The 57,204-nt window shown below is 51.5% G+C and carries 56 protein-coding genes, 2 tRNA genes, 1 other RNA gene and 1 pseudogene (2 of these 60 running past the window's edge); 19 read left to right on the top strand and 41 right to left on the bottom strand.

The window, feature by feature from the left end; translation table 11 throughout:
- The 8 genes from tdcC to garP all read right to left on the bottom strand — a co-directional run.
- A protein-coding gene (tdcC, locus tag M4I31_RS03085; RefSeq protein WP_006687934.1) for a threonine/serine transporter TdcC crosses the window boundary here: on the bottom strand, window positions 1–1,071 show its 5' portion. Its footprint begins 261 nt before the window's first position; only the first 1,071 of its 1,332 coding nucleotides appear in the window; the start codon lies at window positions 1,069–1,071; the stop codon falls past the left edge of the window.
- Between the two features lie 22 nt (window positions 1,072–1,093).
- A complete protein-coding gene (tdcB, locus tag M4I31_RS03080; protein WP_042311192.1) occupies window positions 1,094–2,083 on the bottom strand; it encodes a bifunctional threonine ammonia-lyase/L-serine ammonia-lyase TdcB in 990 nt (329 codons plus the stop codon).
- A gap of 98 nt (window positions 2,084–2,181) precedes the next feature.
- Window positions 2,182–3,120, bottom strand: a complete 939-nt coding sequence (gene tdcA, locus M4I31_RS03075; protein WP_085048672.1) for a transcriptional regulator TdcA — start codon at window positions 3,118–3,120, stop codon at window positions 2,182–2,184.
- 873 nt (window positions 3,121–3,993) lie between these two features.
- Window positions 3,994–4,370, bottom strand: an RNA gene (gene rnpB, locus M4I31_RS03070) — RNase P RNA component class A.
- Between the two features lie 32 nt (window positions 4,371–4,402).
- On the bottom strand, window positions 4,403–5,548 hold the full coding sequence (garK, locus tag M4I31_RS03065; protein ID WP_085048671.1) for a glycerate 2-kinase: 1,146 nt from the start codon (window positions 5,546–5,548) through the stop codon (window positions 4,403–4,405).
- Between the two features lie 65 nt (window positions 5,549–5,613).
- Window positions 5,614–6,504, bottom strand: coding sequence for a 2-hydroxy-3-oxopropionate reductase (gene garR, locus M4I31_RS03060; protein WP_038634119.1), 891 nt, complete (start codon window positions 6,502–6,504; stop codon window positions 5,614–5,616).
- A gap of 30 nt (window positions 6,505–6,534) precedes the next feature.
- On the bottom strand, window positions 6,535–7,305 hold the full coding sequence (gene garL / locus M4I31_RS03055; RefSeq protein ID WP_085048670.1) for a 2-dehydro-3-deoxyglucarate aldolase: 771 nt from the start codon (window positions 7,303–7,305) through the stop codon (window positions 6,535–6,537).
- Window positions 7,306–7,320: 15 nt separating this feature from the next.
- Complete coding sequence (gene garP, locus M4I31_RS03050; protein ID WP_038634125.1) at window positions 7,321–8,655, bottom strand: galactarate/glucarate/glycerate transporter GarP; 1,335 nt, start codon at window positions 8,653–8,655, stop codon at window positions 7,321–7,323.
- Between the two features lie 406 nt (window positions 8,656–9,061).
- Between garP and garD the strand changes: the two genes are divergently transcribed.
- Window positions 9,062–10,633 (top strand): galactarate dehydratase, encoded by a 1,572-nt coding sequence (gene garD / locus M4I31_RS03045; protein ID WP_085048669.1) that lies wholly within the window; start codon window positions 9,062–9,064, stop codon window positions 10,631–10,633.
- Between the two features lie 59 nt (window positions 10,634–10,692).
- On the opposite strand, the gene M4I31_RS03040 is transcribed toward garD, so the two are convergent.
- Entirely contained in the window at window positions 10,693–11,502 is an 810-nt protein-coding gene (locus tag M4I31_RS03040) for a DeoR family transcriptional regulator (RefSeq protein WP_038634132.1), read from the bottom strand.
- Window positions 11,503–11,721: 219 nt separating this feature from the next.
- On the opposite strand from M4I31_RS03040, the gene kbaZ reads away from it, so the two are divergent.
- The 8 genes from kbaZ (at window position 11,722) to kbaY (ending at window position 19,121) form a co-directional block, all read left to right on the top strand.
- Complete coding sequence (gene kbaZ / locus M4I31_RS03035; RefSeq protein WP_071888042.1) at window positions 11,722–13,047, top strand: tagatose-bisphosphate aldolase subunit KbaZ; 1,326 nt, start codon at window positions 11,722–11,724, stop codon at window positions 13,045–13,047.
- 19 nt (window positions 13,048–13,066) lie between these two features.
- Window positions 13,067–13,540, top strand: coding sequence for a PTS N-acetylgalactosamine transporter subunit IIB (agaV, locus tag M4I31_RS03030; RefSeq protein WP_038634137.1), 474 nt, complete (start codon window positions 13,067–13,069; stop codon window positions 13,538–13,540).
- A 10-nt stretch (window positions 13,541–13,550) separates the two neighbouring features.
- The gene (agaW, locus tag M4I31_RS03025) at window positions 13,551–14,330 is read left to right on the top strand and encodes a PTS N-acetylgalactosamine transporter subunit IIC (RefSeq protein ID WP_038634140.1); all 780 of its coding nucleotides are present in this window, start codon (window positions 13,551–13,553) and stop codon (window positions 14,328–14,330) included.
- Window positions 14,320–15,198: a PTS N-acetylgalactosamine transporter subunit IID gene (gene agaE / locus M4I31_RS03020; protein ID WP_085048667.1), complete on the top strand. Its 879-nt coding sequence runs from the start codon at window positions 14,320–14,322 to the stop codon at window positions 15,196–15,198. The genes agaW and agaE overlap by 11 nt, the downstream gene beginning before the upstream one ends.
- 16 nt (window positions 15,199–15,214) lie before the next feature.
- Entirely contained in the window at window positions 15,215–15,649 is a 435-nt protein-coding gene (agaF, locus tag M4I31_RS03015) for a PTS galactosamine/N-acetylgalactosamine transporter subunit IIA (RefSeq protein WP_038634146.1), read from the top strand.
- Window positions 15,646–16,779 (top strand): N-acetylglucosamine-6-phosphate deacetylase, encoded by a 1,134-nt coding sequence (gene nagA, locus M4I31_RS03010; protein WP_085048666.1) that lies wholly within the window; start codon window positions 15,646–15,648, stop codon window positions 16,777–16,779. The genes agaF and nagA overlap by 4 nt, the downstream gene beginning before the upstream one ends.
- A 299-nt stretch (window positions 16,780–17,078) precedes the next feature.
- On the top strand, window positions 17,079–18,233 hold the full coding sequence (locus M4I31_RS03005) for an AgaS family sugar isomerase (RefSeq protein ID WP_085048665.1): 1,155 nt from the start codon (window positions 17,079–17,081) through the stop codon (window positions 18,231–18,233).
- A gap of 12 nt (window positions 18,234–18,245) precedes the next feature.
- Complete coding sequence (gene kbaY / locus M4I31_RS03000) at window positions 18,246–19,121, top strand: tagatose-bisphosphate aldolase subunit KbaY (protein ID WP_069324381.1); 876 nt, start codon at window positions 18,246–18,248, stop codon at window positions 19,119–19,121.
- A gap of 179 nt (window positions 19,122–19,300) precedes the next feature.
- Here kbaY and M4I31_RS24050 read toward each other — a convergent pair whose 3' ends face one another.
- From M4I31_RS24050 to rsmI, 3 genes and pseudogenes are all read right to left on the bottom strand, one after another.
- Window positions 19,301–19,444, bottom strand: a complete 144-nt coding sequence (locus M4I31_RS24050) for an HTH domain-containing protein (RefSeq protein ID WP_233593225.1) — start codon at window positions 19,442–19,444, stop codon at window positions 19,301–19,303.
- A pseudogene (locus M4I31_RS24045) lies at window positions 19,424–19,645 on the bottom strand (Fic family protein); the annotation flags it as partial. The gene M4I31_RS24050 and the pseudogene M4I31_RS24045, both read right to left, overlap by 21 nt.
- 2 nt (window positions 19,646–19,647) lie before the next feature.
- A complete protein-coding gene (rsmI, locus tag M4I31_RS02985) occupies window positions 19,648–20,511 on the bottom strand; it encodes a 16S rRNA (cytidine(1402)-2'-O)-methyltransferase (protein ID WP_038634156.1) in 864 nt (287 codons plus the stop codon).
- A gap of 63 nt (window positions 20,512–20,574) precedes the next feature.
- Between rsmI and M4I31_RS02980 the strand changes: the two genes are divergently transcribed.
- From M4I31_RS02980 to dolP, 4 genes are read left to right on the top strand one after another with little or no spacing between them, the layout of a single operon-like run.
- A complete protein-coding gene (locus tag M4I31_RS02980; RefSeq protein WP_085048664.1) occupies window positions 20,575–22,626 on the top strand; it encodes a penicillin-binding protein activator in 2,052 nt (683 codons plus the stop codon).
- Entirely contained in the window at window positions 22,584–22,979 is a 396-nt protein-coding gene (locus M4I31_RS02975; protein WP_038634160.1) for a YraN family protein, read from the top strand. The genes M4I31_RS02980 and M4I31_RS02975 overlap by 43 nt, the downstream gene beginning before the upstream one ends.
- 34 nt (window positions 22,980–23,013) lie before the next feature.
- Window positions 23,014–23,604, top strand: coding sequence for a DnaA initiator-associating protein DiaA (diaA, locus tag M4I31_RS02970; protein ID WP_003024948.1), 591 nt, complete (start codon window positions 23,014–23,016; stop codon window positions 23,602–23,604).
- A gap of 9 nt (window positions 23,605–23,613) precedes the next feature.
- Window positions 23,614–24,189, top strand: a complete 576-nt coding sequence (dolP, locus tag M4I31_RS02965) for a division/outer membrane stress-associated lipid-binding lipoprotein (RefSeq protein ID WP_003024954.1) — start codon at window positions 23,614–23,616, stop codon at window positions 24,187–24,189.
- Window positions 24,190–24,282: 93 nt separating this feature from the next.
- Here the strand turns inward: dolP and M4I31_RS02960 are convergent, their stop codons facing one another.
- Complete coding sequence (locus M4I31_RS02960; protein ID WP_085048663.1) at window positions 24,283–24,918, bottom strand: NAD(P)H-binding protein; 636 nt, start codon at window positions 24,916–24,918, stop codon at window positions 24,283–24,285.
- Between the two features lie 128 nt (window positions 24,919–25,046).
- Here M4I31_RS02960 and M4I31_RS02955 point away from each other — a divergent pair, with 128 nt between their 5' ends.
- On the top strand, window positions 25,047–25,565 hold the full coding sequence (locus M4I31_RS02955) for a type 1 glutamine amidotransferase domain-containing protein (RefSeq protein ID WP_038634164.1): 519 nt from the start codon (window positions 25,047–25,049) through the stop codon (window positions 25,563–25,565).
- Here the strand turns inward: M4I31_RS02955 and M4I31_RS02950 are convergent.
- Complete coding sequence (locus tag M4I31_RS02950; RefSeq protein WP_085048662.1) at window positions 25,545–25,988, bottom strand: YhbP family protein; 444 nt, start codon at window positions 25,986–25,988, stop codon at window positions 25,545–25,547. The two genes, M4I31_RS02955 and M4I31_RS02950, sit on opposite strands and share 21 nt — an antisense overlap.
- Before the next feature lie 52 nt (window positions 25,989–26,040).
- Here M4I31_RS02950 and M4I31_RS02945 point away from each other — a divergent pair, with 52 nt between their 5' ends.
- Window positions 26,041–26,340: a GIY-YIG nuclease family protein gene (locus M4I31_RS02945; protein ID WP_038634168.1), complete on the top strand. Its 300-nt coding sequence runs from the start codon at window positions 26,041–26,043 to the stop codon at window positions 26,338–26,340.
- Here the strand turns inward: M4I31_RS02945 and M4I31_RS02940 are convergent.
- Together M4I31_RS02940 and M4I31_RS02935 are read right to left on the bottom strand one after the other, a co-directional pair.
- Window positions 26,327–26,830, bottom strand: a complete 504-nt coding sequence (locus M4I31_RS02940; protein ID WP_003024966.1) for a GNAT family N-acetyltransferase — start codon at window positions 26,828–26,830, stop codon at window positions 26,327–26,329. The genes M4I31_RS02945 and M4I31_RS02940 overlap by 14 nt on opposite strands.
- A complete protein-coding gene (locus tag M4I31_RS02935) occupies window positions 26,824–27,348 on the bottom strand; it encodes an SCP2 domain-containing protein (protein ID WP_038634172.1) in 525 nt (174 codons plus the stop codon). The genes M4I31_RS02940 and M4I31_RS02935 overlap by 7 nt, the downstream gene beginning before the upstream one ends.
- 220 nt (window positions 27,349–27,568) lie before the next feature.
- Here M4I31_RS02935 and M4I31_RS02930 point away from each other — a divergent pair, with 220 nt between their 5' ends.
- The 3 genes from M4I31_RS02930 to M4I31_RS02920 all read left to right on the top strand — a co-directional run bounded on the left by M4I31_RS02930 (window position 27,569) and on the right by M4I31_RS02920 (window position 30,646).
- Entirely contained in the window at window positions 27,569–28,564 is a 996-nt protein-coding gene (locus M4I31_RS02930; protein WP_006687898.1) for a peptidase U32 family protein, read from the top strand.
- Entirely contained in the window at window positions 28,555–29,451 is an 897-nt protein-coding gene (locus M4I31_RS02925) for a U32 family peptidase (protein ID WP_085048661.1), read from the top strand. Before M4I31_RS02930 ends, M4I31_RS02925 begins: the two co-directional genes overlap by 10 nt.
- 187 nt (window positions 29,452–29,638) lie before the next feature.
- Window positions 29,639–30,646, top strand: coding sequence for a luciferase-like monooxygenase (locus M4I31_RS02920; RefSeq protein ID WP_085048660.1), 1,008 nt, complete (start codon window positions 29,639–29,641; stop codon window positions 30,644–30,646).
- Window positions 30,647–30,734: 88 nt separating this feature from the next.
- Here the strand turns inward: M4I31_RS02920 and mtr are convergent, their stop codons facing one another.
- The 12 genes from mtr to M4I31_RS02860 all read right to left on the bottom strand — a co-directional run bounded on the left by mtr (window position 30,735) and on the right by M4I31_RS02860 (window position 44,633).
- A complete protein-coding gene (gene mtr, locus M4I31_RS02915) occupies window positions 30,735–31,979 on the bottom strand; it encodes a tryptophan permease (protein ID WP_085048659.1) in 1,245 nt (414 codons plus the stop codon).
- A 146-nt stretch (window positions 31,980–32,125) separates the two neighbouring features.
- The gene (gene deaD / locus M4I31_RS02910) at window positions 32,126–34,051 is read right to left on the bottom strand and encodes an ATP-dependent RNA helicase DeaD (RefSeq protein ID WP_038634182.1); all 1,926 of its coding nucleotides are present in this window, start codon (window positions 34,049–34,051) and stop codon (window positions 32,126–32,128) included.
- Window positions 34,044–34,124: a protein YrbN gene (gene yrbN / locus M4I31_RS02905; RefSeq protein ID WP_010723222.1), complete on the bottom strand. Its 81-nt coding sequence runs from the start codon at window positions 34,122–34,124 to the stop codon at window positions 34,044–34,046. The genes deaD and yrbN overlap by 8 nt, the downstream gene beginning before the upstream one ends.
- Window positions 34,125–34,230: 106 nt before the next feature.
- Entirely contained in the window at window positions 34,231–35,115 is an 885-nt protein-coding gene (nlpI, locus tag M4I31_RS02900) for a lipoprotein NlpI (protein ID WP_038634184.1), read from the bottom strand.
- Window positions 35,116–35,224: 109 nt separating this feature from the next.
- Window positions 35,225–37,360, bottom strand: coding sequence for a polyribonucleotide nucleotidyltransferase (pnp, locus tag M4I31_RS02895; protein WP_038634187.1), 2,136 nt, complete (start codon window positions 37,358–37,360; stop codon window positions 35,225–35,227).
- A 246-nt stretch (window positions 37,361–37,606) separates the two neighbouring features.
- The gene (gene rpsO, locus M4I31_RS02890) at window positions 37,607–37,876 is read right to left on the bottom strand and encodes a 30S ribosomal protein S15 (protein ID WP_000059465.1); all 270 of its coding nucleotides are present in this window, start codon (window positions 37,874–37,876) and stop codon (window positions 37,607–37,609) included.
- A 273-nt stretch (window positions 37,877–38,149) separates the two neighbouring features.
- Window positions 38,150–39,094 carry a tRNA pseudouridine(55) synthase TruB gene (truB, locus tag M4I31_RS02885; protein WP_085048658.1) on the bottom strand — a complete coding sequence of 315 codons (945 nt, stop codon included), beginning with the start codon at window positions 39,092–39,094 and terminating at the stop codon, window positions 38,150–38,152.
- Window positions 39,094–39,498, bottom strand: coding sequence for a 30S ribosome-binding factor RbfA (gene rbfA / locus M4I31_RS02880; protein ID WP_003024988.1), 405 nt, complete (start codon window positions 39,496–39,498; stop codon window positions 39,094–39,096). The genes truB and rbfA overlap by 1 nt, the downstream gene beginning before the upstream one ends.
- 167 nt (window positions 39,499–39,665) lie before the next feature.
- The gene (gene infB, locus M4I31_RS02875; RefSeq protein ID WP_038634196.1) at window positions 39,666–42,356 is read right to left on the bottom strand and encodes a translation initiation factor IF-2; all 2,691 of its coding nucleotides are present in this window, start codon (window positions 42,354–42,356) and stop codon (window positions 39,666–39,668) included.
- 24 nt (window positions 42,357–42,380) lie between these two features.
- The gene (gene nusA / locus M4I31_RS02870) at window positions 42,381–43,868 is read right to left on the bottom strand and encodes a transcription termination factor NusA (RefSeq protein ID WP_038634199.1); all 1,488 of its coding nucleotides are present in this window, start codon (window positions 43,866–43,868) and stop codon (window positions 42,381–42,383) included.
- 28 nt (window positions 43,869–43,896) lie between these two features.
- Window positions 43,897–44,349, bottom strand: a complete 453-nt coding sequence (gene rimP / locus M4I31_RS02865; RefSeq protein WP_003024996.1) for a ribosome maturation factor RimP — start codon at window positions 44,347–44,349, stop codon at window positions 43,897–43,899.
- A gap of 207 nt (window positions 44,350–44,556) precedes the next feature.
- Window positions 44,557–44,633, bottom strand: a tRNA-Met gene (locus M4I31_RS02860).
- Window positions 44,634–44,967: 334 nt separating this feature from the next.
- On the opposite strand from M4I31_RS02860, the gene argG reads away from it, so the two are divergent.
- Entirely contained in the window at window positions 44,968–46,311 is a 1,344-nt protein-coding gene (gene argG, locus M4I31_RS02855; protein ID WP_006687887.1) for an argininosuccinate synthase, read from the top strand.
- Between the two features lie 196 nt (window positions 46,312–46,507).
- Here argG and M4I31_RS02850 read toward each other — a convergent pair.
- The 13 genes from M4I31_RS02850 to M4I31_RS02790 form a co-directional block, all read right to left on the bottom strand.
- Window positions 46,508–46,594, bottom strand: a tRNA-Leu gene (locus M4I31_RS02850).
- Window positions 46,595–46,603: 9 nt separating this feature from the next.
- A complete protein-coding gene (gene secG, locus M4I31_RS02845; protein WP_006687886.1) occupies window positions 46,604–46,936 on the bottom strand; it encodes a preprotein translocase subunit SecG in 333 nt (110 codons plus the stop codon).
- A gap of 214 nt (window positions 46,937–47,150) precedes the next feature.
- Entirely contained in the window at window positions 47,151–48,464 is a 1,314-nt protein-coding gene (locus M4I31_RS02840; protein ID WP_085048656.1) for a M23 family metallopeptidase, read from the bottom strand.
- Window positions 48,461–49,315, bottom strand: a complete 855-nt coding sequence (locus M4I31_RS02835) for an A24 family peptidase (protein WP_085048655.1) — start codon at window positions 49,313–49,315, stop codon at window positions 48,461–48,463. Before M4I31_RS02835 ends, M4I31_RS02840 begins: the two co-directional genes overlap by 4 nt.
- Window positions 49,315–50,151, bottom strand: a complete 837-nt coding sequence (locus M4I31_RS02830) for a hypothetical protein (RefSeq protein WP_137350633.1) — start codon at window positions 50,149–50,151, stop codon at window positions 49,315–49,317. Before M4I31_RS02830 ends, M4I31_RS02835 begins: the two co-directional genes overlap by 1 nt.
- Window positions 50,152–50,154: 3 nt before the next feature.
- Window positions 50,155–51,183 carry a type II secretion system F family protein gene (locus M4I31_RS02825; RefSeq protein ID WP_085048653.1) on the bottom strand — a complete coding sequence of 343 codons (1,029 nt, stop codon included), beginning with the start codon at window positions 51,181–51,183 and terminating at the stop codon, window positions 50,155–50,157.
- Window positions 51,167–52,525, bottom strand: coding sequence for an ATPase, T2SS/T4P/T4SS family (locus M4I31_RS02820; protein WP_170973651.1), 1,359 nt, complete (start codon window positions 52,523–52,525; stop codon window positions 51,167–51,169). Before M4I31_RS02820 ends, M4I31_RS02825 begins: the two co-directional genes overlap by 17 nt.
- 176 nt (window positions 52,526–52,701) lie before the next feature.
- The gene (locus tag M4I31_RS02815; protein ID WP_051594486.1) at window positions 52,702–53,310 is read right to left on the bottom strand and encodes a hypothetical protein; all 609 of its coding nucleotides are present in this window, start codon (window positions 53,308–53,310) and stop codon (window positions 52,702–52,704) included.
- Window positions 53,298–54,194, bottom strand: coding sequence for a hypothetical protein (locus tag M4I31_RS02810; protein WP_085048651.1), 897 nt, complete (start codon window positions 54,192–54,194; stop codon window positions 53,298–53,300). Before M4I31_RS02810 ends, M4I31_RS02815 begins: the two co-directional genes overlap by 13 nt.
- A gap of 3 nt (window positions 54,195–54,197) precedes the next feature.
- A complete protein-coding gene (locus M4I31_RS02805) occupies window positions 54,198–54,740 on the bottom strand; it encodes a pilus assembly protein (protein ID WP_085048650.1) in 543 nt (180 codons plus the stop codon).
- A 12-nt stretch (window positions 54,741–54,752) separates the two neighbouring features.
- A complete protein-coding gene (locus M4I31_RS02800) occupies window positions 54,753–56,210 on the bottom strand; it encodes a type II and III secretion system protein (protein ID WP_085048921.1) in 1,458 nt (485 codons plus the stop codon).
- A gap of 13 nt (window positions 56,211–56,223) precedes the next feature.
- Window positions 56,224–56,655, bottom strand: coding sequence for a TcpQ domain-containing protein (locus tag M4I31_RS02795; RefSeq protein WP_085048649.1), 432 nt, complete (start codon window positions 56,653–56,655; stop codon window positions 56,224–56,226).
- 30 nt (window positions 56,656–56,685) lie between these two features.
- Window positions 56,686–57,204 carry the end of a prepilin-type N-terminal cleavage/methylation domain-containing protein gene (locus M4I31_RS02790; RefSeq protein WP_085048648.1) on the bottom strand. 1,365 nt of this gene lie beyond the right edge of the window, so 519 of the gene's 1,884 nt are visible here — the last part of the coding sequence; its start codon lies beyond the right edge, outside the window; its stop codon occupies window positions 56,686–56,688.

The raw sequence follows: 57,204 nt of genomic DNA, 5'->3' as shown, positions 1-57,204 counted from the left end.
TTTGGTTTTATCGCCTTTGTAACCAAACTTCAGCACCAGACCGTTCAGACCTTCCAGCGTCCCCAGATAGTGGCCGAAGAAAGATTTGAAGATAGCAACCAGGGCGATGATTGAAGCACCGTATTCCAGAATGGTGGCGAAGGTAGACTTCGTACCGGACAGTGAAGCGAAGTGGTTCGCCAGGTAAGACAGCACTGGAATGTTTTGCGCTTTCGCATCCGCCATATTTGCCGGAGAGAGCGTGAACAGGCAGCTAAAGGCGAAGAACATTACCACCGCAACCATCAGCATACTGGCGCGGGAGATGATTTTAGAACATTTCTGCTCGGTGAATTCGCGACCGTAATCTTTCTCATATTCTTCGCGTTTAGAGACGACGAAGGAAGAAACGATTGGCGAGAAGTTGAAAGAGAACACCATGATGGAAATACCCAGCCATACGGTAACCAGGATGCCGTCATGGCCAGTCAGGGCGATATTGCTGATATCAACCTGATCGATAACCGCAGAGTTCCAGTAAGGAATCAGTGACAGAGAGATAAGCACCAGGCTGGCAATGAACGGCCATACCAGGTAGCTCATCACTTTAACCATCAGATCTTTACCAAACCAGATGACGAATGCCATCAGCAGCAACAGGAACAGCGCCACGAAGCCACGGTTCAGCGCGGGCATCTGCAGCTGGTTTTCCCAGAAGGTCATAAAGGTGTTGGTAATGGTGACGCCATAAATCCACAGCAGCGGACAAATCGCAAAGAAGTAGAGGAACGTGATTACCACGCCACCCGTTTTACCAAAGTGCTCTTCAACCGTTTCTGTGATGTTACCGGAAGGGTTAGAACCGGAAAGACACAGGCGTGCCAGCGCACGGTGGCAATAGAAAGCGATGGGGTATGCTAACACCAGCATGATCAGAATGGGGATCAGTCCGCCAAAACCTGCGCGGATAGGGAAGAACAGCACCCCTGCGCCGATGGCTGTACCAAATAAACCCAGTGTCCAGGTGGTGTCCGATTTGCGCCAGGACGACTGCTTTGTCTGGCTGGATACAATGCTATCAGTAGTACTCATATCCTATCCTCAACGAAGTATATTAAGCGTCAACTAAACCAGTAATTTGAGATACACGAGAAAGATCGATATTACCGCCAGAAATAATGCTGACTGTTTTTCTGTTCTGGATATAGCTATCTAATTTCCCGCTTAATAATGCTGCGCATGCCAGCGCACCGGCACCTTCAGTCACAACTTTATTTCGCTGAATTAATGCCACCATGCTGTTGCGAATTTCATCTTCGCTGACCAGGACAATGTCATCTACCAACTCACGAACGATTTCATACGTTAAAGTACCCGGGCGGGAGACGTCACAACCATCCGCCAGGGTGCCGGTCGTTCGGTGCGTGGTTATTTCTCCAGCGCGGAAAGAAGCCGCCATGCCATGAACGTTTTCAGACTGTACGCCAATAATTTTAATGGTCGGGTTAATCGATTTAATTGCCACTGCAATACCTGCAATTAGTCCGCCGCCGCCAATTGGCACAATCACGTTATCGACATCGTACAGATCTTCGAGAATTTCCAGACCAATAGTGCCCTGACCGGCAATGACTTTCGGGTCATCATATGGCGGAATAAAGATACGGCCTTCCGTTTCCACAATCTCGCTAACCTTCGCGATGGTGTCGTTGAAGTTGTCGCCGTGCAGCACAACTTCTGCGGAATAATCGCAGGTTGCCGCCACTTTAGACTTCGGCGCGCCTTTCGGCATCACCACTTTGCCGTCAATTCCGAGCATGGCGCAGGAGAGAGAAACCCCTTGCGCATGGTTCCCTGCAGAGCAAGCCACCACGCCTTTACATCTTTCAGCTTCGGTTAATGAACTGAGCTTGTTAAAAGCGCCACGGATTTTAAATGAACCGGTACGCTGCATGTTTTCAAACTTGAGGAAAATTTCCCCTTTGCAACGTTCACTAAAATAGTTAGAGCGAGGCATTCCCGTTTTATATATTTTCCCCGCCAGTCTTTTTTTCGCTTCGAGGATATCTTCAATTGCAACTGGGAGATCGTATGTAATGTGCATTAGAACCTCTTACCTGGGTATTAAAGTAAATAGATAGCCGTAACCATTGTCAGATATAGACAGATGGCGTTGAGTCCGTGTTAAAACAAATTCACTCTTTAATCAACTTCAACTAATTGCCTTCGTCTTCGACAATTATATGATGAATATTCCTTGGCTAATTCCACCAAAATAGATGCTGCTTTTTTAATTCGATAATTTTTCGACCACACGGCGGCATAACGCGCGACGGGTAACGTCTCTTTTACCGGGATAGTAATAAACTGGTTTGAGCCAAACGGTGTGGTCATGTCACAGGGAATTACTGTTAAGAAATCAGCATTGAGAACAAGATTATAAATGGTGACGACGGAGTCAGTATTAACGATGTTTTCACTGCTGATGCCATTATTTTGTAACGTAGTTAGAAGTTCGCGGTAGTATCCCATATTCGTTTGTGGCAACACCCACTGTTCGTTTTTCAACGCGCTCAGCGAGGTGATGCCGGTGCATGTTCGGGACTTGCTGGCGACCAGTATAAAGTCTGACTCAAAGAGCGGCTCAACATGGAGATCCTGTAGTTTCATCTCATCACTCAGCGTACCGATAGCGAAGTCGAGGCGCCCGTCACGAAGCGCGGGTAAGAACGAGGAGAGTTGCGCTTCGTACATGGAAACCTGCGCCTTCGGAAACACCTCTTTAAATTTTTTAATCATGCCGGACATGATGGTGAAGGCGATCAGTGAAGGAAAGCCAAACGACACATCAACCACTGCGTTACTCGTCATGCTGTTCATCTCATCAACCATGTTTTTCATTTCACGAGTAATGGATTCAGACCATGAGAGCATCACCTGACCTGCCTGAGTCAAGGTAACGCCGGTATTTTTACGCACCACTAACTCAATACCAAAATAAGCCTCAACATCATTAATGATTTTGCTGACCGCCGGTTGAGTTAAACCTAATTCTTTTGCAGCAGAACCGATAGAACCACTTCTAATGACTTCCTGAAAGACCACTAAGTGCTGTGTTTTAGGGAGAGAAATAGTATTCATATCGTCCTGCTCTAATAACTTTGTTGACGGCAGGAAGTTTACCAAATTAAGCAAACGAGGATATGTGCGACCACTCACAAATCCCCTTCCCTTACATTTTGTAAGATTATTATTAAATTGATAATTCCTTATTAATCATATGGATAGAAAATATCGATCTCACTTAACTCTGACTTTAATCAAAAAAAGATGGGGGGATAACGATTTTTTATGGCTATAACGACATCATTTTTGTTGTTATTTCTTCGAACCACGAAAGGCTATATTTCAATCAATTACAGAGTAATTATCGGTAAAAATGGCGCTTAAATTTAATAAGTAATTTATCAAATATAATTATATTTTATCGTTTATGGTGTTTAAATAACGCCATGCATCACATTTTTTTGCCTTGTTTGTTTGTAAAGAAACATTGCATTTATCAATATTTAAACCAATTAAAACAAATGATCACCATTAGCAACATTGCATTAACACTGATTTTGCGCATTTTGTCAGCAACTAATTTTGTGATGGCGATCGATTGCGCGTGATTATTCTCGGTAAAAACGTATCGCGTAGCGTTTTGTGTCGCACATCACAAAACAAGAATTATCCCGAGAGACATTTCCTCTTATAAAAGAAGTCAGGAATATTAATAAGAACGAAATAAAGATTAGATGAATGGGAAATAAACGCCAGATTCGTGGTAAACCAGGCGCAACGCCATAAGGCATGACCATCTGTCCTGAAAGCAAAAACCCCGCCGAAGCGGAGTTTTGTAAAGAGTGAAGCTGACCGATAAGCCGCGTTCTTTTGAGCATAGCGTCGTGGACAGTCATTCATTTAGCCTGCTCATACAGCAAAAACCCCGCCGAAGCGGGGTTTTATAAAGAGTGAAGCTGACCGATAAGCCGGGTTCTGTCGTGGACAGTCATTCATCTAGGCCAGCAATCGCTCACTGGCTCAAGCAGCCTACCCGGGTTCAGTACGGGCCGTACCTTGTGAACCCCTATTTGGCCTTGCTCCGGGTGGAGTTTACCGTGCCACGGACTGTTACCAGCCGCGCGGTGCGCTCTTACCGCACCCTTTCACCCTTACCTGATCCCACTTACGTGGGCCATCGGCGGTTTGCTCTCTGTTGCACTGGTCGTGGGTTTCCCCCCCAGGCGTTACCTGGCACCCTGCCCTATGGAGCCCGGACTTTCCTCCCCTCCGCCCGTCTCCCCCGAAGAGGACGACGACGAAGCGGCGACTGTCTGGTCAGCTTCGGCGCGCAGTATAGAGGGTTTGCGGGGCAATGTCACCCCGCACTGCGCATTCCTATCGCCAGCGTGGCGGCAATATTCCTTGAAGCACGATAAATATTATCAAATGCCTCACGGAACGCCTCTTCCAGTGTGCTGATACTGGTCAATACGCTAAACACCGCGTCGATACCATATTGATGCACCACCGCCACATCATGCGTCAGGCTGCCGCCAATACCAATCACTGGCTTGTGGTACTTCTTCGCGACATTCGCCACACCTACCGGCACTTTGCCGTGAATACTCTGGCTGTCGATCCTCCCCTCGCCAGTCACTACCAGCGTGCAATCGTGAATATGTTCTTCCAGATTAAGCGCCTGAGTCACAATCTCTATCCCACTGCGCAGATCCGCGCCTAAAAAAGCCATTAACGCTGCGCCCATCCCTCCAGCCGCACCGGCGCCGGGAACGTCCTTCACGTCGACCCGCAGCGATTTTTTAATGATGTCAGCATAGTGAGACAGATTACGGTCCAGTTCGAGAATACGTTCTTCTGTTGCCCCTTTCTGCGGGCCAAAGATACGTGAAGCGCCAGTGTCGCCGGTGAGTGGATTGGTCACATCACAGGCCACGCGAATTGAACAGGTTTTTAAGCGAGGATCCAGGCCCGAGATATCGATGGCGTTCAGGCTCATCAGGCTACCACCGCCGTAGCCAATGTCAGTCCCGTTGGCATCACAGAGTTTCGCCCCCAGCGCCTGCGCCATACCTGCGCCGCCGTCGTTGGTCGCGCTACCGCCAATGCCGATAATAATGCTTTGTGCGCCGCTGTTCAGCGCCTGCAAAATCAACTCCCCGGTACCGCGCGACGTAGTGACTAACGGATTGCGCTTTTCAGGAGAAACCAGCGCCAGACCACTGGCTGCCGCCATTTCGATAAACGCGGTTTTACCGTCCCCGGACATGCCCCAGCAGGCATTCACTTTTTCGCCCAGCGGCCCCGTCACCCACGCGGAATGTTCACTCCCTTGCGTGGCGGCAATCATGGCTTCGACCGTTCCTTCGCCGCCGTCGGCAACCGGAACAGACACATATTGCGCATCGGGGAAAATTTCCCGAAATCCTTTTTCTATTGCCTGAGCCACCTCGGTGGCAGAAAGGCTTTCTTTATAAGAGTCTGGGGCAATTACGATTTTCATAGTTATGTAGCCTGAAAGTGCCGCGCAAGGCAAGAAATACAGGGCGCGCATCCGCGCCCTTCTTGTTAGCGAGTGACTTCCACTTTCGCCAGTTTTTCGTAGTAGCAGGCGAGCGCGCTATGATCGGCGGTGCCCAACCCATCTGCGCGTAGCGCCTGCATCATCTCCATGACAGCAGCCGTCAGCGGCAACTGAGCGCCAACGCCATGCGAGGTATCCAGCGCATTGGCCAGATCTTTAATATGCAAGTCAATGCGGAAACCCGGTTTGAAGTTGCGGTCCATCACCATCGGCGCTTTCGCATCCAGTACGGTGCTGCCCGCCAGTCCGCCACGAATGGCCTGATACACCAGATCCGGATTCACGCCCGCTTTAGTCGCCAGCGTCAGTGCTTCAGACATCGCCGCAATGTTCAGCGCCACAATCACCTGATTAGCCAGCTTGGTCACGTTGCCTGCGCCAATCTCGCCGGTATGCACCACGGAACCCGCCATCGCTTTCAGCAGATCGTAGTACTTGTCGAAAATCGCTTTATCGCCACCGACCATCACCGACAACGTACCGTCAATCGCTTTTGGCTCGCCGCCGCTGACCGGCGCATCCAGCATATCCACACCTTTCGCTTTCAGCGCCTCGCTGATTTCACGGCTGGCTAACGGTGCGATGGAACTCATATCGATCAGAACCGTCCCCGGTTTCGCCCCTTCAATGATGCCGCCTTCGCCCAGCGCCACCTCTTTCACGTGCGGAGAGTTCGGCAGCATGGTGATGATCACATCACACTGCTCGGCAATGTCTTTCGCCGTGGCGGCGGTTTCTGCGCCTGCGGCAATCACGTCCGCAATGGATTCCGGGTTACGGTCAGCAACCACCAGCGAGTAACCTGCCTTGAGGAGGTTTTTACTCATTGGTTTACCCATGATACCGAGGCCAATAAAACCAACTTTCATTGTCATGTCTTTATCTCTCTCTACTGTCGATGGTGGTTATTTCTTAAAAGAATCAGCCAGTTTCTGCGTGGCTGAACGGAACACGCCAAGGTCGCTGCCGACGGCAACAAACGTCGCCCCCCACTCCAGATAACGCCGCGCATCCGCCTCTACCGGGGCCAGAATGCCGCTTGGTTTACCGTGGGCTTTCGCGCGGGCGAAAATGTGCTGGATAGCTTTCTGCACATCGGGATGGGACGCATTGCCGAGGTGGCCTAACGCCGCAGCCAGATCGCTGGGGCCGACGAAGATACCGTCAACGCCTTCGGTCGCCGCGATTGCATCAACGTTATCAACGCCCTGCTGACTTTCGATCTGCACGATGATGGTGATGTTCTTATTCGACTGCGCAAAATAGTCCGGCACGGTGCCAAACATATTGGCGCGGTGGGATACGGACACGCCGCGAATACCTTCCGGTGGATAGCGGGTTGACGCCACCGCGTTCACCGCCTCTTCTTCGGTCTCAACAAACGGGATCAGGAAGTTGTAAAACCCGATATCCAGCAGACGCTTAATGATCACCGGCTCGTTGGTCGGCACACGTACCACCGGCGCGCTGGCGCTACCTTTAAGCGCCATCAATTGCGGGATAAACGTCGAGATATCGTTCGGCGCATGTTCGCCGTCCAGCACCAGCCAGTCGAAACCCGCCAGACCTAAAACTTCAGTGCTGATTGGACTGGCTAATGCAGACCAGCAGCCAATCTGAATCTGCTGCGCCGCGAGGGCCACTTTAAACTTATTCGGGAAAATCGTGTTATTCATCGCCTATACCTTTGTTTATTTCTGCAATTCCATACGTTTAATGTCACCGACAATAAACAGGTAGCAAACCATTGCCATCAGCGCTGAGCACCCTACAAACATCAGCGCGGCATTAAATGAGTGCAACTCGCTCACCAGATACCCAATCACCAACGGAGTAACAATGGAGGCCACGTTGCCAAATACGTTAAATACGCCACCACACAGGCCGACAATCTCTTTCGGCGCGGTATCGGAAATCACCGGCCAGCCCAACGCCCCGAAGCCTTTGCCGAAGAACGCCAGCGCCATCAGCGCGACTACCAGAGCGGTGTTATCGGTGTAGTTACACAGAATAATGGTCGATGCGAGCAGCATGCCGAGCACAATCGGCAGCTTACGCGCCAGGGTGATGCTGGAGCCACGTTTAATCAGATAATCAGAGAACACCCCACCCAGCACGCCGCCAATGAATCCACATAGCGCCGGAATAGACGCCACCAGACCAACTTTGAGGATCGACATACCTTTTTCCTGTACCAGGTAAATCGGGAACCAGGTAAGGAAAAACCAGGTAATTGTGTTAATAAAATACTGTCCGAAGAACACGCCAAGCATCATACGGTTGGTCAGCAACTGCTTGATATAATGCAGTTTAGGACCACCTGACTTCACATCGCCCGGCTTCTTATGGTCCATATCTACGACCGCGCCGTTTTCAGAGATAAACTTCAGCTCTTCTTGCGACATACGCGGGTGATCGGTTGGGTTATGAATAAACTTTACCCATAACCCGGTGAGCACAAAACCAATCGCCCCCATCACGGTAAAGACGTGTTCCCAGCCCCAGGCGAAGGTCAGCCAGCCCAGCAGCGGCGAAAACAGCGCCAGGGAAAAATACTGTGCGGAGTTAAAAATCGCGGATGCCGTACCGCGCTCTTTGGTCGGGAACCAGGCCGCCACGATACGGGCGTTGGCCGGGAAGGAAGGTGCTTCTGAGAAGCCCAACATAAAGCGCATGATGAACATTGAAATACCTGCCCAGGCCAGCGGGAACATGTCCACAAAGCCCTGCAGGAAGGTAAACAGCGACCAGAAGAACAGGCTCCAGGTATAGACTTTCTTCGAGCCGAACTTATCGAGCAGCCAGCCGCCGGGGATTTGCATCAGCAGGTAAGCCCAACCGAAGGCGGAAAAAATATACCCCATTGAGATGGCGCTGAGGTGCAACTCTTTCGCCACTTCCGTGCCGGCAATTGACAGCGTCGCACGGTCCGCATAGTTAACGGCAGTTACAATAAAAATTATCAGTAATATTAAATAGCGGGTATGTGTACCTTTCTTTTTCTCGACAATTGTATCCAGAATCATTCTATTTACCTCGGGTACATAAAAATGTTTTTATTATTATTTGTTAGCTATCCCTGGTGATAAATTACCGATAATAAAAACACATAATAATTTATCAGACGTTATGAAACCGTGATTTAGTATAATCAGCAGAGCAACGTTAATCATTGTGCAGACGCTCACTAATTACGCGTTGTTAAAATAATATTTTGGGCATATGCACACACGCATGGGCGCTAATGCACACATTTACTGATTAATCCTCTTGGTGGTACGGTCCTGCTGAGTTTAAGTGATCATGATCACATTCTTAATTTTAAACTCCTGACATTCTTATTTCACGATACCGAATATTTATTACTGATAATTAGATTCAAAATATAAATATCCACACTATTATTACCACCTTGCTGGAGAATACTGGACAATGGCCGACATCGAAATCAGACAAGAATCGCCCTCGGCGTTTTATATTAAAGTTCACGCAACAGATAATGTGGCGATTATTGTCAATGACAATGGTCTGAAAGCCGGGACGCGTTTCCCGGATGGGCTGGAGCTGATTGAACATATTCCCCAGGGTCATAAAGTGGCGCTATGCGATATTCCTGTTCACGGCGAAATTGTGCGGTATGGCGAAGTGATAGGCTATGCCGTTCGCGATATCCCGCGCGGTAGCTGGATTGATGAATCCATGGTTGAGCTGCCCAAGGCCCCGCCGCTGGAGACGCTGCCGCTGGCGACCAAAGTACCGGAGCCGCTACCGCCTCTTGAGGGTTATACCTTCGAAGGCTATCGCAATGCAGACGGCAGCGTCGGCACCAAGAATCTGCTCGGCATCTCCACCAGCGTACACTGCGTAGCGGGCGTGGTGGATTATGTGGTGAAAATCATTGAGCGCGATCTGCTCCCCAAATACCCGAATGTCGATGGCGTGGTGGGGCTTAATCACCTGTACGGTTGCGGGGTGGCGATTAACGCTCCGGCCGCCATTGTGCCGATTCGTACCATCCATAATATTGCGCTGAACCCCAACTTTGGCGGTGAAGTGATGGTTATTGGCCTCGGCTGCGAAAAACTGCAACCAGAGCGACTGCTGGAAGGGACTCATGATGTAAAAAGTATCCCGGTCGACAGCGCCAGCATCGTCAGCCTGCAGGATGAAAAGCACGTCGGCTTTCAATCAATGGTTGCTGATATTTTGCACGTGGCAGAACGCCATCTGGCAAAGCTCAACCAACGCCAACGTGAAACCTGCCCGGCATCAGAACTGGTGGTCGGTATGCAGTGCGGCGGTAGCGATGCCTTTTCCGGCGTCACGGCCAACCCGGCGGTCGGTTATGCCTCCGACCTGTTAGTACGCTGCGGCGCGACCGTGATGTTCTCGGAAGTGACCGAAGTGCGCGATGCTATCCATCTTCTTACCCCGCGCGCGATTAACGAAGAAGTAGGTAAGCGCCTGCTCGAAGAGATGGCCTGGTACGATAACTACCTGGATATGGGCAAGACTGACCGCAGCGCCAACCCTTCACCGGGCAACAAGAAAGGCGGTCTGGCAAACGTGGTGGAAAAAGCGCTGGGCTCAATCGCCAAATCAGGCAAGAGCGCCATCGTCGAAGTATTGTCGCCGGGCCAGCGCCCAACCAAACGAGGACTGATTTACGCCGCGACCCCCGCCAGCGATTTCGTCTGCGGTACGCAGCAGGTTGCTTCCGGGATCACCGTGCAGGTATTCACCACCGGTCGCGGTACGCCGTACGGCCTGATGGCGGTGCCGGTGATAAAAATGGCGACGCGTACTGAGCTGGCCAATCGTTGGTTTGACCTGATGGACATCAACGCCGGTACCATCGCCACCGGAGAAGAAACCATTGAAGACGTGGGTCTGAAATTGTTCGAGTTTATTCTCGAGGTCGCCAGCGGGCGTAAGAAAACCTTCTCGGATCAGTGGGGACTGCATAATCAACTGGCGGTGTTTAACCCGGCGCCAGTGACCTGATTGCTGAAAGTGAAATTCGATTACAGGTCGGGGAGTTCGAAAACTTTCCGACCTTTTTGTCAAATACTCACCAGAACAACCTCAATCCCATGCTTACGTAATCCTTCCAGACTCTCCTCTGGAATATTTTCATCAACAATAATCATATCGATCCGCTGGGTATCAATGATCTTATGCAGACTGGAGCGATTAAACTTCGTCGAGTCGGTAACAACGATGATGCGCTCCGCGACTTCACTCATCCGGCGATTGAGACGCGCTTCATCCTCATTGTGTGTGCTAACACCACGCTCTAAGTCGATAGCATCAACGCCAAGAAACAGCATGTCGAAGTGATAATTTTGTAGCGATTGCTCAGCCTGATCGCCATAAAAGGATTGCGACTGACGACGCAAGTGACCGCCGGTCATCAGCAGCTCAACCCCTTCGGCTTCCAGTAACGCATTAGCGACATTCATACCATTGGTCATTGCAATCACATTGGTATGCTGGCGCATCAGGCGGGCAATTTCATACGTCGTGGTGCCGGAATCAAGGATCACGCGGTGCCCCGGTTTAATCAACTCTGCGGCGGCTCTGGCAATACTGCGTTTTACCGCTGTATTGAGCGAACTTTTGTCTTCAACAGAAGGCTCAACACCAGGCGTAGTGCTATCGCAAATCAGCGCCCCACCATAGGCGCGTACCGCAATCCCCTGTTTTTCCAGAAAAGCGAGGTCGTTACGAATCGTGACCGTGGAGACGCCATAAAATAAGGAAAGATCGTTAACCTGAACGCTTCCCTGCTGCCGTAACCGCTGGATGATCTGCTCGCGCCTTTCGCTGGTGCCGATAACGCGCTTGTCTGCAGAAGACTCGGTGTTACTCATAAGAAATCCTTTAGTTGTCTCTTTCGTTTTATTTCGTTTTGTCTATTAACGCCTTTCTTTTACGCGAATGCAAGCCCCACAAGCAGGGAAGAGTCGAACGGATTCACGCTGAAACCTTTCATTGCGTTTCTTTTGTGAAACAGATCGGAAAACTATTATCTTTCGTTTTATTTTTAAATCACCATGATGCAGTATTAAATGAAACAAAACGAAAGATTGATGTCGCAGTTATCTGACCTGGAGAGGAAAGTGAAACATCTAACTAAAATGGTCGAGCAACATAAACGGGGGAAGGCAAACGGGATTTATGCCGTTTGTTCCGCGCATCCAATCGTACTGGAAGCCGCAATACGCTACGCCCATGCCAATCATACACCGCTATTGATCGAAGCAACTTCTAATCAGGTTGACCAGTTTGGCGGCTATACGGGTATGACACCAGCCGATTTTCGCAGTTTTGTCTGCGGTTTAGCCGACTCGCTTAATTTTTCTCAGGATATGCTGATTCTCGGTGGAGACCACCTTGGACCAAACCGTTGGCAAAATCTGCCAGCAGAACAAGCAATGGCCAACGCTGACGATCTGATCAAGAGTTATGTCGCCGCTGGCTTTAAAAAGATCCACCTTGATTGCAGCATGTCTTGTGCTAACGACCCGGTTCCACTAACGGATGAAATCGTCGCTGAGCGCGCCGCGCGCCTGGCAAAAGTTGCCGAAGAAACCTGTATTGCGCATTTTGGTGAATCTGACCTGGTCTATGTAATTGGCACAGAAGTCCCGGTTCCTGGCGGCGCTCACGAAGCATTAACCGAACTGGCGGTAACAACGCCGGATGCGGCACGCGCAACGCTGCAGGCCCACTATCACGCCTTTGAAAAGCGCGGACTGGAAGGTATCTGGCCGCGTATCATCGCCCTGGTGGTGCAACCCGGCGTCGAATTCGACCACACCCACATCATTGATTACCAACCGCAGAAAGCCGTGTCACTCAGCAAAATGGTGGAAGACTACGACACGCTGATTTTTGAAGCGCATTCTACCGATTACCAAACGCCTCAGTCCTTGCGCCAGTTGGTTAAAGATCATTTCGCGATCCTGAAAGTCGGCCCGGCGCTGACCTTTGCCCTGCGCGAAGCGTTATTTTCATTAGCCGCTATTGAAGAGGAATTGCTGCCCGCAAAAGCCAGCTCAGGCCTGCGACATGTCCTGGAAAGCGTGATGCTTGATCGACCAGAGTACTGGCAGAGCCACTATCACGGCGATGGAAACGCGCGCCGTTTGGCCCGCGGATATAGCTACTCAGATCGGGTTCGTTACTACTGGCCGGACAGCCAGATTGATGAGGCATTCGAACGTCTGGTACGTAACCTGGCCGACGAACCGATCCCGTTACCGCTGATTAGCCAGTATCTACCCTTGCAGTACGTAAAAGTGCGCGAGGGAGATCTCAGCGCGACTCCGCGAGAACTCATCATTAACCATATTCAGGACATACTGCAGCAATATCACTGCGCCAGCCTGGGTGATTCATCCCATAACGCATAACAAGAAAGAGAAAAATACCATGCCAAACATTGTATTAAGTCGCATTGACGAACGTTTAATTCACGGTCAGGTCGGTGTGCAATGGGTCGGATTTGCGGGGGCAAATCTGGTGCTGGTCGCCAATGATGAGGTGGCTGAAGATCCGGTGCAGCAAAACCTGATGGAAATGGTTCTGGCGGAAGGGATTGCCGTGCGCTTCTGGTCACTACAAAAAGTAATCGACAATATTCACCGTGCCGCCGATCGCCAGAAAATTTTGCTGGTCTGCAAATCGCCTGCGGATTTCTACCGTCTGGTCGAAGGCGGTGTTCCTGTTAATCGTATCAACGTTGGCAACATGCACTATGCCAACGGCAAGCAGCAAATCGCCAAAACGGTTTCTGTAGACGCTGCCGATATAGCGGCGTTCAACGGGTTGAAAGCCGCTGGGGTGGAATGCTTCGTTCAGGGCGTTCCCACAGAACCCGCCCAGGACCTCTATAAACTTCTCTGAGGGATTCACAATGGAAATCAGTCTGTTGCAGGCTTTTGCGTTGGGTATTCTCGCCTTTATTGCAGGCCTGGATATGTTCAACGGGTTAACGCACATGCACCGCCCGGTTGTTCTCGGGCCGCTGGTCGGCCTGATTCTGGGCGATCTGCATACCGGTATTTTAACCGGGGGTACGCTGGAACTGGTGTGGATGGGTCTGGCTCCGCTGGCGGGAGCACAGCCGCCAAACGTCATCATCGGTACCATCGTGGGGACGACTTTCGCCATCACCACTGGCGTAAAACCGGAAGTCGCTGTCGGTGTCGCTGTACCGTTCGCGGTAGCGGTACAAATGGGTATTACCTTCCTCTTCTCCGTGATGTCCGGGGTGATGGCGCGCTGCGATCGCATGGCGGCGAATGCCGATACAGACGGAATTGAGCGGGTCAACTATCTGGCGTTATTGGCGCTGGGGACGTTCTACTTCTTATGCGCTTTCCTGCCGATTTACTTTGGCGCGGAACATGCCAAAACAGCTATAGATGTTCTGCCGACCCGCCTAATTGACGGCCTCGGCGTGGCAGGCGGCATCATGCCAGCTATCGGTTTCGCCGTACTGCTGAAAATCATGATGAAAAACGTCTACATCCCTTACTTCATCCTGGGTTTTGTCGCCGCCGCCTGGCTCAAACTCCCTGTGCTGGCTATCGCCGCCGCAGCACTGGCCATGGCGCTGATCGATTTTCTGCGTAAATCACCTGAACCTACAGCTCCCGCAGCACAAAAAGAGGAATTCGAAGATGGCATCTAATCAAACGACTCTGCCGAACGTTTCCGAAACCGAAGAAACGCTGCTGTCCGGCACGAATGAAAACGTCTACGAAGACCAGAATATCGGTGCCGAGCTGACGAAAAAAGATATCAACCGTGTTGCCTGGCGTTCCATGTTGTTACAGGCCTCTTTCAACTATGAACGTATGCAGGCATCAGGATGGTTGTACGGCCTGTTACCTGCACTGAAAAAGATCCATACCAACAAGCGAGATCTGGCGCGTTCAATGAAAGGCCATATGGGCTTCTTCAACACGCACCCGTTCCTGGTCACGTTTGTTATCGGGATTATCCTGGCAATGGAACGCTCCAAGCAGGATGTGAACAGTATTCAAAGTACCAAGATTGCCGTCGGTGCGCCGCTTGGCGGTATCGGTGATGCCATGTTCTGGTTAACGTTATTGCCTATTTGCGGCGGTATCGGGGCAAGCCTGGCGCTACAAGGCTCTATTCTTGGCGCTGTTGTCTTTATTGTGATGTTTAACGTGGTTCATCTTGGTCTGCGCTTTGGGCTGGCACACTATGCTTATCGAATGGGCGTTGCAGCTATCCCACTGATTAAAGCTAACACCAAAAAGGTTGGACATGCGGCATCTATCGTTGGGATGACGGTGATTGGCGCGCTGGTAGCGACCTATGTTCGCCTGAGCACCACGCTGGAAATTACTGCTGGCGATGCGGTTGTGAAACTACAAACAGACGTTATAGACAAGCTGATGCCTGCATTTTTGCCGCTGGTCTACACATTGACCATGTTCTGGCTGGTTCGTCGTGGCTGGAGTCCTCTGCGTCTTATCGCCATTACCGTGGTGCTCGGCATCGTGGGTAAGTTCTGTCACTTCCTGTAAATGTAAGGGGTTGTAGATGTTAGGTATTATTTTGACGGGTCATGGCGGGTTTGCCAGCGGAATGGAAAAAGCGATGAAACAGATTTTAGGTGAACAGACTCAGTTCATCGCCATCGACTTTCCGGAAACCTCAACCACAGCCTTACTCACCTCGCAACTTGAACAGGCAGTGAGTGAACTGGATGCTCAGCAAGACATCGTGTTTCTGACTGACTTGTTGGGCGGAACACCATTTCGCGTCGCTTCCACACTGGCCATGCAAAGGCAAGGTACTGAAGTGATCACCGGCACCAATCTGCAACTGCTGCTGGAAATGGTACTGGAACGCGACGGCCTGAGCAGCGAAGCGTTTCGTTTGCAGGCGCTGGAATGCGGACATCGGGGGTTGACCAGCCTGGTGGACGAGCTGGGACGCTGTCGCGAGGAAAAACCCGTCGAGGAAGGGATATGATACAGGTGCTACGCGCCAAGCGTCTGCTCACGGAACAAGGCTGGCTGGACGATCATCAGGTGCGTATTGAGGATGGCACCATTAGAGCCATTGAGCCTATCGTCTCAGGCGTGATGGTGCGCGATGCTGAGCTGTTGTGCCCTGCATATATCGATACCCATGTGCATGGAGGCGCAGGTGTCGATGTCATGGATGATGCGCCGGATACGCTCGACAAGCTGGCAATGCACAAAGCGCGCGAAGGGGTAGCCAGTTGGCTACCCACCACCGTCACCGCCCCATTACCAGATATTCACCGCGCATTGAAACGTATTGCCCACCGCTACTATTCCGGCGGGCCTGGCGCGCAGGTGCTGGGGAGTTATCTTGAAGGTCCGTACTTTACGCCACAGAACAAAGGGGCGCATCCGCCTGAGCTCTTCAGGGAACTGGAGCTCAGGGAACTGGATGAACTGATTGCGATTTCCCAACAAACATTGCGCGTCGTTGCGCTGGCGCCAGAAAAAACCGGCGCATTGCAGGCTATCAAACATCTGAAGCAGCGCAACGTACGGGTGATGCTGGGCCACAGCGCAGCCACCTGGGAGCAAACCCGCGCCGCCTTTGATGTCGGGGCTGATGGGCTGGTTCACTGCTATAACGGTATGACCGGTTTACACCACCGGGAGCCCGGAATGGTTGGCGCAGGGTTAACCGACTCTCGCGCCTGGCTGGAGCTTATCGCTGACGGACACCATGTCCACCCGGCAGCCATGAAGCTATGCTGCTGTTGCGCAAAAGACAGACTGGTGCTGATCACCGATGCGATGCAGGCAGCTGGTATGCCGGACGGGCGCTATACGCTCTGCGGTGAGGAAGTGGAAATGCGCAGCGGTATAGTGCGTACCGCTTCCGGTGGCCTGGCGGGCAGCACGCTCTCGGTTGATGCAGCCGTACGTAATATGGTCGAGTTCACCGGGATTACCTCTGAAGAGGCGATCCACATGGCTTCGCTCCATCCTGCTCGCCTGTTGGGAATCGATCGCCAACGCGGATCGTTAGCGGTGGGTAAATATGCCGACATTATCGCCCTCAATAGCGGCCTGCATTTGCAGCAGATCTGGATTCAGGGTCAGGCTCTTCCCCTTTAGACCTTTCATTTTGTCTCGTATTGGCCTGCGGTCTTTGATCGCCGGCCTTTCTTTTCCTTTCGCTTATAAAATTTTGATCCGCACTATCTGCAAGCGATTCTTTAAAGATCAACAAGATAATTACAGCCTTCGTTCTCATGATCACAAATTTCGTTTTATTTCATTTTGCATCATTGAACTTTCACTTTCTTTCATATAGATTTTAATCAATCGATCATATGAACAAGTGAAACGAAACGAAAGATAGCGACATTTTGCCAGCGTCTTATGTGGAATTTACGAGACTAAGGACTTAAGTTATGCCAGAAACCTACACCCCTGCTCACGCGTCGACGGGCACCTGGACAGAAGAAGAGATCCGTCAGCAACCCGCTAGTTGGATCCGCTCTCTCGCTAATATCGATAATATTCGATCCGCCATTGATAGCTTTCTCGCGCCATTGTTGCGCAAAAACGATCTGCGGATCGTACTGACCGGGGCGGGTACTTCCGCATTTATCGGCGACATTATTGCTCCGTGGCTGGCAAGCCAAACCGGAAAAAACATCAGCGCCGTGCCGACCACCGATCTGGTCACCAATCCGATGGATTATCTGAATCCCGCACATCCGTTGCTGCTGGTTTCTTTCGCTCGCTCAGGTAACAGCCCCGAAAGCGTTGCGGCTGTGGAACTGGCTAATCAGTTTGTACCTGAGTGCTATCACCTGCCAATTACCTGTAACGAAGCAGGTAGCCTGTATCAAAACGCCCTCGCAAGCGACAATGCCTTTGCACTGTTAATGCCTGCTGAAACGCACGACCGTGGCTTCGCCATGACCAGCAGTATTACCACCATGATGGCCAGTTGCCTGGCGGTATTCGCCCCGCAAAAAATCAACAGCCAGACCTTCCGCGACGTAGCCGATCGTTGCCAGACGATCCTGACTTCACTGGGTGATTTCAGCGACGGCGTATTCGGCAACGCCCCATGGAAACGGATCGTCTACCTCGGTAGCGGTGGGCTACAGGGAGCCGCGCGTGAATCGGCACTGAAAGTCCTGGAACTGACAGCGGGTAAACTGGCGGCATTCTATGATTCGCCGACCGGTTTTCGTCATGGGCCAAAATCGCTGGTTGATAACGAAACGCTGGTAGTGGTCTTTGTTTCCAGCCACCCCTATACACGCCAATACGATCTTGATCTGTTAGCTGAGTTACGCCGCGATCGGCAGGCGCTGCGGGTAGTCGCGATTGCCGCACAAACCGATGACGTGATTGAAGCCGGCCCGCATATCCTGCTGCCGCCTGCCCGCACCTTCATTGATATGGAACTGGCGTTCTGCTTCCTGATGTATGCGCAGGTCTTCGCCCTGACACAGTCAATCAGTATCGGTAATACGCCAGATACGCCTTCTGCCAGCGGTACCGTGAACCGCGTCGTACAGGGCGTTGTTATTCATCCCTGGAACGCCTAAAAGGATCGTTTTATGAGCATTATTTCTACAAAATACCTCCTGCAGGATGCGCAAAAAAAAGGCTATGCCGTACCGGCCTTTAACATCCATAACGCCGAAACGATCCAGGCGATCCTGGAAGTGTGCTATGAAATGCAATCGCCGGTGATCCTTGCCGGAACGCCGGGTACGTTTAAACATATCGCGCTGGAAGAGATTTATGCGCTGTGCAGCGCTTATTCCACCAGCTACGGCATGCCGCTGGCGCTGCACCTCGACCACCATGAATCGCTGGACGATATCCGCCGTAAGGTGAATGCCGGGGTGCGCAGCGCCATGATTGATGGCAGCCACTTCCCGTTTGAAGAAAACGTCAAGCTGGTGAAATCCGTTGTGGACTTTTGCCATGCTAAAGATTGCAGCGTGGAAGCTGAGCTGGGCCGCCTCGGCGGCGTTGAAGATGATATGAGCGTGGATGCCGAAAGCGCCTTCCTGACCGACCCGCAGGAAGCGAAACGGTTTGTCGAACGTACCGGCGTCGACAGCCTGGCTGTTGCCATCGGCACGGCACACGGTTTGTACACTAAAACGCCCAAAATCGATTTCCAGCGTTTAGGGGAAATTCGTGAAGTGGTGGATATTCCGCTGGTGCTGCATGGCGCAAGCGATGTGCCTGACGACTACGTCCGCCGCACAATCGAACTGGGAATATGCAAAGTTAACGTGGCCACCGAACTGAAAATCGCCTTTGCCGACGCGGTCAAAGCATGGTTTGCAGAAAATCCGCAGGGCAACGATCCCCGCTATTACATGCGGGTCGGTATGGATGCGATGAAAGAAGTGGTGCGGAGTAAAATTAATGTCTGTGGTTCAGCAAACAAATTGATGGCTACCTGCGAATTATCGTGACCATCATTATATTCTGCGCGAGTGCTATCTGCGTGTTGTCAGGTAGCGCTCATTGTTCGAATAATTAGTGTACACGCCATCATGACATGTTAAAAACGGCTGCTCATCGTGTGATTCGCGGCATACGCCAGGGTAGAAGGACATCCTGAATGCTTAAGAGATCTTGCTACTGATAGCAGCTAAAGCGAAGCACAATGCTTTAGCTGCAACGCTTTCAGATACCGCTCTACGGTGCGAGCTGAGATTTCACACTCTTCAGCGATACTTTTGGCAGATCTGCCCGGCTGGTTCGACAAGATTTGTAGAATACGTTTTCCTTCCATCAGCGCGGTGACTTGCTCCGTAGTCAATGAATTATGCTCAATCGCTAAAGAGGCCTGAATGGTGCGAATACGATTCTCTTTGCGCAAAAGAGGAGATGCCCTACCAGCCATCGCGGCCCAATGCCCCATCAACTCACCAATTTCAATGACTTGATTAAGGATCAATGGAGTGACGACGAAAGGTGGTTGGTAGGTGCTCACTCTTACTCCCCCTGCTGGTCCAGCGCGTACTTATACAGCGCATTCTTTTTCACGCCGTGAATTTCCGCTGCCAGCGCCGCCGCTTTCTTCAGCGGCAGCTCTTTTTGTAACAACGCCAGCGTACGCAGCGCATCAGCCGGGAGGTCATCTTCCTGCGCTTTATGCCCTTCGACAATCAGCACCATTTCGCCCTTACGACGGTTTTCATCTTCCTTGACCCACGCCAGTAGTTCGCCGACCGGCGCGCCGTGTATGGTTTCCCAGGTTTTGGTCAGTTCGCGCGCCAGCACCACATAACGGGATTCTCCCCAGACGGCGACCATATCTTCCAGACTATCCAGTAAACGGTGAGTGGATTCATAAAAAATAAGCGTACGCGGTTCTGCCTCAATGGCTTTCATCGCATCGCGGCGACCTTTCGATTTGGCAGGCAGAAAACCCTCATAGCAAAAGCGGTCAGACGGCAGACCGGCAGCGCTCAGGGCAGCAATCGCCGCGCAAGGGCCTGGCAGCGGCACCACGCGGATACCTGCTTCGCGACAGGTGCGCACCAGATGGTAGCCCGGATCGTTAATCAGTGGCGTTCCGGCATCAGAAACCAGCGCGATGTTTTGCCCTTCTTTGAGCTTTGCCACCAGCGTCTCGGCTTTTTGTTGCTCATTGTGATCGTGTAAGGCAAACAAACGGGCGTTAATCGCGAAGTGTTGTAACAATAATCCTGTATGACGGGTGTCTTCAGCGGCAATTAAATCAACGGCTTGTAAAACTTCGAGCGCTCGTTGGGTAATATCAGCCAAATTTCCGATAGGAGTAGGTACAATAAAGAGTTGGCCTTGAGAATTATCCGCCGATTCGTGTTGTTTCATTGTGTCGTCCGTATTGCCGATTTAATATTGAGCATTGCGTAAAAAAATATCACTGGATACAGTATGGTACCCTCAACATTTTCTCGTTTGAAAGCCGCGCGCGCGCTACCAGTCATTCTGGCAGCATTGATTTTCGCAGGCTGTGGCACCCAGGCGCCAGACCAGAGTGCAGCCCATATGCAGGGCACTGCGCAGGCTGATTCCGGCTTTTATCTGCAACAGATGCAGCAAAGCTCAGATGATAGCAAGACCAACTGGCAATTACTCGCCATTCGTGCACTGCTGAAAGAAGGTAAGAGCCAGCAGGCTATCGAATTGTTCAACCAGTTACCGCAGAAGCTAAACGATGCCCAGCGTCGTGAGCAGTCACTGCTGGCCGTCGAGATCAAGCTCGCGCAGAAAGATGTCGCGGGAGCCCAGGCCCTGCTGGATAAACTTACGCCCGCCGATTTCGACCAAAACCAGCAGGCGCGTTACTGGCAGGCGCAAATCGACGCCAATCAGGGTCGCCCGTCGCTGTCGCTGCTGCGCGCCCTGATCGCCCAGGAACCACTGCTTGCCGCGAACGCTAAACAGAAAAACATCGATGCAACCTGGCAGGCGCTGTCGTCCATGACCCAGGAGCAAGCGCAGACGCTGGTCATCAATGCGGATGAAAACGTACTGCAAGGCTGGCTGGACCTCCAGCGCGTCTGGTTCGATAACCGTAACGACCCGGACATGATGAAAGCCGGTATTGCCGACTGGCAAAAACGTTACCCGCAAAACCCGGGAGCAAAACTGCTGCCAACGCAGTTGGTTAACGTGCAGAGCTTTAAGCCAGCTTCCACCAGCAAGATTGCCCTGCTGCTGCCGCTGAACGGTCAGGCCGCTGTATTTGGTCGTACTATTCAGCAAGGCTTTGAAGCCGCGAAAAACATGGGCACTCAGCCGGTAGCCGCTCCTGTTACCGCCGCGCCTGCTGCGGATGCCTCTGCTGTGACGACCACGGATCAGCCGCAAACGACTGACGGTGTTGCCAGCCCTTCTCAGGCGTCAGTAAGCGATCTGACCAACGAGACGCCTGCGCAGCCAGAAGCTACAGCCCCACAGCCAACGGCGCCAGCACAACCAACTATCGCCAGCGCGCCGGCAAATCCGTCCGCTGAGTTGAAAATCTACGACACCTCATCGCAGCCGCTGAACCAGATCCTGGCCCAGGTTCAGCAGGATGGCGCCAGCATCGTGGTAGGCCCGCTGTTGAAGAATAATGTTGAAGAGCTGATGAAAAGCAATACGCCATTAAACGTCCTGGCGCTTAACCAGCCTGAGTCCGTACAGAATCTGGCGAATGTTTGTTACTTTGCCCTGTCGCCAGAAGATGAAGCGCGCGATGCCGCACGCCACATCCGCGATCAAGGCAAACAGACGCCGCTGCTGTTGATCCCACGCAGTTCGTTAGGCGATCGCGTGGCTAATGCTTTTGCGCAGGAATGGCAAAAACTGGGCGGCGGCGTAGTGCTGCAGCAGAAGTTCGGCTCCACGGCTGAGCTGAAAATGGGTGTCAACGGCGGCGCTGGTATTTCCCTGACGGGCAGCCCGGTAGCCTCTTCTGTACCTGCGCAGCCTGGCGTGACGATTGGCGGTCTGACGATTCCGGCAGCGCCCACCGATGCGCAAATCACCGGGGGCAGTGGCCGTGTTGACGCCGTGTATATTCTGGCGACGCCGGAAGAAATCGCCTTTATTAAACCGATGATCGCCATGCGTAACGGCAGCCAGAGCGGAGCAACGCTGTATGCCAGCTCCCGTAGCGCGCAGGGAACCGCTGGCCCGGACTTCCGTCTGGAAATGGAAGGCTTGCAGTACAGCGAAATCCCAATGCTGGCAGGCGCTAACATGCCTCTCATGCAGCAGGCGCTTGGCGCGGTGCGTAACGACTACTCGCTGGCGCGTATGTACGCGATGGGTGTCGATGCCTGGTCGCTTGCCAACCACTTCTCGCAAATGCGTCAGGTGCAGGGCTTCGAAATTAACGGCAACACTGGCGCATTAACCGCAAATCAGGATTGTGTGATTAACAGGAAGTTATCATGGCTCAAATACCAGCAAGGACAGGTCGTCCCCGCCAGTTAACGAGTAAACAGACCGGTGACGCGTGGGAAGCTGTTGCGCGTGACTGGCTGCACAGCAAGGGACTGCATTTCATCGCCGCCAACGTGCGTGAACGTGGCGGCGAAATCGACCTGATAATGCGTGAAGGCAACACCACCGTATTTGTTGAAGTTCGCTACCGGCGTTCAGCCCAGTTTGGCGGCGCGGCGGCGAGTGTGACCCGGAGCAAACAACACAAATTATTACAGACCGCCCGCTTGTGGCTTGCGCGCCACAATGGGAGTTTTGATACTGTGGATTGCCGGTTCGATGTGTTAGCCTTCACCGGAAATGATGTTGAGTGGTTTAAAGACGCGTTCAACGACCGCTCATAGTTGAAGATTCAGAGCCTGGTTCTTAAGGATTAGCGTGTTAGATAGAATTAAAGTCTGCTTTACAGAAAGCATTCAAACTCAGATAGCTGCGGCTGAAGCGCTCCCGGATGCGATCTCCCGTGCAGCCATGACGCTGGTTCAGTCCCTGCTCAATGGCAACAAAATTCTCTGTTGTGGTAATGGGACGTCCGCTGCCAACGCACAGCATTTTGCTGCCAGCATGATCAATCGTTTTGAAACGGAACGGCCAAGTTTACCTGCTATTGCACTAAATACTGATAATGTGGTCTTAACTGCGATTGCCAACGATCGCCTGCACGACGAAGTTTATGCAAAACAAGTCCGTGCGCTGGGACATGCAGGTGATGTTCTGCTGGCAATCTCTACGCGTGGTAATAGCCGCGATATCGTGAAAGCCGTTGAAGCCGCCGTGACCCGCGACATGACAATCGTCGCGCTGACCGGGTATGACGGAGGGGAGCTGGCCGGGTTGCTGGGGCCGCAGGATGTTGAAATCCGCATTCCCTCACACCACAGCGCCCGCGTTCAGGAAATGCATATGCTGACGGTCAACTGCCTTTGCGATCTCATCGATAACACGCTTTTTCCTCACCAGGATGATTAAGGAGTACACATGAAGGCATTTTCGCCGCTTGCTGTGATTATCGCTGCACTGCTGCTGCAAGGCTGTGTAGCTGCCGCCGTGGTCGGAACCGCAGCCGTCGGGACTAAAGCCGCGACGGATCCGCGTAGTGTCGGCACTCAGGTAGACGACGGAACCCTGGAATTACGCGTCAATACGGCGTTGTCGAAAGATGCCCAGATCAAGAAAGAAGCGCGTATCAACGTTAGCGCGTATCAGGGCAAGGTTCTGCTGGTCGGTCAGTCACCAAATAGCGAGCTGTCTGCGCGGGCAAAACAGATTGCAATGGGCGTAGAAGGTACCACTGAGGTCTTTAATGAGATCCGTCAGGGCCAGCCAATCGGTCTGGGCGATGCGTCCAACGATACCTGGATCACCACCAAAGTACGTTCCCAGTTGCTGACCAGCGATCAGGTGAAATCCTCAAACGTGAAAGTCACCACCGAGAACGGGGAAGTGTTCCTGCTGGGCCTGGTCACTGAACGTGAAGCGAAGGCGGCGGCGGATATCGCCAGCCGGGTAAGCGGCGTGAAACGCGTCACGACGGCCTTTACGTTTATTAAGTAATACCGATGCCGGATAGCGACGCATAAGCGTCTTATCCGGCCTACAGGACGTCATCGTTTGTAGGTCGGATAAACGTCAGCGCCACCCGGCATTTTATTTTGCCCTTTCGCGTAGCTCGGAGGAGGTCAGGATCGTAACGCCCTCATCTCCTGGCGCCAGCGCTTCTGCCAGCATTGCCCGTGCAACATCACGCGCTTCAATCGACTTCCAGTTACCCGGCAGCAGCCTGAACAACGGCGCTAAAAACTTCTCATTCGTCCGCTGTTTATCCCGTTCCCCCAGTAGCATCGAAGGTCGGACAATCGTCAGGCGCGGCCATTTCTGCGCGATTAACGCCTGCTCCATTTTCCCTTTCACCCGGTTATAAAAAAACGGTGAATTCGCATTCGCGCCCATCGAACTCACCACCAGCATATGCTGGGCGCCTAACCGGCGTCCCGTCAGGGCGGTGTCCACCACCAGCGTATAGTCAGCGTGGATAAACGCCTCTTTCGAGCCGGCTTCACGCCGGGTGGTTCCCAGACAACAAAAAACGATATCGACCGGATCGGTGACTTGCGCCAGAGCATCGGTTAGCTGCGGATCATGGGGATTATAAACGCCAACCGTATCAGCCAGCGGTCGACGCGTCGGCGCCGTAATGGCGTTGACCCGGGGTTCATTAAGCAGCATACGCAGCAAATTTCCGCCTACCAGCCCCGTTGCGCCTGTTATTAACACCTGACTCATCCTCGCTCCTTTACAGATTTGTCCGTCTTGCACTCTCAGCCTTAGCGACCAGACTTAATAGTTCGTGAGGTAATTATCCGCCAACATGGAAATTCTGCCTCATTCGCAAGCAACTCAACGGAGGAAACATGAGCAAGAAGATTGCCGTTTTAATCACTGATGAGTTTGAAGATTCAGAATTTACATCACCAGCAGCAGAATTTCGCCAGGCCGGGCATGAAGTCATCACCATTGAAAAACAGGCAGGCAAAACGGTGAAGGGAAAAAAAGGAGAAGCCAGTGTCACCATCGACAAAGCGATCGAGGATGTGCGCCCTGCCGATTTTGACGCCCTGCTACTGCCAGGCGGGCACTCGCCGGACTACCTGCGCGGGGACGATCGTTTCGTGACCTTTACCCGGGATTTCGTTAACAGCGGCAAACCGGTGTTTGCTATTTGCCACGGGCCACAGTTGCTGATCAGCGCGGATGTCATTCGTGGCCGTAAACTTACCGCCGTGAAACCTATCATCATTGACGTAAAAAATGCGGGCGCCGAATTTTACGATCAGGAAATGGTGAATGATAACGATCAGCTGATAACCAGCAGAACACCGGATGACCTGCCAGCGTTTAACCGTGAGGCATTACGTATTCTCGGGGCGTGAGTCTCGTAGCCAGAGCATTTTTTTGCCAAAGCCCAGCGTGTTGTCCGTAAATTTGACTTCATCCAACCGAATTTCCCACACGGGTGCGGACAGCATTCTGGCCACCGGGAAGCGGCGATTATACGCTTTACGCGCAACGTCACTCTCCTCCCCCTCAAGACGGCGGATTTCCCCTTTAAACTGTACGCCGCGAATCAGGGCTACCGTTTTGGGCTGGCCGTTTACCGTACCGGCAACAGGCGCACGTGGCCCGGACATCTGAGCATGACGCGTTTTCTCTTCGGTCAGCACATAGAACACCACCTTTTGCGCATCAAACAGGTAAAACGCATTGGCGCACCACAATTCACCATCATGGTGAACACACCAGGTTACGACGTGCTGTTTTGCCAGCCAGCGGGTCACCGCAGTCAGTGTTTCCATTTCTGTTCTCTTTTATACTGTAGGCCTGAAAATTATCACGTCGATGGTGACAATGACACCCTGGTATCTGTATCTGATCCGTACCGCGGACAACGCTTTATACACCGGAATAACCACCGATGTGGAGCGTCGATATAAGCAACATCAGAGCGGGAAAGGCGCGAAGGCGCTACGTGGAAAGGGAGAACTCACCCTGGCATTTGCGGCGCAGGTCGGCGACCGTTCGCTGGCTCTGCGCATCGAGTATCGCGTCAAACAGCTCACAAAGCGTCAGAAAGAGCGCCTTGTAGAGGGCGGAGGGCTTGAGGCTCTGCTGAGCAGCCTGCAAACCCCGGATGTTAAAAACGATTGAAGTGGTCGTGGTATTCCACCAGGCCCGTCACGCCCTCCAGCGCATCGTCCGCCAGGCGATGAACCTGGAACGCGCTTTCGGTGCCCGGCCAGCGGCAACGCAGGTCATGATGTGCAGCCAGCTCAAAGCCAAAACGGCTGTACAGTGCCGGATCGCCCAACGTAACCACCGCGGCGTAGCCAAACTCGTTCAGGGAGTCGAGTCCTTCATAGACCAGTTGACGCGCCAGGCCCTGACCACGGTAGTTTTCATCCACTGCGAGCGGCGCCATGCCAACCCATTGCAGATCTTCACCCTGAACATCGACAGGACTGAACGCGACGTAACCCACTACCTGACCTTCGTCATCTGTCGCAACCAAACCCAGCGTTAAGAAACCATCTTCACGCAGGTCGTGCACTAATTTCGCTTCCGCATCGCTCTCAAATGAACGACGCAGCAACGCATCAATACCGGGGGCATCGATGGGAATCTCAACTCGAATCAGCATGGCTCACCTACCGAAGTCTGTTTGGTGTCTGGCGTCGTTTTCATTCCCGCCTCAACAAAATCCGCCAACTGCATCAGCATGACGCGCAGCGCTTTAGGCATCTGATCCAGTTCGATGGCGTCCATCAGATTTTTTACGTATAGCCCTAATTCTGTGTCACCTTCAATCACCAGGCGACGCTGGAAGAAAAGCGTATCCGGATCCTGCTTACGTGCAGCAATCATCAGTAAATCGCTGGCGTCAGCGCTAAAACTCACATCCGCATCGGCACTCTGGCTGACGATAAGTTTATCGTTCTCAACAGAGGTATACCATTGGAGGCCAATATCACGCACATGAATACTCAGCCAGCGGCCTTCGAGGAACTCCAGCTCTCCATCAGCCAGCGCCTGGCTAAACTGCCAGCTCAGAACCTGCTCCAGGACCTGGCGCTTCAGCGCAAAGGGCGTCAGTTTAACCGGTACACTCATCAGAGAAGGACCAAAATGTACTAAGCGTGAACGCAGTTTATCCAACACGAGCTTTACTCCCTGTTTCAATAGTCCTGCTATTTTGCCATATCCAATAAACGACATAGCGGCATAAATCAACAATTCGATGCGAAATTGTTACCTCTTTATTGCTGTCACCAATACGACTTTAACTGCCTCAAATCAAAAATTGTCTCAGCAAGGTTAACTAAAATCCCTCTTCGTTAACATTTCTGCGCCCTTCACGGCGCTACGTTCAGGATAAATTATGGAGCTGCTCTGCCCTGCCGGAAACCTCCCGGCGCTTAAGGCGGCCATCGAGAACGGCGCTGATGCTGTCTACATCGGGCTGAAAGATGATACCAACGCCCGTCATTTCGCCGGCCTTAATTTTACCGAGAAAAAATTGCAGGAAGCGGTGAGTTTTGTCCATCAACACCGCCGTAAGTTGCACATCGCGATTAACACCTTTGCGCATCCGGATGGTTATGCGCGCTGGCAGCGGGCCGTAGATATGGCGGCGCAACTGGGTGCGGATGCGCTAATCCTCGCCGACCTCGCCATGCTTGAGTATGCCGCAGAGCGCTACCCGCATATTGAGCGCCATGTCTCTGTTCAGGCATCTGCTACCAACGAAGAGGCGATTAATTTTTATCATCGCAACTTTGATGTCGCCCGCGTGGTGCTGCCGCGCGTGTTGTCTATCCATCAGGTGAAACAGCTCGCTCGCGTCACGCCCGTTCCACTCGAAGTGTTCGCCTTTGGCAGCCTGTGCATTATGGCGGAAGGGCGGTGTTATCTTTCATCCTACCTGACGGGTGAATCGCCTAACACGGTTGGCGCTTGCTCTCCCGCGCGTTTTGTTCGCTGGCAGCAGACCCAACAAGGTCTGGAATCGCGTCTGAATGAAGTGCTGATTGACCGCTATCAGGACGGAGAAAATGCCGGTTATCCGACACTGTGTAAAGGCCGCTATTTGGTTGACGGCGAGCGCTATCATGCGCTGGAAGAACCCACCAGCCTGAACACGCTGGAGCTGCTGCCGGAGCTGCTGGCGGCCAATATTGCCTCGGTAAAAATCGAGGGACGCCAGCGTAGTCCGGCCTACGTCAGCCAGGTGGCGAAAGTGTGGCGTCAGGCGATCGATCGTTGTATCGCCGACCCACAGAACTATGCGCCACAGGCGGCATGGATGGAAACGCTCGGTTCCATGTCCGAAGGCACGCAGACCACGCTTGGCGCGTATCACCGTAAATGGCAGTGAGAGAAGCAATGAAATATTCCTTAGGGCCGGTGCTGTGGTACTGGCCAAAAGAAACGCTGGAAGATTTTTATCAGCAGGCCACCGCCAGCCAGGCCGACATTATCTATCTTGGCGAAGCGGTATGCAGCAAACGTCGCGCCACTAAAGTCGGCGACTGGATTGATATGGCGAAGTCGCTCGCCGGCAGCGGTAAACAGGTGGTGCTGTCAACGCTGGCGCTGGTGCAGGCATCCTCTGAGCTAGGCGAATTAAAGCGCTATGTCGAAAACGGCGACTTCCTGCTGGAAGCCAGCGATCTGGGCGTGGTAAACATGTGCGCGGAGCGTAAGCTGCCGTTTGTCGCCGGACATGCGCTCAACTGCTACAACGCGGTGACGCTGCGTTTGCTGCTCAAACAAGGGATGGTGCGCTGGTGTATGCCGGTAGAATTATCTCGCGACTGGCTGATCAATCTGCTCAACCAGTGTGAAGAGTTAGCTATCCGCGATAAGTTTGAAGTAGAAGTGCTGAGCTACGGCCATCTGCCGCTGGCGTACTCTGCCCGCTGCTTTACGGCGCGTTCCGAAGATCGGCCAAAAGACGAGTGTGAAACCTGCTGCATCAAATACCCGAACGGGCGAGATGTGCTGTCGCAGGAGAATCAACAGGTCTTTGTTCTCAACGGGATTCAGACCATGAGCGGCTATGTTTACAACCTCGGCAACGAGCTGACATCCATGCAGGGGCTGGTGGATATTGTACGTCTGTCCCCTTCAGGCACTGAAACATTTGCCATGCTGGATGCCTTCCGCGCCAATGAAAACGGCACTGCCCCATTACCGCTTGCCGCCCATAGCGACTGCAACGGTTACTGGAAACGTCTGGCTGGGCTGGAACTGCAATCCTGATAAAACCTCGCCGGATGGCGGCATAAATACCTTATCCGGCCTACAAATCGCGATCCCGTAGGCCCGATAAGCGCAGCGCCATCGGGCATTGTTTTTGCCGTCAGTCTCATAAAGCTCACTTTGTTAACAACGTTAATCAAATTTTAATGCAGTATTAAATGATTAACCGGTAACAAAGTGAGCCGTTATGACTGACAAAACTATTCCGTTCTCGGTGCTGGATCTGGCACCGATCCCTGAAGGATCTTCGGCAAAAGAAGCCTTTACGCACTCGCTTGAACTCGCACGGCTGGCTGAAAAGCGCGGCTATCACCGCTACTGGCTGGCAGAACATCACAACATGACCGGCATCGCCAGCGCCGCAACCTCTGTGCTGATTGGTTATCTGGCTGCCAATACCACCACGCTGCATCTGGGTTCTGGCGGCGTGATGCTGCCCAACCATTCGCCGCTGGTGATCGCCGAGCAGTTCGGTACCCTGAACACGCTGTATCCGGGACGTATCGATCTCGGGCTTGGCCGCGCGCCGGGGAGCGATCAGCCAACGATGCGCGCGCTGCGCCGCCATATGAGTGGCGATATCGATAACTTCCCACGCGACGTAGCAGAACTGGTGGAGTGGTTCGACGCCCACGACCCGAACCCCCATGTACGCCCGGTGCCTGGCTACGGCGAGCAGATCCCGGTCTGGTTATTAGGTTCCAGCTTGTATAGCGCACAGTTGGCGGCGCAGCTTGGCCTGCCGTTTGCCTTCGCCTCGCACTTTGCTCCGGATATGCTGCATCAGGCGCTGCATCTGTATCGTAGCCAATTCACGCCTTCGGCGCGCCTGGCAAAGCCGTATGCAATGGTATGCATCAACATCATTGCTGCCGACAGCAATCGCGATGCCGAATATCTTTTCACCTCAATGCAGCAGGCGTTTATGAAACTGCGTCGTGGCGAAACCGGCCAGCTACCGCCACCGGTAGAGAATATGCATCAACTGTGGTCCGCTTCTGAACAGTATGGCGTGCAGCAGGCGCTACGCATGTCGCTGGTCGGTGATAAGGCGAAAGTGCGGCACGGGCTGGAGGCTATTTTGCGTGAAACCCAGGCTGATGAAATTATGGTTAACGGCCAGATTTTTGATCACCAGGCGCGGCTACACTCATTTGATTTGGCGATGGATGTGAAGCAGGAATTGTTGGGATAGTGCTATTTGTGCCGGATGGCGGCTGCGCCTTATCCGGCCTACGCAATCTCTGTAGGCCCGGTAAGCGTAGCGCCACCGGGCAATTGTTCTACTGGTACACCGGCAGCAGGTTAACGCTCGACAGAACATGGATAACCGCGTTGCCGACGCCGAAGACCAGAATCAGGGCAATCATCGGTTTACCGCCCCAGACGCGGAATTTCGGGCTGCCGAAACGTTCGCGAGATTTACGTGCCAACAGCGCTGGCACAATGGCAGCCCAGATAGTTGCAGCTAAACCTGCATAGCCAATGGCGTACAGAAAACCGTTCGGCCACAGCAGGCCACCGACAATTGGCGGCACAAACGTCAGCAATGCGGTTTTAAAACGCCCCATTGAGGAGTCATCAAAACCAAATAAATCAGCCAGATAATCAAACAGGCCAAGCGTCACGCCGAGGAAGGAACTGGCGACCGCAAAGTTGGAGAACACCACCAGCAGCAGATCCAGACTACGGCTGTTCAGCACACCGCTCAACGCCTGCACCAGCACATCAATGTTCCCACCCTGCTGCGCAATACCAATAAATTCCGGACGCGGAATATTACCCATCGTTCCCAGCAACCATACGGTATACAGCACCAGCGCCAGCAACGTGCCGTATACCAGGCACTTAACGATGGTCTTCGGATCCTTGCCGTAATACTTCATCAGGCTTGGGACGTTGCCGTGATAACCAAATGAAGCCAGACAGAATGGCAGCGTCATCAGCAGGTACGGCGTATATGAAGCGTTGCTCTGCGCCACGTTAAACAGCGTTGCGGGCTGCACGTGTCCCAGCAGACTGCCGAAGGTCAGGAAAAAGGTAATCACCTTCGCGCCCAGCACAATCGCCGTCATGCGGCTAACCGCTTTGGTGCTTAACCACACCACAAACGCGACCAGCAGCGCAAAGCCAAGACCTGCCGCGCGCGCCGGAACGTTCAGCGACATCTCGGCAAAGGTGTGATGCAGAATCGAGCCGCTTGCCGAAATATAGGCGTAGGTCAGAATGTAGAGCACAAAGGCGATGGAGATGCCGTTAACAACGTTCCAGCCTTTGCCCAACAGATCTTTGGTAATGGTGTCGAAGCTGGAACCAATCCGGTAATTGAGGTTGGCTTCAAGGATCATCAGCCCGGAGTGCAGCATGCAGAACCAGGTGAAGATCAGCGCCGCCATTGACCAGAAGAACCACGCCCCGGACATGACCACCGGCAGAGAGAACATCCCCGCGCCAATAATGGTGCCGCCGATGATCACCACGCCGCCAAGCAGCGAAGGTGACGTTTGGGTGGTGGTTAGTGTTGCCATTTAGCCATCTCTCCAGTCATTTATATTGTGACTACTTATCAATGTGCTGCACTGTACCAGTACACGAGTACAATTGAAATAAAAAAAGCCCCGATTGTTGAGATCGGGGCTGTATACTTTATTTTACGCTTTTAAGCCGTTTTGGCTTATGCGTCACCGCCGAAACGACGACGACCGGCTGAGTCATCACGACGTGGAGCAGAAGAATCGTCACGGCGCGGGCCACGACCACCTTCACGACGTTCGCCGCTGAAACGACGACCATCACCACGACCGCCTTCACGACGCTCACCGCCAAAACCACGGCCTTCACCGCGACCGCCTTCACGACGCTCGCCGCTGAAACGGCCACCGCCACGACGCTCACCACCGGTATGCGGTACTGCATCGCCAACCAGCTGCATGTTCATCGGCTTGTTCAGGATGCGGGTACGGGTAAAGTGCTGCAGCACGTCGCCCGGCATACCTTTCGGCAGTTCGATGGTCGAGTGGGAAGCAAACAGCTTGATGTTACCGATGTAACGGCTGCTGATATCACCTTCGTTAGCAATCGCGCCAACGATATGGCGGACTTCAACACCGTCATCACGACCCACTTCAATGCGGTACAGCTGCATATCGCCAACGTCACGACGTTCACGACGCGGACGGTCTTCACGGTCGCCACGCGGGCCACGATCGTTGCGGTCACGCGGGCCACGATCGTCACGGTCGCGGAATTCACGCTTAGGACGCATCGGTGCATCTGGTGGTACGATCAGGCTACGTTCGCCCTGAGCCATTTTCAGCAGTGCGGCTGCCAGGGTTTCCATGTCCAGCTCTTCGCCTTCAGCGGTAGGCTGAATCTGCGCCAGCAGAGCACGGTACTGATCCAGATCGCTGCTTTCCAGCTGCTGCTGTACTTTCGCGGCGAATTTTTCCAGACGGCGTTTGCCCAGCAGCTCTGCGTTCGGCAGTTCTACTTCTGGAATAGTCAGTTTCATGGTGCGTTCGATGTTACGCAGCAGACGACGTTCGCGGTTCTCAACGAACAGCAGCGCACGGCCAGCACGACCCGCACGACCGGTACGGCCGATACGGTGAACGTAAGATTCGGAGTCCATCGGGATATCGTAGTTAACGACCAGGCTGATACGCTCAACGTCCAGGCCACGGGCCGCAACGTCGGTTGCAATCAGAATATCCAGACGGCCATCTTTCAGACGCTCCAGAGTCTGCTCACGCAGAGACTGGTTCATGTCGCCGTTCAGCGCAGCGCTGCTATAACCGCTACGCTCCAGCGCTTCTGCCACTTCCAGAGTCGCATTTTTGGTACGGACGAAGATAATCGCCGCATCAAAATCTTCTGCTTCCAGGAAACGCACCAGCGCTTCATTTTTACGCATGCCCCACACAGTCCAGTAGCTCTGGCTGATGTCAGGACGGGTAGTGACGCTGGACTGAATGCGTACTTCCTGCGGCTCTTTCATAAAGCGGCGGGTAATACGACGAATCGCTTCCGGCATGGTGGCAGAGAACAGAGCGGTCTGATGACCTTCCGGGATCTGCGCCATAATGGTTTCAACGTCTTCGATGAAGCCCATACGCAGCATTTCATCAGCTTCGTCCAGTACCAGACCGCTCAGTTTGGAGAGGTCCAGAGTACCGCGCTTCAGGTGATCCAGCAGACGACCCGGCGTACCGACGACGATCTGTGGTCCCTGACGCAGGGCACGTAATTGCACGTCATAACGCTGGCCGCCGTACAGGGCAACCACGTTCACGCCGCGCATGTGTTTAGAGAAATCCGTCATGGCTTCTGCAACCTGAACCGCCAGTTCGCGGGTCGGTGCCAGCACCAGAATCTGAGGTGCCTTCAGCTCAGGATCAAGATTGTTGAGCAGCGGTAAAGAGAACGCTGCCGTTTTGCCGCTACCGGTCTGGGCCATACCCAGAACATCGCGACCGCCCAGCAGATGCGGAATGCACTCTGCCTGGATTGGAGATGGTTTTTCGTAACCCAGATCGTTAAGGGCTTCAAGGATAGGAGCCTTCAGGCCCAGATCTGCAAAAGTGGTTTCGAATTCAGCCATGTAGTACGTGTGCCTCAAAATTAATGGCGGCCAGTCTACATAACTCATCATGAAATTGATCTGCAATTTTCATTGAAAAGTGTGAACCGGCTCAAAGTAGGTGTATTAACGAACAACAACGCCCTCACCCGTGAAGGTGATGGCAATCAAAAAAGATTACGGGCTGATGTGTACGTCAGCTATTGCTGGTCCGATTCTGCCAGGTCATCTTGGTCCTGGCCCAGGAGCGATAATTCCAACAATGCGTATCGGTGCTCAACAAAGTTATGAACGTTGTTAGCCACCGCCAGTTTGAACAATGCCGTAGCGTTGTCCAAATCCCCCAGACTTAGGTAGTACTTACCTAAATAGAAGTTGGTTTCACTGAGATGCTCAGCGAGCGAGGTGTTATCCGTTGCGTCCGCCTTCAGGCGTTCCATCAGCGTTGCTTCGCTAATGTTGCCCAGGTAGAACTCGACAATGTTCCATCCCCATTGCTCTTTATCCGATTTCTCGAAGCGTTGGTTTAACGCTTCTTTAGCCTGCTTCTCATCGAGCTTCTGCTCGGCAAGATAAAGCCACAGACTGCGGAAAGGATCATTGGGATCGTCTTGATAAAACGCCAGCAGATCATCTTGCGCTAACTTGTCGCGACCGCCGTAATACAATGCGATACCGCGATTTAAGTACGCGTAGTTGTAAGTTGGATCAAGCTCAAGTACAGAATCAAACGCTTCATAGGCAGCATCAAAATTGCCTGCCTGCGTTAAATATATACCTAAGTAATTGAATACTTCAGGCATATCTGGTCGGATTGCCAGCGCTTGTGAAAAATCATTTCGCGCCAGTGCCCTCAGACCGAGACTATCATACAACACTCCGCGCTCATATAAAAGCTGTGCGCGTTCGTCATCGGTTAAAGCCCGACTGGCAAGAATTTGTTCCATACGTGCCAGAATCACTTCCTGCTGCAAAGTCGGTTGCAATGGTACTGCGAGGACTTCACTCTTACGCCAGGCGGAATTACTACATCCAGCCAGCGTGAGTGCTGTCGCAACGAAACACCAGCGCAAAAAAGGCTTCATTTCCCACTCCCGAAGACAACGATTGAATGAACGTCCAGGTTCCCCGGTTGCTAACAAGGCGTCCTGCCGGGTTAAAGGCCCTCCGTTCTCACGGAGGGCAATGGCAACCTTACTCGCCCTGTTGGCTTACCGGAGCTTCCGGTTCGCCTGCAGGCTGAGACTGCTCAGTTGCTTCTTTAATGCTCAGACGTACACGGCCCTGGCGATCAACTTCCAGAACTTTAACCGGTACTTCCTGGCCCATCTGCAGGTAATCGGTCACTTTCTCAACGCGCTTGTCAGCGATCTGAGAAATGTGTACCAGACCTTCTTTACCGCCACCGATGGCAACGAATGCGCCAAAGTCAACGATACGGGTCACTTTACCCGTGTAGATACGACCTACTTCGATCTCTGCGGTGATCTCTTCGATACGACGGATAGCATATTTCGCTTTCTCGCCGTCGGTCGCTGCGATCTTCACAGTACCGTCATCTTCGATTTCGATAGTAGTGCCAGTTTCTTCGGTCAGGGCGCGGATAACAGAACCGCCTTTACCGATAACGTCTTTAATCTTGTCCGGGCTGATCTTGATGGTGTGGATACGTGGCGCGAATTCAGAGATATCGCCACGCGGCGCGTTAATCGCCTGTTCCATCACGCCCAGGATGTGCAGACGCGCACCTTTAGCCTGGTTCAGAGCAACCTGCATGATCTCTTTGGTGATACCTTCAATTTTGATATCCATCTGCAGTGCAGAGATACCGTCGCGGGAACCCGCTACTTTGAAGTCCATATCGCCCAGGTGATCTTCGTCGCCCAGGATGTCAGACAGAACAACATAGTTGTCGCCTTCTTTCACCAGACCCATCGCGATACCCGCAACGGCCGCTTTGATCGGCACGCCTGCGTCCATCAGCGCCAGGGAAGCGCCACATACGGAAGCCATGGAAGAAGAACCGTTAGATTCAGTGATTTCAGAAACCACACGCACGGTGTACGGGAATTTATCCAGTTCCGGCATCACTGCCAGCACGCCACGCTTCGCCAGGCGACCGTGACCAATTTCACGACGCTTCGGAGAACCGACCATACCGGTTTCACCTACGCAGTACGGAGGGAAGTTGTAGTGGAACAGGAAGTTGTCAGTACGCTCGCCCATCAGTTCGTCGAGGTTCTGCGCATCACGGGTGGTGCCCAGGGTCGCAGTGACCAGCGCCTGAGTTTCGCCACGGGTGAACAGCGCGGAGCCGTGGGTACGCGGCAGAACGCCAGTACGCACGTCCAGACCACGAATCATGTCTTTTTCACGGCCATCGATACGCGGCTCGCCTGCCAGTACGCGGCTACGAACAACGTTTTTCTCAATGGCGTGCAGGATTTCGCCCAGTTCGTTGGCGTCCAGGGTTTCATCTTCTGCCGTAAGCTGAGCGATGGTTTCAGATTTGATCACGTCAACCTGAGCGTAACGCTCTTGTTTGTCGGTGATACGGTAAGCATCGCTCAGGCGAGCTTCTGCCAGTGCGGCAACGCGCGCGTTCAGCGCTTCGTTGACGGCTTCTGGCTGCCAGTCCCAACGCGGTTTGCCGGCTTCTTTCGCCAGCTCGTTGATCGCCTGAATAACAACCTGCTGCTGTTCGTGACCGAATACTACAGCGCCCAGCATCTGGTCTTCGCTCAGCAGTTCAGCTTCGGATTCAACCATCAGTACGGCACCTTCGGTACCGGCAACAACCAGATCCAGCTTGCTTTCTTTCAGTTCGTCCTGAGTCGGGTTCAGTACGTACTGGTCATTGATATAACCAACACGCGCAGCACCGATCGGGCCGTTGAATGGGATGCCAGACAGCGTCAGCGCAGCGGATGCGCCAATCATTGCCACGATATCCGGGTTAACCTGCGGGTTAACGGACACAACGGTCGCGATAACCTGAACTTCGTTAACGAACCCTTCCGGGAACAGCGGGCGAACCGGGCGGTCAATCAGACGCGCGATCAGGGTTTCACCTTCGCTCGGACGGCCTTCACGACGGAAGAAGCTACCCGGGATACGGCCAGCAGCGTAGGTACGCTCCTGATAGTTAACGGTCAGTGGGAAAAAGTCCTGGCCTGGTTTCGCTTTTTTCTGGCCGACAACGGTAACGAATACCGCAGTGTCATCCATGCTAACCATAACAGCGGCAGTCGCCTGACGCGCCATCATGCCGGTTTCCAGCGTAACGGTATGCTGACCGTACTGGAATTTACGAACGATCGGATTAAGCAAAATAATATCCTTTCTCTATTTTTTGACGGCACATTTTTGCGCCATCGTTAATACCCGATCTTCTGCGCATCCTCGCGACTAATGACAACCCTAACCCATACGCATGAGTAAAGCCTCTCATTAGCCGCGCGAACCTCTGCAACGGAAGATCATTCATAGCAACAATACATTAGTTTCCAGCGAATTGCTGCCATCTGCTGGAAAAAAGGGGCCATGAAGGCCCCCTCTTTCTGAAACTCGAAAGAATTAGCGACGCAGGCCCAGACGCTCGATCAGCGCGGTGTAGCGTGCAACATCTTTACGTTTCAGGTAGTCGAGCAGTTTACGACGCTGAGAAACCATGCGCAGCAGACCACGACGGCTGTGGTGATCTTTTTTGTGCTCTGCAAAGTGGCCCTGCAGGTGGTTAATCTGTGCAGTCAACAGAGCAACCTGAACATCGGTAGAACCGGTGTCGTTTGCATCACGACCAAACTCAGAAACGATTTTAGCGGTAGCTTCAGTACTTAGAGACATTTTAAAACTCCAAAGTGTTAAGAATGAAAGGATGCCGATCTCTAATTCAGCTATCCCAGTGTATACACTTCATCCTTCAAACTGACTCTGCGTTGGCTGCGTCCGCTCACCTCAGTCACTTACCTAAGTAAGCTCCTGAGGATTCTCAGACTTGCCGCCTTGATGCAGCTCGAATGATTTTGTGTATACGCCACGCAGATTGTTAAACAATTCACGCGACGTTAAGCGGCAGTATTCTACTCGCAGCGCCCTTTTATCGCAAGACAGAGAGCGCTATGCAGGATACTCAACCACCAGGCGACGGGGGGCGACACGACCTTCATCGTCGATCTCCCCCATGCCGATAAATTTGCCGTCATCGCCTTCCGTCACACGCACCAGGCCTTCCAGCGGGACACCTGTCGTACGTACCGGGTTACCATTTTTAAAGTAAACCGACGATGTTAAAGGCAAATTAACAACAGGATAGTCCGATGCTGGACTGTCCATTGGCATCAGCAAGGGATCAAGCAACTGAGCGGCCTGAATGTTCTGCTGCTCAGCCTGTTCAACCAGCTCGCGCAAGTGTTCCAGCGTCACCATACGATCCACCGGATACTTGCTGACCGTCAGACGACGCAGGTACGTTACGTGCGCACCACAGCCGAGCTTCTCGCCCAGATCGTCGATAATAGTGCGAATATAGGTGCCTTTGGAGCAGTGAACTTCCAGCTCCAGCTCGTTACCTTCATGACGAATAAACAGCAGCTCATAGACGGTAATCGGGCGCGCTTCACGCGGCACTTCAATGCCCTGACGCGCATATTCGTACAGCTTTTTACCCTGATACTTCAGCGCCGAATACATTGACGGAATCTGCTCGATATCGCCGCGGAAAGTCTCCAGTGCGCTCGCAAGTTGCTCTGCGCTGAAGGTTACCGGACGTTCCTGCACGATTTGCCCGTCAGCATCGGAGGTGTCAGTACGTTGCCCCAGGCGGGCTACTACGCGATAGCGTTTGTCAGAATCCAGCAAATACTGTGAAAACTTCGTCGCTTCGCCGAGGCAGATAGGCAGCATGCCCGTCGCCAGCGGATCCAACGCGCCGGTATGACCCGCACGGTTGGCATTGTAGATGCGCTTTACTTTTTGCAGTACGTCATTGCTGGACATGCCCTGCGGCTTATCCAGCAGCAGGACACCGTGAATGTCGCGACCACGACGACGAGGACGACTCATCAGTCCTCCTTGCTGTCGTCCGCTGGGTTCACACGACGTTCATCGTCATGTTTCACCACGCTGGTCACCAGGTTAGACATACGCATCCCTTCAACCAACGAGTTGTCGTAGAAGAAGGTCAGTTCAGGCACGATACGCAGACGCATCGCTTTCCCCAGCAGGGAGCGGATAAAACCAGAGGCTTCCTGCAGGGCCTTAATGCCGTTTTTCACAGCCGCTTCGTCCTGGTCGTTAAGGAAAGTCACGAATACTTTGGCATACGCCAGGTCACGGGACATCTCAACACCAGATACGGTAGTCATCATGCCTACGCGCGGATCTTTGATTTCGCGTTGCAAGATGAGTGCGATTTCTTTCTGCATCTCCTGCGCCACACGCTGCGGGCGACCAAATTCTTTCGCCATAATAAATTCTCCAGAATAATGACAAAAAAGGGGCCATAAGCCCCTTTTTAAATTTCTTGCCGGGTGGCGCTTTAAAGCCTGATGGCGCTACGCTTATCAGGCCTACAACCCGGCTAACAATCCTAACGTAGGCCCGGTAAACGAAGTACCACCGGGCATTACGAAGATTATGCGATAGTACGTTTGATCTCGATGATCTCGAACACTTCGATCATATCGCCAACGCGAACGTCGTTGTAGTTCTTAACGCCGATACCACATTCCATACCGTTACGGACTTCGTTAACGTCATCTTTGAAGCGGCGCAGGGATTCCAGCTCGCCTTCATAGATAACCACGTTGTCGCGCAGGACGCGGATTGGGTTGTGACGCTTGATAGTACCTTCGGTAACCATACAGCCCGCGATCGCACCAAATTTCGGTGATTTAAACACATCGCGCACTTCAGCCAGACCAATGATCTGCTGTTTCAGTTCCGGAGACAGCATACCGCTCATCGCCGCTTTCACTTCGTCGATCAGATGATAGATGACGGAGTAGTAACGCAGATCCAGACTTTCAGATTCGATCACTTTACGCGCAGAAGCATCAGCACGGACGTTGAAGCCAACCAGAATCGCGTTGGACGCCGCAGCCAGGGTCGCGTCGGTTTCAGTGATACCACCTACGCCGGAACCGATGATCTTCACTTTCACTTCGTCGGTAGACAGTTTCAGTAAGGAGTCGGAGATCGCTTCTACAGAACCCTGTACGTCAGCTTTCAGTACGACGTTCACTTCGTGAACTTCGCCATCGGTCATGTTGGCGAACATGTTCTCAAGTTTAGATTTCTGCTGACGAGCCAGTTTAACTTCACGGAATTTGCCCTGACGATACAGTGCAACTTCACGGGCTTTCTTCTCGTCACGCACCACGGTCACTTCGTCACCGGCAGCCGGAACACCGGACAGACCGAGGATTTCCACCGGAATGGACGGACCTGCTTCCAGAACTTCCTGACCCAGTTCGTTACGCATCGCACGCACACGGCCGTATTCGAAGCCACACAGTACGATGTCGCCTTTATGCAGCGTACCTTCACGCACCAGGACGGTAGCAACCGGACCACGACCTTTATCCAGGAAGGATTCGATTACCGCGCCGCTCGCCATACCTTTACGAACAGCTTTCAGCTCCAGAACTTCGGCCTGCAGCAGGATCGCATCCAGCAGTTCGTCGATACCGGTACCGGCTTTCGCAGAAACGTGGACGAACTGGCTTTCGCCGCCCCACTCTTCCGGCATGATGCCGTACTGGGACAGTTCGTTTTTAACGCGATCCGGATCCGCTTCTGGTTTATCGATTTTGTTGACTGCCACGACTACCGGCACACCTGCCGCTTTCGCGTGCTGGATAGCTTCGATGGTCTGCGGCATCACGCCGTCGTCTGCTGCAACAACCAGAACCACGATATCCGTTGCCTGAGCACCACGAGCACGCATAGAGGTAAACGCGGCGTGACCCGGAGTATCCAGGAAGGTGATCATACCGTTGTCAGTTTCAACGTGGTACGCACCGATGTGCTGAGTAATGCCGCCCGCTTCGCCAGAAGCCACTTTCGTAGAACGAATGTAGTCCAGCAGGGAAGTTTTACCGTGGTCAACGTGACCCATGATGGTTACAACCGGTGCGCGCGGTTCAGCCGCAGCGCCGGTGTCACGGTCGCTCATTACTGCTTCTTCCAGCTCGTTTTCACGACGCAGGATAACTTTGTGGCCCATCTCTTCGGCAACCAGTTGTGCGGTTTCCTGGTCGATGACCTGGTTGATGGTCGCCATTGCGCCCAGTTTCATCATCGCTTTGATGACCTGAGAGCCTTTAACCGCCATCTTGTTAGCCAGTTCGCCAACGGTGATGGTTTCGCCGATCACAACGTCACGGTTAACGGCCTGAGCTGGCTTCTGGAAGCCCTGCTGCAGAGCGGAACCTTTACGCTGTTTACCGCCTTTACCACCACGAACTGCGGCGCGCGCTTCTTCACGGTCGGCTTTCGATTCAGCGTGTTTGTTGCCTTTCTTCGCCGGACGCGCGGCTTTCGCGCTGCGAGTACGACCACGGCCGCCTTCAACTTCACGATCGTTTTCGTCTTCTGCCTGGCGAGCGTGCTGAGAAGTCGTGACGTGATAATCGCTGGTATCTTCAACAGGTTCAGCGTTATCCACACCATTTTTCTCGTTTTCTTCCGCCATACGGCGAGCTTCTTCCGCTACGCGGCGAGCTTCTTCTTCAAGCTTGCGACGTGCTTCTTCTTCCGCTTTACGTTTCAGTTCTGCGGCTTCATTTTCACGGCGGGCTTTTTCGGCCTGGGCGGTTTTAGTCATATCGTCGGTCTGTTGATTGCTCACTTTGTCTTTTTCCGCAGCTTCACGTTTCGCTTTATCAGCGGCTTCACGCTTAGCTTGTTCTGCGGCCTCACGTTCGGCTTTTTGTTGCGCCTCGCGTTTAGCAGCTTCTTCTGCCTCACGACGGGCTTGCTCTTCCGCTTCACGCTGCGCCTGCTCTTCCGCGGCCAGGCGTTCAGCCTCTTGCGGATCGCGTTTCACAAAGGTGCGTGTCTTGCGGACTTCGATTTGTACCGATTTGCTTTTCCCACCGGTACCTGGAATATTGAGAGTACTGCGCGTTTTACGCTGCAATGTCAACTTATCCGGCGCTGAGCCGTTCTCACGGTTCAGATGCGCCAGTAAGGTTTGTTTCTCTTGTGCGGACACAGAGTCATCAGCAGACTTCCGGATACCTGCATCAGCAAATTGCTGTACCAGGCGATCCACGGAGGTCTGTATCTCTGCAGCCAGCGTTTTTACGGTTACATCTGTCATACTGTTCCTTCCTGCTACAGTTTATTACGCTTCGTCACCGAACCAGCAAATATTACGGGCAGCCATAATCAGCTCACCGGCTTTTTCGTCGGTCAACCCTTCGATATCAGCCAGATCATCAATGCCCTGTTCGGCGAGATCTTCCAGCGTACAAACACCACGGGCAGCCAGTTTGAAGGCCATATCGCGATCCAATCCTTCCAGATTCAGCAGATCGTCAGCCGGTTTGTTATCACCGAGGCTTTCTTCCTGGGCCAGTGCCAGAGTGGTCAGTGCGTTTTTAGCACGCTCGCGCAGCGCTTCAACGGTCGGTTCATCAAGGCCGTCAATTTCCAGCAGTTCTTTCATTGGCACGTAGGCCAGTTCTTCCAGCGTCGCAAAACCTTCTTCCACCAGAACTGTCGCGAAATCTTCATCGATATCGAGATATTTGGTGAAGGTATCGATGGCGGCATGTGCTTCAGCCTGATGCTTCGCTTGCAGGTCATCAACGGTCATTACGTTGAGTTCCCAACCGCTCAGTTGTGAAGCCAGGCGGACGTTCTGACCGTTACGTCCAATCGCCTGAGCCAGGTTACCGGCTTCAACCGCGATATCCATGGTGTGTTTGTCTTCATCCACCACGATAGAAGCGACATCTGCTGGCGCCATTGCGTTAATCACGAACTGCGCCGGGTTATCATCCCACAGGACGATATCGATACGCTCGCCGCCCAGTTCGGTAGAGACCGCCTGAACGCGCGCACCGCGCATACCCACACACGCGCCGACCGGATCAATACGCTTATCGTTGGTCTTAACGGCGATTTTCGCACGAGAGCCCGGATCGCGAGCAGCCGCTTTAATTTCAATCACTTCTTCGCCAATTTCTGGCACTTCAATGCGGAACAACTCAACCAGCATTTCCGGTTTGGAACGGGTGACGAACAGTTGCGCGCCGCGCGCTTCCGGGCGCACAGAGTACAGAACGCCACGAATACGGTCGCCAGGGCGGAAGTTTTCACGCGGCAGCATGTCTTCGCGCAGGATCACGGCTTCAGCATTGCTGCCCAGATCCAGGGAAATGTTGTCACGGTTAACTTTTTTCACCACACCCGTAACGATTTCGCCTTCGTGTTCGCGGAACTGATCAACAACCATTGCGCGTTCAGCTTCACGTACTTTCTGTACGATAACCTGTTTCGCAGTCTGGGTGGTGATACGGTCAAAGGTGACAGATTCAATCTGATCTTCAACATAGTCGCCCACGTTCAGGCTTTCGTCTTCGAAGCGTGCCGCTTCCAGCGTAATTTCTTTGGTTGGCTGGGTAACTTCTTCTACGATTACCCAACGACGGAAGGTATCGAAATCACCGCTTTTACGATCAATTTCTACGCGGACGTCGATCTCTTGCTCATATTTTTTCTTTGTTGCTGTAGCCAGCGCACTTTCCAGCGCTTCAAAAATTTTCTCGCGTGGCAGCGCTTTTTCGTTGGATACGGCTTCAACAACAGCCAAAATTTCTTTGTTCATCGCGGGCTTTTCACCTCAATCCAGACTGTTAAAAGTGGGGAACCAGGTTCGCCTTCTGGATATTACTCAGCGCGAACACTTCATCTTTACCTTCGACTGTGACCGTGATCATCTCACCGTCCACCGCTTTGATAACGCCCTGCCATTTACGACGGTTTTGAACCGCCATACGAAGAACCAGCGTGACTTCTTCCCCCAGGAAACGCACGTAGTGTTCAGCAGTGAACAGAGGACGGTCGAGACCCGGCGAGGAAACTTCCAGGTTATAGGCAACGGTGATTGGGTCTTCGACATCCATCACGGCGCTTACCTGATGGCTCACATCAGCACAATCATCAACATTGATGCCATCTTCACTATCAATATAGATGCGCAGTGTGGATGTGCGACCGCGAATAAATTCGATGCCGACCAGTTCGTAGCCCAGGGCTTCAACCGGGGCTGTAATCATCTCTGTTAATTTTTGCTCTAATGTGGACAAGCCCACCCCCAAGACATAAAAAAAGGGCCTAAAGCCCAGTTATTCTGTAGTCAGATAACAAAAAACCCCGATAAATCGGGGCTTTAGATAACTGAACCCTATAACCGCACCTGCGGTTCGGAGAACCTTCCGAAAGAATTTTTTTCAAATCCAGCTACGAAGGCCTAAGTCTTCACAGTATATTTGAAAAAGAACTCTAAGGGAAAGTGGTTGCGGGGGCCGGATTTGAACCGACGACCTTCGGGTTATGAGCCCGACGAGCTACCAGGCTGCTCCACCCCGCGCCTGAAACGTGGCAAATTTTACTCGTTTTGGGTAAAAAATGCAAATACTGCTGGGATTTGGTACCGAGGACGGGACGTAAAATCTGCGCACAGTATATTGATACTCTATGTGTTATGTCAACCTTGTTACCACTATGCAAATCAATGAATGCTGACCAGCGGGTGGTAATCAAGATAAATGTACCGGCCGCGCCGTTATTTAACGAAATTATCACTAAACTCTTCCTGTCATCCAGAAAAGATGATTAAATGAAAACTCATTTATTTTGCATAAAAATGCATTTAGTATAATAAGCCGACCTCTTCACCAGTCTATCAAGCAGGGTTTTATTTTATGACGACGATTCTCAAGCATCTCCCGGTAGGTCAACGTATTGGTATCGCTTTTTCCGGCGGCCTGGACACCAGTGCAGCACTGCTGTGGATGCGACAAAAAGGGGCTGTCCCATATGCATATACTGCGAATTTGGGCCAGCCGGATGAGGATGACTATGACGCCATTCCTCGCCGCGCAATGGAATATGGTGCTGAGAATGCTCGCCTGGTAGATTGCCGTAAGCAACTGGTTGCCGAAGGGATCGCAGCCATTCAGTGCGGCGCATTCCACAACACTACTGGCGGACTAACCTATTTTAATACCACCCCACTGGGCCGTGCAGTCACCGGCACCATGCTGGTTGCCGCCATGAAAGAAGATGGCGTGAATATCTGGGGTGACGGCAGCACCTATAAAGGCAACGATATTGAACGTTTCTATCGTTACGGCCTGCTGACCAACGCGGAACTGCAGATTTACAAACCATGGTTGGATACCGATTTTATCGACGAGTTGGGTGGTCGCCATGAGATGTCCGAATTTATGATCGCCTGCGGTTTCGACTACAAAATGTCTGTCGAGAAAGCGTACTCCACTGACTCCAATATGCTCGGCGCGACCCACGAAGCAAAAGACCTGGAATTCCTGAATTCCAGCGTCAAAATCGTCAACCCGATTATGGGCGTGAAGTTCTGGGATGAGAGCGTGAAGATCCCGGCAGAAGAAGTGACCGTACGCTTTGAACAGGGTCATCCTGTAGCGCTAAACGGTAAAACCTTCAGCGACGACGTTGAGATGATGCTGGAAGCCAACCGCATCGGCGGTCGTCACGGTCTGGGCATGAGCGATCAGATTGAAAACCGTATTATTGAAGCTAAGAGCCGTGGTATCTATGAAGCCCCGGGGATGGCGCTGCTGCACATCGCTTACGAGCGTCTGCTGACCGGTATCCATAACGAAGACACCATTGAGCAATATCACTCTCATGGCCGTCAGTTGGGCAAACTACTGTACCAGGGCCGCTGGTTCGACTCGCAGGCGTTGATGCTGCGTGATGGTCTGCAGCGTTGGGTCGCCAGCCAGATTACCGGCGAAGTGACGCTGGAGCTGCGCCGCGGCAACGACTACTCCATCCTCAATACCGTCTCTGATAATCTGACTTACAAGCCAGAACGTCTGACCATGGAGAAAGGCGAGTCAGTATTCTCACCTGACGATCGTATCGGCCAGCTGACAATGCGTAATCTGGATATCACCGATACCCGCGAGAAGCTTTTCGGCTACGCGAAAGCCGGTCTGTTGACCGCCTCTTCAACGACCGGCCTGCCGCAGGTTGAGAATCTGGAAAACAAAGCAAAGTAAGCATTCATCATTTTAAGGCCGCGAAAGCGGCCTTTTTTATGCGCGGAATATAAGGTGTCTGTAGGCCTGATAAACGTAGCGCCATCAGGCGTTGCAATAATGTCGGATGGCGGCGTAAACGCCTTATCCGACCTACAGACAGCCACGAGTAACAGACGAAAAAAAAAGACGCTTTGCAGCGTCTTTTTCTGGAATTTGGTACCGAGGATGGGACTCGAACCCACAAGCCCGTTAGGGCACTACCACCTCAAGGTAGCGTGTCTACCAATTCCACCACCTCGGTACAGAATACTTAGTGTGGGATATCGCTGGTCGGCTGAGCCGGAGCAGCTGGCTGAGTTTGCTCGGTTTTCGCCGGTGCGCTCAGATTTTCCCACTCACTTCCTTTATTGGTCTTATTGCTGTTCATGTTACCCAGCACCAGACTGATGATGAAGAACAAGGTTCCCAATACAGCTGTCATACGGGTCATGAAGTTACCAGAACCACTTGAACCAAACAGAGTACCAGAAGCGCCTGCGCCAAAAGAGGCTCCCATATCAGCGCCTTTACCTTGCTGCAGCATGATCAAGCCTACCAGGCCAATTGCCACAATAAGGAAAACTACTAAAAGAGCTTCGTGCATAATCAACCTGTTCCTTGCGGAGTTGCCGCGTACAATGCTTCGACCATTAAAGCGGGAATATTTACTGTTTCCCACTGAAGCGGGTGTGAATACTAACCAAAGCGAATCACCTTCGCAAGGGCATTTTTAGTGCATTGTATCAACTGCGGAAAAAAACAGCAAAAGCGCCGCATTCTGCCGGTTAACGGCGGAAAAACGGCTATAAAACAGCCGGCTATTCGGGTTTCGCTTCCGGCGACACTTTCACGAGCCTGTATTTTCCATACCGTTTAACAATGCGCCATACGCCATCCGGCGTCTCTACGGGTTCTCTCTGCGCGTAGAAGGTGGTTTTTTTACCGACGCGCACGCCTATCTGCAAATTCTCCCCTTCCCCACTAATCAAAGCGATGGTCGGCGTCATATCCACCGGCTCGATAACCGCCTGTGTATCTGCCACGTGCGACGCCCGCCTGGCATTGGGGTTTAATGTCGACGCAAAAAGCACCTCCATTGGGTTTACCAACTGGTGATGATGGCTGAGTTCCAGGTGGAGATGAGGACCGTTGATTCGCCCGGTCGCCCCTGATAAGGCGATAACATTGCCTCTGAATACCTTATCGCCTTTATGAACCTGAAGCGTATTTAAATGCAAATAGCGGCTGCTCCAGCCATCGGCATGACTGACGGTAATATAGAACCCCGTCACCGGACCATAGCCGGTCGCCGTCACTTCGCCATCGGCAACCGACATTACCGGGCTATTTACCGGTGCGCGCAGATCCACGCCTTCATGCCGCATAAACTGACGGGTGACCGGGTGGTAACGCATGCCATAAGGAGACGTTACAACAATTTCGTGCGTCAGGGGGAAGATAAACGCCCCGGCAGGCAGGGTATCGACCTCAGAAACGGCATGACGATTCGATAAAGACTGCCAGTTTGGCGCTGGGGCGCTGTTCGTGGGGATCGTCAGATTCAGCACCGAAAAAAAGCTGCTCGCCGTATCATTATCAGGAGCCGGATTGGTTGCAAAGCGATCGGTAGATACAACGCCAGCAGGAAAGAAGCTTGCCAGCGCCATAACCTGCGCGCAGGAAAGATCATCATCGGCATCGGCGTTCACCGTAACGTCAGAGGGCCACGTCATAAAAGCGCGACGTGACAAGATAGCAGCGCTGATGCGACAGGAGAGAGGGTCGGTTTCCCGTCGGGTCTCAATAAGGTTCGCATGGTGTTTACCAGTCTGAAGATCATCGAAACAAGGCTGATAGCGCTGCCGTATTAAAGGCGATGTTGTTACTGGCGGCTGATTCATCAGCACCGCTGTTGCACAGGTTTTCTGCTGATGCACTGGCCGCCATACTGGCAGCGACAATAAATAAAGCGTACGTGGTATTCGCCCCGTCATGGCTGGCACGGTAGTGTATTGTCGTGGAGCGGGCGGAATGAGCGATACCGTCACGCTGAATTCATCACGCGCAACCTCGTCCCGATACATATCTGGCGCAGCGCGCAGCAAAAGTAACGAAAGCAGAAGAGTGATCACAGGTTAAGCACCGCCGTATACATTAGATAGATCGACATCACAACGATCGCCGGGCCAAATGGTATGTATCCCTGTTTCGCCAGCTCCCCCTGCGGCGCGAATCTGCGGATATAGAAGTAGCGAAACAGAAACAGGCAAAGACCCAACAGGGCTGAGCCCAGCATCAGCACCGCAATATTTTCCACCCCTAACCATGTCGCACACGCGGCGAACAGCTTAACGTCCCCTTTACCGAAACCTTCCCGACCGGTTATCCAGCGGTAACCTTCGGCCATTAGCCAGGTAAAGCCCCATATAAAAACGGCGCCCATTACGCTATCCCGCGGTGAAATTGGAATAAGGTGGCGTACAGAGGCAATAAGTCCCGCCCACAGCAATAAAAACACCAGGCAGTCAGGAAGCAAAAAGGTGCGGATGTCGATAACCGCAAGGGTGTACAACAGGCAGAGAAATAACGCCATGAACGCGAGCTGGAGTAAGCTATATTGCGGATAAAGCCAGTAAACCAGAGTGCAAAACACAACGCCAATGACCGCCTCACTTAACGGATAAATACCCGAAATTGTGCAATGGCAATGGCGACATCTGCCGCGTAACAGCAACCAGCTCACCACGGGAATGTTATCCCAGGGCATAACATTGTGCTGGCAGCATGGGCAGTGAGACGGCGGCCACCATAAATTTACCGCGGGAAGCGCGTTTCTTTCTTCATCGTCTGCGGTTTCACGCATCAGCATTATCGGTAAGCGATAAATAACGACGTTGAGAAAGCTGCCAATGAATAATCCCAGAAGCAGCGCGAGCCAGGGATAGCCAGGTGAGAAGAAAGCTTCTATATTCGTCATGCGCATTATTGACAACTTTCCGGCAGAGAAGCTAACTGAGTCGACTGGAATGGAAAGACCTTCGCATAGGGCAACAAATCAGAAACATCATCCGCCGGAGTTGACGTGCTATGGTTTAGCCAGATTTGCAGGCCAGAATTTTGCGTTAAGCGCAGCGTATCAGGTAAATTAACCCCGTTAAAATTCCCCGCCGCCGCGGTTCCTCCCATAGAAACAAGTTGCAGCTCGTCTTTGTTGCCTGCTGCGCGGTATTCCACAAAAAACGGCTCTGAATGGCCAACTCCGTTATCAAGCTGATTGGGCACAAACACCTCAATGCGCAATAGCTTATATTTCCTCACTGGCAAATAAAACCAAGTGAATGATGAGCTACTCGATGGGCTGATCGACTTTTGAGCAACACGAATGTCTTCTCCCGTAAATTCAGCTGCTAGCGAATCATAGGCAGAAACGCCTTTTCCTACGGTTCCGCTGCTGCTTTTTTGACATGCCGAAGAGGTCTTACACGCCGCCGTTGCATTACCTTTTAATATTCCAGTTCCAGGCCATGTTTCTACACCATTGACATTATATAAATTGACGTAATCGTCAATGTCGGCTGTATTATCGGCAGATATATAGATTAAGTTGACCTCCATATCTAATACATAAGTTTTGAGGCCGGGGGCAGGCATTCTAAACCCAACGGGAAACGGAGTTGACCAAAACGGACACATTCTCAATACACTACCAAAACCATATTTATTGGCGGAAAACGCCTGTGGCGCGCTAAAAATAAGCCATAAACAGCCCAGAGCCGCCAGGTATTTCCTGTTGAATATATTCATATTTAATCCATCCATGAATCATCCTACTGCACTTTTCGATAACGTATCCATTAATGAGAACAGCGCCAGAAACACCCAGATTACACTCCCGCCCAGGATAACGGTGGCTAAGTTCTTTAACAGTCCGGCAAGTTTTTTAATATATTCCTGTATATGTTCGCGGGAACGCTCCGATACCGAGAGCAAAACCTCATTAAACGAGGGGAGATCGGCATACAGGCTGATGTTGAGTAACTCTTCCGCGCCCATCAGTCCGGTATCGAGCGCTTTGCCATAATTCACGCCGTGCGCCATTTTCTCCAGCATGGTGAAAAGATGCCATTTTAGCCAACGGTTAGCATTGAGCTGAATAATTGAAAGCGCATCCGTCAGAGGAATATTGTTACTCAACATTAGCGACAAATTATTCAAAAAAATGGAGGAAGTTAGCTGCCGATAAGTTGAGAACGGCATAATTCTGTCGAGAACCTTATTCCTTATTGTGCCGCTAAAATTGGCCATTGTCAGCCGTGAAAAGATAACCAGAAAGATAAATCCCAGTAGAATTTTTAGCCACAACCCCTCGTAAAGTGCCACGCCAAAATTATAGAGATTCTGTGTCACGGTTGGCCATTTATCAATCGGCACAACGGAGGCAAAGGCGGGGAATACCTTTTGCGAATAGCCGGCAATAACAATTAACGACAAGGTAATCATTATCAGGGGAAATATAAGCGCACCGATGATCTTTTTACGCAGTTCATCGTTGTATTTAATAATCGAAACCAGGGTAAAAAATCCATCAGAAAGGCTGCCGCTTTTCTCCGCCGCGGTGATCACACTCAGTTCAGAATTCGGCACCATACCTTCGAAAACAGCCGCAACGGATGTTTCCTGCTTCATTTGCGTGATAAGATCCATCAACCGTTTACTAAAGGCTTTCCCCAGTAAAGATTGACCTTCTTTTTGCAGTTTTTGCATCGAATCATACAAAGGCAGACCGGCCTTAATCATGTCTGCGCAAAACTGGTAGATATAGATGCGCTGTTTCTTACTGAATTTTTTCAACGATCATCTCCAGATCTTCTGTTGGCAATACGCCAAATTCCATTGCGTACCAGCGCGCATCCACACGACCAAGCAGCACATGCGCCATGACTTTTTCACGGATCTCAAACCCTTCAGCAAGTCCTACCGCTGTCTTTCTTTTTTCCCGCCACAGGGTGTAAACATTAAGCCACTCCTGCCGGGAGATAGCCGCCAGTTCGTCATAGGTTGGCAAAAAATACTCCATCGCCAGCTGCCGTCCTTTGATACCGCTCTTCTTACACTTTACACACCCCTTCTCGCTTGCCCGGAACAGAGTAAAAGTGCGGCCGGAAAGGGTAATCTCTTCATGGACTTGCTTACAGGTATCGCAAAGCACCGGCACCAGTTTCTGACACTGCAACCCAGCAACGAAGCCTGGCGTGGAGAGCTTGTCACTGCTGATACCTAATGCGGACATACGCTGCAGGAGTGAAACGATATTGCCCGCATGCACGGTGGTAAAACAGTAATGCCCACTCTCAACGGCGCCCGCTAGGGCGTTAGCTGAAACATTGTCACGAATCTCCCCCACCATCAGTACATCCGGGTCGCGGCGTAACGCGGATTTAATCGCGGCGTGGAAGCCTCCCCCCTCGACGCTGACAACGGAGCTTTGCTTGGCGCCGTATATCTGATATTCCACGGGATCTTCGACCGTCAAAAAGCAGCCGCGATCGTCATAGCGGTTAATTTGTAGCCATTCCATCAGGTTTTTCAGCGTGGTGGATTTGCCCGAACCTGTCGTTCCCGCAATGACATACGCGCCATAAGGGTTGCTAAGGATCTTTTTCAAATCGGCAATTTCGGCAGACGAAACGCCTATTTTATCCAGCGAGCCCAGGTTATCTTTTTGCAAACCGGAAGGAATAATACGCAGCACAGCATGGTAACAATCCGCCGTTTCGCCAAAAATGGGAAAATGGGCATAACGGAAGCGGTACGGTTTACCGTTAAGACTGTAGAGAATATTCGCATTCTGCGGAATTGCCCGGTTCCATGTTGTATCTCTGGTTGTAGCCTCTACGTTGTACAAAACAAATACCAGTTCATCACACTGCTGTGATTTAATCTGCATAAACGGCATCAATACGCCATTTACGCGCGCCTCAAGCAACGCCAACACATCATTCCGTGTAATATGAAGGTCGCTGGCCCCCATATTTACAACGCGCTGTAAGATATTGACCAACTGTTTTTGCGTGTCTGTGATATCAATATCATTATGCGCAGCGTTAAGGGCTTTAAGAGAGATAAATTCCAGTATATGAAAATAATCTTCTTCCGTTACTATCGCCAGGCCAATGACTGGCCGTTTATGCATTGATTTCAGCCGGCTTATCTGGAGCTTGTATTCAAATAGCTTATCGATATTGATAGTGTGTACTAATAAATACTCATAACCATCATGAATAGCATTAATGCCTATTCCTTCAAATTCATGATATTCCCAAAGACCGGAAAATATATCTTCAGTCGTTATTCGTTTAAAATCTATATTCACGGGTTAGCTTCCTTAATTTGCAACCCGTTTTTACGATCTTTGGTTAAAATGTATTGTGCGCCGTCCATGGAAAATACATTTCCTGGAGTGACGTATAACAATGTATCACCGCGTTGATTAGCAATAGCAACCCGAGAAAGACCGCCAATGACTGATTCCAGTACTACGTGCGGCTTCGCAATATTATTACCTGTATTTACCGCAGGCGCGCTCTTTTCAGTCTTGATCTTCGCTTCGATTACGGGAGTTGGAGTTGCCCTCGCTTTTATTTTATCTTCACCGCGCAGCTTACGAATTTCGCTCAACATTTTTTCTAGTTCAACCTGTTGCTGTAGCTTGCGATATTCTGACTGATATAGATAATCCTGCTCAACGAGTGCCTGAATATGATCCTGCATCGTCAGTTCCGCTGACTGTTCATTCAGGGCTTTCTCATCGACATTTTTTACCTCAGGAGACGCAGCTTTCTCGCCATTGCCTACCAGCGCTGGTTTACCGGTCTGGTTTTTGGGTGCAGGCGGCAAGTCAGTAGTCGGAGCGGCCTGTACCAGTCCGGATCCCACCATTAATACTGCAAATATGATGATATTTTTTACGCTTTGCATACTAATCCTCCGGATACTTTTATTCCATCGTTAATTGTTTCAATCTTCCTGATAAGAAAGGCATCCCGATACGCCTGTTTATACAAGGCAACCTGTAATAATATCCCTTCGTTCACTGATGTGGAGTGTGGTTTTGTCAGCGTCATGTTCCACTCTGCTGAAAGCATACCGTAAGCCTTAACGTCCCCCGCTAATGTTTTTTCCAGCGCTGCGACTGTCGATTTAGGCAGGGTCTTAAATACAATCTCGCCATTTTTCTTTTTACCCTTTCCGCCCGTCAACGTTGAGTTATAGCTTTTGATATAAGAGATAACCTCATTACAGGAATATAACGACAAAGGTTTGTTCTTCTTATACGCGCTTAATAAGCCGTTTTCTTTGCGGGCAATTTTCATGTCATTGTATTCAAGTGAAACCCCATTCGACCTGTTCTTTCCTTTTTTTACAGGAAATGATGCTGCGTAGGTTTTACCAAAGAAAGTTAACTCTGGTTGCGTCAGAATAGCAGCGGGATCGATTTCAAAAGTCATGTGACACGACTTTAGCGAACAGCCATAACTTCGTCCCTCAACAGGAAGTTTAATCAATGCGAACGGAATAACGCTGCGATGAATTTCATCAATCAGGCGAATACCGAAATCAATACTCATTCCCTCTAATGATTTCTCATACCAGTCATGTACAGAAGCCTTATCGTTAAGCAGTTTCTGCGCAGCCTGCTGTTGCTGAGCAAGCATTTCGTCTTGCGGCATCTTTATAAAATAATACCAATAGCCTGCACCAGCGCCACACAACAGTAAAGCAATAACCAGAATAATAATTATAATTCGACTTGTAGAAAATATTCCGCTCTTACCTTTCCAGAAATAGAGACTTTCCAGCATAAATTACCCCGTCACCAGAAAATGAAGTGCTAAAGCAAGCAGCGCCAAAAATATCAGACCACCAGCCAGAATGGAGCTAATAATGAATCTGCGACGTCGCTTCAGAGAGAGCTGATGCGCCGCGCATTTCTCTATCACCACAGAAAGCTGGACTTCGGTCAGCGACGTCACTTCCAGGTGTTCATATTGTTCCGGGTGCCGCATGAGCTCATCAAACAGGCTGCGCTCTATAAAGCAATCGGTTCCACTGACAATCCGGCCACCATTAATAATGAGCAGATAAGTGAAATTATCATCACCATGTGAGAAATAGATGCCATCCCCAAATAACTCTTTAATATAAATCGCAAAAGGCTCATAAAGGGTAGAAATTTTCTCACAATAACCCACTGCTAAACGCCCGTCAGAATCTTTATAGATTACCCGACGATTAGCCTTTACCATTCCGCGAAAAGCTGCCTGCGCGCCAGGGTCAAGGTGAGACATACTGTCCGGTTCCCAGAGCAGACCGGTAAGGATATTATTATCCTGTAACAGTTTATCCATAACCATTTATTCCTATCGGGAAGTAATAGGCTGACGATAATAATCGACGCCAATTACCATGACGATCGTCGCAGATTCATCTTCATTTTTGTCACCGATACCCAAGACCTGATATTCCAGACCACCATTTTCACCTTTCACATCATACTTGCCTACCATTAGCAGATCGCCCGGCATAATAATTGACGAATTAAATGATTCCGTGGTGCTTACGTTCGGTAACTGCACATCATCATAAGTTTCAATGCCTTCCAGATACCGTTTTGTGAAACCACTCACTACCTCAATTCGACCATCTGAAAGCACGCGGGGGGTGATGATAAAACTGGTCCCTGTAATAATGGATGATGTTTCGACCGCGACGTTAACCTCACCATTGTCATCGACGGTACGGGTTTTGCTGGAGACGTAATTTTGCGACTTCGTCATATTCAGCGGTATCGCCATATTGTTACGCGTGATAAAGGAACCGCTTTGTAACGTCCGGTCACCCGTTAACTTATATAACGCATCCAGCCCGCTGCTGATATCAACATTGCTGTTTTTCCAGCCTGCCGATATGCCACCCGTTAATGAGTCCAGCAAACTTGAACTGATCTTCATGGTGTTTTGCCCATCATCCAGAGAGAAGTTAACGCCGGCAGAAAGCTGTTTCACTTTCGATTTATCGAGCGTGAAAATTTTATAGGTAACAATAAACTGACGGCTGTTATCCGCTTTACATTTATCTAACGCACGATTGAGCGCCTCATACTCTGACGGTCTTGAGTTAACCATTAAGACAGAAGAATCTTTGAATAGGTTGTAGTTTCCTGAAGAAATATAATTCTTCGCCATATCCTCCACATCATCCCAGAAAGATGATTCGAATTTGGTTTCGGTCTTTCCGGTCAACCCGCCGCTGGAAGTCGCCTCGTTACCAGAAAGATCCAGGTTCGTTTCTGTCTTATTGTTTTCACCATAAAAGTCCAGCTTAATGACATACGTTTCATAAACATTTATTTTAAGAACGTTATGATTATCAAGTTTTGGGCTTACGTCATAAAGAGAAGCGATATACTGGATAAACGCCTCAAAGGTGCCATCAAATTTTACGCTACGCGCCGTATTCCAGCTACCGCTGTTATTTGACGCACCGGCTTTTGCGCCTATCGCACTCTCGTTGATCCGGTAACTGATTCCCGTTTGTGCAGAGACAGCGTCCATAATGACTGCCAGCGTGGCGGGTTCATAGGATGAAATTTTGACATGTTTTCCCATGATTCGCTGCTGCTCAACGCTGTAATCCACCTTTTTCCCTATGTATGCGCGGTCGTACTTGATATACGGCTTCGCTTTTGATTCATCCTGGGTGGTCGCATCTTTAAAATGCTTCTGAATCTGGTTTTCTGAGTCATATTTTTCTTCAAAATCGCTGACACAACCCTGAAGAAAAATGGCTAATATTAACAACCCTGTCTTAATCTTCATCCCTGCACCCATTTTACATTTCATCAATAACAATAACGCGATTTTTTTGATATTTCTTGACTACCAGGCCATAATTCTCAGAAAAAAACAGCTCGCCAAGTTCTTGTAGGATCTCGTCATCCGATTTCCCTGCCAGCGTAATATTGTTATAAACCAGGTAATCTTTTGCACTGTTCCAGAAAAGCTTATAGCCATTAGCCTCCACCCATTTTCTGATTTCCTGGCTTAATAATTTATCTTCCTGAATTACCAGTGGCGGCGCTGAAGGCGCATCCGCGTGATAAGTGTCACCAGTAAACGGGTTTCTGCCGGTATGTTGAACAACCGCACCAGAAGACACTGGAGATGCCGTCATATGGATCTCTGATGAACTATTATTACTTGCCATAGCCTGCGGCAAAAGCATTACCGACAATAAAAGCAGGCAGTATTTCCTGATAATCATATTATCTTCCCTCTGTTTATCAGATTGCTATTATTTGTATTCTGTCGTCGTCAATAAATCATATGGCGTACCTGATTGCGGTATCGTACTGCACCATTTGGTAATAACATAAGATATTGTCTGCGGGTTTACTATGCTAAACCCTGCTCCCGTTTCTGAATCATACATGCCCATCGTTGCGGTCACTGCCCATACATACTTGCTGCCCGGGAATATGTATTTTTGCGCCACATTATGATCGACACGAGCCCCACTTGAAACGTCCATCTCAGCCAACTCTACCTGCACAGTAACGCCACCAAGCAAATCTACTTTCTTGCTATCATCTAATTTGGCGCGAGTCTCATTTTGTTTGACATAGCTACCAGATATGCCGCCATCGTTGTAAGCTGAGACAGAAGATATACTGGCAGACAACCGTGGATATAACGCCCGGGTAACTTTTGTTTTTTCCTTATTGCCATCTTCATCCAGGATTGCGTCACCGTTGGCGTCACGCAAAATAATTTCCTGTTCGATGACAGGGCAGGTCTGCACTGCAAATCGATG

This window comes from Citrobacter sp. XT1-2-2 (assembly GCF_023516235.1).
Classification (GTDB): Bacteria; Pseudomonadota; Gammaproteobacteria; order Enterobacterales; family Enterobacteriaceae; genus Citrobacter; species Citrobacter werkmanii.
The sequence above is the reverse complement of the archived record's forward strand: the minus strand, read 5'-3'. Positions and strand labels throughout refer to the sequence as shown.

What these genes read in the sequence shown, in the direction of transcription:
- tdcB (WP_042311192.1), bottom strand. Translation starts at nt 2,083, where the DNA reads ATGCACATTACATACGATCTCCCAGTTGCAATTGAAGATATCCTCGAA.
- tdcA (WP_085048672.1), bottom strand. Translation starts at nt 3,120, where the DNA reads ATGAATACTATTTCTCTCCCTAAAACACAGCACTTAGTGGTCTTTCAG.
- garK (WP_085048671.1), bottom strand. Translation starts at nt 5,548, where the DNA reads ATGAAAATCGTAATTGCCCCAGACTCTTATAAAGAAAGCCTTTCTGCC.
- garR (WP_038634119.1), bottom strand. Translation starts at nt 6,504, where the DNA reads ATGACAATGAAAGTTGGTTTTATTGGCCTCGGTATCATGGGTAAACCA.
- garL (WP_085048670.1), bottom strand. Translation starts at nt 7,305, where the DNA reads ATGAATAACACGATTTTCCCGAATAAGTTTAAAGTGGCCCTCGCGGCG.
- garP (WP_038634125.1), bottom strand. Translation starts at nt 8,655, where the DNA reads ATGATTCTGGATACAATTGTCGAGAAAAAGAAAGGTACACATACCCGC.
- garD (WP_085048669.1), top strand. Translation starts at nt 9,062, where the DNA reads ATGGCCGACATCGAAATCAGACAAGAATCGCCCTCGGCGTTTTATATT.
- M4I31_RS03040 (WP_038634132.1), bottom strand. Translation starts at nt 11,502, where the DNA reads ATGAGTAACACCGAGTCTTCTGCAGACAAGCGCGTTATCGGCACCAGC.
- kbaZ (WP_071888042.1), top strand. Translation starts at nt 11,722, where the DNA reads ATGTCGCAGTTATCTGACCTGGAGAGGAAAGTGAAACATCTAACTAAA.
- agaV (WP_038634137.1), top strand. Translation starts at nt 13,067, where the DNA reads ATGCCAAACATTGTATTAAGTCGCATTGACGAACGTTTAATTCACGGT.
- agaW (WP_038634140.1), top strand. Translation starts at nt 13,551, where the DNA reads ATGGAAATCAGTCTGTTGCAGGCTTTTGCGTTGGGTATTCTCGCCTTT.
- agaE (WP_085048667.1), top strand. Translation starts at nt 14,320, where the DNA reads ATGGCATCTAATCAAACGACTCTGCCGAACGTTTCCGAAACCGAAGAA.
- agaF (WP_038634146.1), top strand. Translation starts at nt 15,215, where the DNA reads ATGTTAGGTATTATTTTGACGGGTCATGGCGGGTTTGCCAGCGGAATG.
- nagA (WP_085048666.1), top strand. Translation starts at nt 15,646, where the DNA reads ATGATACAGGTGCTACGCGCCAAGCGTCTGCTCACGGAACAAGGCTGG.
- M4I31_RS03005 (WP_085048665.1), top strand. Translation starts at nt 17,079, where the DNA reads ATGCCAGAAACCTACACCCCTGCTCACGCGTCGACGGGCACCTGGACA.
- kbaY (WP_069324381.1), top strand. Translation starts at nt 18,246, where the DNA reads ATGAGCATTATTTCTACAAAATACCTCCTGCAGGATGCGCAAAAAAAA.
- M4I31_RS24050 (WP_233593225.1), bottom strand. Translation starts at nt 19,444, where the DNA reads ATGGAAGGAAAACGTATTCTACAAATCTTGTCGAACCAGCCGGGCAGA.
- rsmI (WP_038634156.1), bottom strand. Translation starts at nt 20,511, where the DNA reads ATGAAACAACACGAATCGGCGGATAATTCTCAAGGCCAACTCTTTATT.
- M4I31_RS02980 (WP_085048664.1), top strand. Translation starts at nt 20,575, where the DNA reads ATGGTACCCTCAACATTTTCTCGTTTGAAAGCCGCGCGCGCGCTACCA.
- M4I31_RS02975 (WP_038634160.1), top strand. Translation starts at nt 22,584, where the DNA reads ATGGCTCAAATACCAGCAAGGACAGGTCGTCCCCGCCAGTTAACGAGT.
- dolP (WP_003024954.1), top strand. Translation starts at nt 23,614, where the DNA reads ATGAAGGCATTTTCGCCGCTTGCTGTGATTATCGCTGCACTGCTGCTG.
- M4I31_RS02960 (WP_085048663.1), bottom strand. Translation starts at nt 24,918, where the DNA reads ATGAGTCAGGTGTTAATAACAGGCGCAACGGGGCTGGTAGGCGGAAAT.
- M4I31_RS02955 (WP_038634164.1), top strand. Translation starts at nt 25,047, where the DNA reads ATGAGCAAGAAGATTGCCGTTTTAATCACTGATGAGTTTGAAGATTCA.
- M4I31_RS02950 (WP_085048662.1), bottom strand. Translation starts at nt 25,988, where the DNA reads ATGGAAACACTGACTGCGGTGACCCGCTGGCTGGCAAAACAGCACGTC.
- M4I31_RS02945 (WP_038634168.1), top strand. Translation starts at nt 26,041, where the DNA reads ATGACACCCTGGTATCTGTATCTGATCCGTACCGCGGACAACGCTTTA.
- M4I31_RS02940 (WP_003024966.1), bottom strand. Translation starts at nt 26,830, where the DNA reads ATGCTGATTCGAGTTGAGATTCCCATCGATGCCCCCGGTATTGATGCG.
- M4I31_RS02930 (WP_006687898.1), top strand. Translation starts at nt 27,569, where the DNA reads ATGGAGCTGCTCTGCCCTGCCGGAAACCTCCCGGCGCTTAAGGCGGCC.
- M4I31_RS02925 (WP_085048661.1), top strand. Translation starts at nt 28,555, where the DNA reads ATGGCAGTGAGAGAAGCAATGAAATATTCCTTAGGGCCGGTGCTGTGG.
- M4I31_RS02920 (WP_085048660.1), top strand. Translation starts at nt 29,639, where the DNA reads ATGACTGACAAAACTATTCCGTTCTCGGTGCTGGATCTGGCACCGATC.
- mtr (WP_085048659.1), bottom strand. Translation starts at nt 31,979, where the DNA reads ATGGCAACACTAACCACCACCCAAACGTCACCTTCGCTGCTTGGCGGC.
- deaD (WP_038634182.1), bottom strand. Translation starts at nt 34,051, where the DNA reads ATGGCTGAATTCGAAACCACTTTTGCAGATCTGGGCCTGAAGGCTCCT.
- yrbN (WP_010723222.1), bottom strand. Translation starts at nt 34,124, where the DNA reads ATGAAAATTGCAGATCAATTTCATGATGAGTTATGTAGACTGGCCGCC.
- nlpI (WP_038634184.1), bottom strand. Translation starts at nt 35,115, where the DNA reads ATGAAGCCTTTTTTGCGCTGGTGTTTCGTTGCGACAGCACTCACGCTG.
- rpsO (WP_000059465.1), bottom strand. Translation starts at nt 37,876, where the DNA reads ATGTCTCTAAGTACTGAAGCTACCGCTAAAATCGTTTCTGAGTTTGGT.
- truB (WP_085048658.1), bottom strand. Translation starts at nt 39,094, where the DNA reads ATGAGTCGTCCTCGTCGTCGTGGTCGCGACATTCACGGTGTCCTGCTG.
- rbfA (WP_003024988.1), bottom strand. Translation starts at nt 39,498, where the DNA reads ATGGCGAAAGAATTTGGTCGCCCGCAGCGTGTGGCGCAGGAGATGCAG.
- infB (WP_038634196.1), bottom strand. Translation starts at nt 42,356, where the DNA reads ATGACAGATGTAACCGTAAAAACGCTGGCTGCAGAGATACAGACCTCC.
- nusA (WP_038634199.1), bottom strand. Translation starts at nt 43,868, where the DNA reads ATGAACAAAGAAATTTTGGCTGTTGTTGAAGCCGTATCCAACGAAAAA.
- argG (WP_006687887.1), top strand. Translation starts at nt 44,968, where the DNA reads ATGACGACGATTCTCAAGCATCTCCCGGTAGGTCAACGTATTGGTATC.
- secG (WP_006687886.1), bottom strand. Translation starts at nt 46,936, where the DNA reads ATGCACGAAGCTCTTTTAGTAGTTTTCCTTATTGTGGCAATTGGCCTG.
- M4I31_RS02835 (WP_085048655.1), bottom strand. Translation starts at nt 49,315, where the DNA reads ATGCGCATGACGAATATAGAAGCTTTCTTCTCACCTGGCTATCCCTGG.
- M4I31_RS02830 (WP_137350633.1), bottom strand. Translation starts at nt 50,151, where the DNA reads ATGGATGGATTAAATATGAATATATTCAACAGGAAATACCTGGCGGCT.
- M4I31_RS02820 (WP_170973651.1), bottom strand. Translation starts at nt 52,525, where the DNA reads ATGCATAAACGGCCAGTCATTGGCCTGGCGATAGTAACGGAAGAAGAT.
- M4I31_RS02815 (WP_051594486.1), bottom strand. Translation starts at nt 53,310, where the DNA reads ATGCAAAGCGTAAAAAATATCATCATATTTGCAGTATTAATGGTGGGA.
- M4I31_RS02810 (WP_085048651.1), bottom strand. Translation starts at nt 54,194, where the DNA reads ATGCTGGAAAGTCTCTATTTCTGGAAAGGTAAGAGCGGAATATTTTCT.
- M4I31_RS02805 (WP_085048650.1), bottom strand. Translation starts at nt 54,740, where the DNA reads ATGGATAAACTGTTACAGGATAATAATATCCTTACCGGTCTGCTCTGG.
- M4I31_RS02800 (WP_085048921.1), bottom strand. Translation starts at nt 56,210, where the DNA reads ATGAAGATTAAGACAGGGTTGTTAATATTAGCCATTTTTCTTCAGGGT.
- M4I31_RS02795 (WP_085048649.1), bottom strand. Translation starts at nt 56,655, where the DNA reads ATGATTATCAGGAAATACTGCCTGCTTTTATTGTCGGTAATGCTTTTG.